Annotated in this window: 62 protein-coding genes and 1 pseudogene (1 of these 63 running past the window's edge); 25 read left to right on the top strand and 38 right to left on the bottom strand. The window is 69.7% G+C overall.

Annotation, left to right across the window (positions count from 1 at the left end; genetic code table 11):
- From AMK33_RS20565 to AMK33_RS20515, 11 genes are all read right to left on the bottom strand, one after another.
- A protein-coding gene (locus AMK33_RS20565; RefSeq protein ID WP_073934352.1) for a replication initiator crosses the window boundary here: on the bottom strand, positions 1-792 show its 5' portion. 513 nt of this gene lie to the left of the window's left edge; 792 of the gene's 1,305 nt are visible here — the first part of the coding sequence; its start codon is at positions 790-792; its stop codon lies beyond the left edge, outside the window.
- Positions 793-921: 129 nt separating this feature from the next.
- The gene (locus AMK33_RS20560) at positions 922-1,173 is read right to left on the bottom strand and encodes a SpdD protein (protein ID WP_073934351.1); all 252 of its coding nucleotides are present in this window, start codon (positions 1,171-1,173) and stop codon (positions 922-924) included.
- Positions 1,174-1,209: 36 nt separating this feature from the next.
- Entirely contained in the window at positions 1,210-1,404 is a 195-nt protein-coding gene (locus tag AMK33_RS20555; protein ID WP_073934350.1) for a hypothetical protein, read from the bottom strand.
- Between the two features lie 26 nt (positions 1,405-1,430).
- Positions 1,431-1,622, bottom strand: coding sequence for a mobile element transfer protein (locus tag AMK33_RS20550; protein ID WP_073934349.1), 192 nt, complete (start codon positions 1,620-1,622; stop codon positions 1,431-1,433).
- The gene (locus tag AMK33_RS20545; RefSeq protein WP_443030924.1) at positions 1,622-1,780 is read right to left on the bottom strand and encodes a hypothetical protein; all 159 of its coding nucleotides are present in this window, start codon (positions 1,778-1,780) and stop codon (positions 1,622-1,624) included. The genes AMK33_RS20550 and AMK33_RS20545 overlap by 1 nt, the downstream gene beginning before the upstream one ends.
- A gap of 61 nt (positions 1,781-1,841) precedes the next feature.
- Positions 1,842-2,516, bottom strand: coding sequence for a DUF2637 domain-containing protein (locus tag AMK33_RS20540; RefSeq protein WP_073934347.1), 675 nt, complete (start codon positions 2,514-2,516; stop codon positions 1,842-1,844).
- A gap of 83 nt (positions 2,517-2,599) precedes the next feature.
- Entirely contained in the window at positions 2,600-3,976 is a 1,377-nt protein-coding gene (locus tag AMK33_RS20535) for an FtsK/SpoIIIE domain-containing protein (protein ID WP_073934346.1), read from the bottom strand.
- A gap of 5 nt (positions 3,977-3,981) precedes the next feature.
- Positions 3,982-4,332, bottom strand: a complete 351-nt coding sequence (locus AMK33_RS20530) for an SCO3933 family regulatory protein (RefSeq protein WP_073934345.1) — start codon at positions 4,330-4,332, stop codon at positions 3,982-3,984.
- Between the two features lie 122 nt (positions 4,333-4,454).
- Entirely contained in the window at positions 4,455-5,183 is a 729-nt protein-coding gene (locus AMK33_RS20525) for a GntR family transcriptional regulator (protein ID WP_073934546.1), read from the bottom strand.
- A 65-nt stretch (positions 5,184-5,248) separates the two neighbouring features.
- Positions 5,249-5,713 (bottom strand): ATP-binding protein, encoded by a 465-nt coding sequence (locus AMK33_RS20520; protein WP_073934344.1) that lies wholly within the window; start codon positions 5,711-5,713, stop codon positions 5,249-5,251.
- A 279-nt stretch (positions 5,714-5,992) separates the two neighbouring features.
- A complete protein-coding gene (locus AMK33_RS20515) occupies positions 5,993-6,733 on the bottom strand; it encodes a GntR family transcriptional regulator (protein ID WP_073934343.1) in 741 nt (246 codons plus the stop codon).
- A gap of 91 nt (positions 6,734-6,824) precedes the next feature.
- On the opposite strand from AMK33_RS20515, the gene AMK33_RS20510 reads away from it, so the two are divergent.
- From AMK33_RS20510 to AMK33_RS42220, 3 genes are all read left to right on the top strand, one after another.
- Positions 6,825-7,913, top strand: a complete 1,089-nt coding sequence (locus tag AMK33_RS20510; protein WP_073934342.1) for a DUF1152 domain-containing protein — start codon at positions 6,825-6,827, stop codon at positions 7,911-7,913.
- Positions 7,910-8,137 carry a hypothetical protein gene (locus AMK33_RS20505; RefSeq protein ID WP_073934341.1) on the top strand — a complete coding sequence of 76 codons (228 nt, stop codon included), beginning with the start codon at positions 7,910-7,912 and terminating at the stop codon, positions 8,135-8,137. Before AMK33_RS20510 ends, AMK33_RS20505 begins: the two co-directional genes overlap by 4 nt.
- A gap of 409 nt (positions 8,138-8,546) precedes the next feature.
- Positions 8,547-9,995, top strand: a complete 1,449-nt coding sequence (locus AMK33_RS42220) for a HEPN domain-containing protein (protein ID WP_143203849.1) — start codon at positions 8,547-8,549, stop codon at positions 9,993-9,995.
- Positions 9,996-10,553: 558 nt separating this feature from the next.
- Here AMK33_RS42220 and AMK33_RS42215 read toward each other — a convergent pair.
- Positions 10,554-11,918: a hypothetical protein gene (locus tag AMK33_RS42215; RefSeq protein ID WP_143203848.1), complete on the bottom strand. Its 1,365-nt coding sequence runs from the start codon at positions 11,916-11,918 to the stop codon at positions 10,554-10,556.
- A gap of 139 nt (positions 11,919-12,057) precedes the next feature.
- Between AMK33_RS42215 and AMK33_RS20500 the strand changes: the two genes are divergently transcribed.
- The 3 genes from AMK33_RS20500 (at position 12,058) to AMK33_RS20490 (ending at position 14,924) form a co-directional block, all read left to right on the top strand.
- On the top strand, positions 12,058-12,459 hold the full coding sequence (locus AMK33_RS20500; RefSeq protein WP_073934340.1) for a hypothetical protein: 402 nt from the start codon (positions 12,058-12,060) through the stop codon (positions 12,457-12,459).
- Between the two features lie 230 nt (positions 12,460-12,689).
- Positions 12,690-13,040, top strand: a complete 351-nt coding sequence (locus AMK33_RS20495) for a hypothetical protein (RefSeq protein ID WP_073934339.1) — start codon at positions 12,690-12,692, stop codon at positions 13,038-13,040.
- A 282-nt stretch (positions 13,041-13,322) separates the two neighbouring features.
- Entirely contained in the window at positions 13,323-14,924 is a 1,602-nt protein-coding gene (locus AMK33_RS20490) for a restriction endonuclease (protein WP_235618149.1), read from the top strand.
- A gap of 248 nt (positions 14,925-15,172) precedes the next feature.
- Here AMK33_RS20490 and AMK33_RS20485 read toward each other — a convergent pair whose 3' ends face one another.
- Positions 15,173-15,670 carry a DUF5959 family protein gene (locus AMK33_RS20485; protein ID WP_073934337.1) on the bottom strand — a complete coding sequence of 166 codons (498 nt, stop codon included), beginning with the start codon at positions 15,668-15,670 and terminating at the stop codon, positions 15,173-15,175.
- An 83-nt stretch (positions 15,671-15,753) separates the two neighbouring features.
- Between AMK33_RS20485 and AMK33_RS20480 the strand changes: the two genes are divergently transcribed.
- Positions 15,754-17,115 (top strand): hypothetical protein, encoded by a 1,362-nt coding sequence (locus tag AMK33_RS20480; RefSeq protein ID WP_201263053.1) that lies wholly within the window; start codon positions 15,754-15,756, stop codon positions 17,113-17,115.
- A gap of 94 nt (positions 17,116-17,209) precedes the next feature.
- Here AMK33_RS20480 and AMK33_RS45210 read toward each other — a convergent pair.
- The 3 genes and pseudogenes from AMK33_RS45210 to AMK33_RS42210 form a co-directional block, all read right to left on the bottom strand.
- Positions 17,210-17,305, bottom strand: a pseudogene (locus AMK33_RS45210) (ATP-binding protein); the annotation flags it as partial.
- A 12-nt stretch (positions 17,306-17,317) separates the two neighbouring features.
- Complete coding sequence (locus tag AMK33_RS20475) at positions 17,318-17,713, bottom strand: DUF5958 family protein (RefSeq protein WP_073934335.1); 396 nt, start codon at positions 17,711-17,713, stop codon at positions 17,318-17,320.
- Between the two features lie 338 nt (positions 17,714-18,051).
- Entirely contained in the window at positions 18,052-18,336 is a 285-nt protein-coding gene (locus AMK33_RS42210; protein ID WP_143203847.1) for a lysine transporter LysE, read from the bottom strand.
- 217 nt (positions 18,337-18,553) lie between these two features.
- Here AMK33_RS42210 and AMK33_RS20470 point away from each other — a divergent pair, with 217 nt between their 5' ends.
- Both AMK33_RS20470 and AMK33_RS20465 read left to right on the top strand, forming a co-directional pair.
- On the top strand, positions 18,554-19,039 hold the full coding sequence (locus AMK33_RS20470) for a DUF4265 domain-containing protein (RefSeq protein WP_073934334.1): 486 nt from the start codon (positions 18,554-18,556) through the stop codon (positions 19,037-19,039).
- A 347-nt stretch (positions 19,040-19,386) separates the two neighbouring features.
- Positions 19,387-19,554: a hypothetical protein gene (locus AMK33_RS20465; RefSeq protein ID WP_383453928.1), complete on the top strand. Its 168-nt coding sequence runs from the start codon at positions 19,387-19,389 to the stop codon at positions 19,552-19,554.
- Positions 19,555-19,870: 316 nt separating this feature from the next.
- Here AMK33_RS20465 and AMK33_RS20455 read toward each other — a convergent pair whose 3' ends face one another.
- Positions 19,871-21,214, bottom strand: coding sequence for an FG-GAP-like repeat-containing protein (locus AMK33_RS20455; RefSeq protein ID WP_073934332.1), 1,344 nt, complete (start codon positions 21,212-21,214; stop codon positions 19,871-19,873).
- A gap of 137 nt (positions 21,215-21,351) precedes the next feature.
- On the bottom strand, positions 21,352-21,792 hold the full coding sequence (locus tag AMK33_RS20450) for a hypothetical protein (RefSeq protein ID WP_073934331.1): 441 nt from the start codon (positions 21,790-21,792) through the stop codon (positions 21,352-21,354).
- 137 nt (positions 21,793-21,929) lie between these two features.
- Between AMK33_RS20450 and AMK33_RS20445 the strand changes: the two genes are divergently transcribed.
- The 3 genes from AMK33_RS20445 to AMK33_RS20435 all read left to right on the top strand — a co-directional run bounded on the left by AMK33_RS20445 (position 21,930) and on the right by AMK33_RS20435 (position 24,225).
- A complete protein-coding gene (locus AMK33_RS20445) occupies positions 21,930-22,442 on the top strand; it encodes a DinB family protein (RefSeq protein ID WP_383454737.1) in 513 nt (170 codons plus the stop codon).
- A 177-nt stretch (positions 22,443-22,619) separates the two neighbouring features.
- A complete protein-coding gene (locus AMK33_RS20440) occupies positions 22,620-23,075 on the top strand; it encodes a hypothetical protein (RefSeq protein WP_073934330.1) in 456 nt (151 codons plus the stop codon).
- Positions 23,076-23,250: 175 nt separating this feature from the next.
- Positions 23,251-24,225: an alpha/beta fold hydrolase gene (locus AMK33_RS20435; RefSeq protein ID WP_073934329.1), complete on the top strand. Its 975-nt coding sequence runs from the start codon at positions 23,251-23,253 to the stop codon at positions 24,223-24,225.
- A gap of 176 nt (positions 24,226-24,401) precedes the next feature.
- Here the strand turns inward: AMK33_RS20435 and AMK33_RS20430 are convergent, their stop codons facing one another.
- Both AMK33_RS20430 and AMK33_RS20425 read right to left on the bottom strand, forming a co-directional pair.
- Positions 24,402-24,911, bottom strand: coding sequence for an HAD domain-containing protein (locus tag AMK33_RS20430; protein WP_073934328.1), 510 nt, complete (start codon positions 24,909-24,911; stop codon positions 24,402-24,404).
- Positions 24,912-24,923: 12 nt separating this feature from the next.
- Positions 24,924-25,391, bottom strand: a complete 468-nt coding sequence (locus AMK33_RS20425; protein WP_073934327.1) for a DUF2000 domain-containing protein — start codon at positions 25,389-25,391, stop codon at positions 24,924-24,926.
- On the opposite strand from AMK33_RS20425, the gene AMK33_RS20420 reads away from it, so the two are divergent.
- A complete protein-coding gene (locus tag AMK33_RS20420; RefSeq protein WP_073934326.1) occupies positions 25,390-26,199 on the top strand; it encodes a helix-turn-helix domain-containing protein in 810 nt (269 codons plus the stop codon). The genes AMK33_RS20425 and AMK33_RS20420 overlap by 2 nt on opposite strands.
- On the opposite strand, the gene AMK33_RS20415 is transcribed toward AMK33_RS20420, so the two are convergent.
- Both AMK33_RS20415 and mshA read right to left on the bottom strand, forming a co-directional pair.
- Positions 26,153-26,671, bottom strand: a complete 519-nt coding sequence (locus AMK33_RS20415; RefSeq protein ID WP_073934325.1) for a YbjN domain-containing protein — start codon at positions 26,669-26,671, stop codon at positions 26,153-26,155. The two genes, AMK33_RS20420 and AMK33_RS20415, sit on opposite strands and share 47 nt — an antisense overlap.
- Positions 26,664-28,001: a D-inositol-3-phosphate glycosyltransferase gene (gene mshA, locus AMK33_RS20410; protein WP_073934324.1), complete on the bottom strand. Its 1,338-nt coding sequence runs from the start codon at positions 27,999-28,001 to the stop codon at positions 26,664-26,666. The genes AMK33_RS20415 and mshA overlap by 8 nt, the downstream gene beginning before the upstream one ends.
- A 206-nt stretch (positions 28,002-28,207) precedes the next feature.
- Between mshA and AMK33_RS20405 the strand changes: the two genes are divergently transcribed.
- From AMK33_RS20405 to AMK33_RS20395, 3 genes are all read left to right on the top strand, one after another.
- Positions 28,208-29,029 (top strand): class I SAM-dependent methyltransferase, encoded by an 822-nt coding sequence (locus AMK33_RS20405; protein WP_073934323.1) that lies wholly within the window; start codon positions 28,208-28,210, stop codon positions 29,027-29,029.
- A gap of 198 nt (positions 29,030-29,227) precedes the next feature.
- The gene (locus tag AMK33_RS20400; protein WP_073934322.1) at positions 29,228-30,322 is read left to right on the top strand and encodes a C40 family peptidase; all 1,095 of its coding nucleotides are present in this window, start codon (positions 29,228-29,230) and stop codon (positions 30,320-30,322) included.
- A 337-nt stretch (positions 30,323-30,659) separates the two neighbouring features.
- Positions 30,660-32,027, top strand: a complete 1,368-nt coding sequence (locus tag AMK33_RS20395) for a PP2C family protein-serine/threonine phosphatase (RefSeq protein WP_073934321.1) — start codon at positions 30,660-30,662, stop codon at positions 32,025-32,027.
- Positions 32,028-32,159: 132 nt separating this feature from the next.
- Here AMK33_RS20395 and AMK33_RS20390 read toward each other — a convergent pair whose 3' ends face one another.
- The 3 genes from AMK33_RS20390 to AMK33_RS20380 all read right to left on the bottom strand — a co-directional run bounded on the left by AMK33_RS20390 (position 32,160) and on the right by AMK33_RS20380 (position 33,871).
- Positions 32,160-32,492 carry a DUF2516 family protein gene (locus AMK33_RS20390; RefSeq protein WP_079194921.1) on the bottom strand — a complete coding sequence of 111 codons (333 nt, stop codon included), beginning with the start codon at positions 32,490-32,492 and terminating at the stop codon, positions 32,160-32,162.
- A gap of 128 nt (positions 32,493-32,620) precedes the next feature.
- The gene (locus AMK33_RS20385; RefSeq protein WP_073934320.1) at positions 32,621-33,229 is read right to left on the bottom strand and encodes a hypothetical protein; all 609 of its coding nucleotides are present in this window, start codon (positions 33,227-33,229) and stop codon (positions 32,621-32,623) included.
- Between the two features lie 78 nt (positions 33,230-33,307).
- On the bottom strand, positions 33,308-33,871 hold the full coding sequence (locus AMK33_RS20380; RefSeq protein ID WP_073934318.1) for a helix-turn-helix domain-containing protein: 564 nt from the start codon (positions 33,869-33,871) through the stop codon (positions 33,308-33,310).
- A 121-nt stretch (positions 33,872-33,992) separates the two neighbouring features.
- Here AMK33_RS20380 and AMK33_RS20375 point away from each other — a divergent pair, with 121 nt between their 5' ends.
- The 3 genes from AMK33_RS20375 to AMK33_RS20365 all read left to right on the top strand — a co-directional run bounded on the left by AMK33_RS20375 (position 33,993) and on the right by AMK33_RS20365 (position 36,683).
- Positions 33,993-34,517 carry an ATP-binding protein gene (locus AMK33_RS20375; RefSeq protein WP_073934542.1) on the top strand — a complete coding sequence of 175 codons (525 nt, stop codon included), beginning with the start codon at positions 33,993-33,995 and terminating at the stop codon, positions 34,515-34,517.
- A 590-nt stretch (positions 34,518-35,107) separates the two neighbouring features.
- The gene (locus AMK33_RS20370) at positions 35,108-35,740 is read left to right on the top strand and encodes a glyoxalase (protein ID WP_073934541.1); all 633 of its coding nucleotides are present in this window, start codon (positions 35,108-35,110) and stop codon (positions 35,738-35,740) included.
- A gap of 358 nt (positions 35,741-36,098) precedes the next feature.
- Complete coding sequence (locus AMK33_RS20365) at positions 36,099-36,683, top strand: DinB family protein (RefSeq protein WP_073934540.1); 585 nt, start codon at positions 36,099-36,101, stop codon at positions 36,681-36,683.
- A gap of 18 nt (positions 36,684-36,701) precedes the next feature.
- On the opposite strand, the gene AMK33_RS20360 is transcribed toward AMK33_RS20365, so the two are convergent.
- Positions 36,702-37,931, bottom strand: coding sequence for an aminotransferase class V-fold PLP-dependent enzyme (locus AMK33_RS20360; RefSeq protein WP_235618148.1), 1,230 nt, complete (start codon positions 37,929-37,931; stop codon positions 36,702-36,704).
- Between the two features lie 189 nt (positions 37,932-38,120).
- Positions 38,121-38,465: a winged helix-turn-helix transcriptional regulator gene (locus AMK33_RS20355; protein WP_073934315.1), complete on the bottom strand. Its 345-nt coding sequence runs from the start codon at positions 38,463-38,465 to the stop codon at positions 38,121-38,123.
- Between the two features lie 50 nt (positions 38,466-38,515).
- Between AMK33_RS20355 and AMK33_RS20350 the strand changes: the two genes are divergently transcribed.
- Entirely contained in the window at positions 38,516-39,403 is an 888-nt protein-coding gene (locus tag AMK33_RS20350; RefSeq protein WP_073934314.1) for an NAD(P)-dependent oxidoreductase, read from the top strand.
- A gap of 7 nt (positions 39,404-39,410) precedes the next feature.
- On the opposite strand, the gene AMK33_RS20345 is transcribed toward AMK33_RS20350, so the two are convergent.
- From AMK33_RS20345 to AMK33_RS20335, 3 genes are all read right to left on the bottom strand, one after another.
- The gene (locus AMK33_RS20345) at positions 39,411-41,438 is read right to left on the bottom strand and encodes a HelD family protein (protein WP_073934313.1); all 2,028 of its coding nucleotides are present in this window, start codon (positions 41,436-41,438) and stop codon (positions 39,411-39,413) included.
- Between the two features lie 40 nt (positions 41,439-41,478).
- Positions 41,479-42,105, bottom strand: coding sequence for a TetR family transcriptional regulator (locus tag AMK33_RS20340; RefSeq protein WP_073934312.1), 627 nt, complete (start codon positions 42,103-42,105; stop codon positions 41,479-41,481).
- A gap of 76 nt (positions 42,106-42,181) precedes the next feature.
- Positions 42,182-43,276, bottom strand: a complete 1,095-nt coding sequence (locus tag AMK33_RS20335) for a phosphotransferase (protein WP_073934311.1) — start codon at positions 43,274-43,276, stop codon at positions 42,182-42,184.
- A gap of 213 nt (positions 43,277-43,489) precedes the next feature.
- Here AMK33_RS20335 and AMK33_RS20330 point away from each other — a divergent pair, with 213 nt between their 5' ends.
- A complete protein-coding gene (locus AMK33_RS20330; protein WP_073934310.1) occupies positions 43,490-44,230 on the top strand; it encodes an HAD family hydrolase in 741 nt (246 codons plus the stop codon).
- Between the two features lie 101 nt (positions 44,231-44,331).
- The gene (locus AMK33_RS20325) at positions 44,332-45,309 is read left to right on the top strand and encodes a hypothetical protein (RefSeq protein ID WP_143203846.1); all 978 of its coding nucleotides are present in this window, start codon (positions 44,332-44,334) and stop codon (positions 45,307-45,309) included.
- Positions 45,310-45,317: 8 nt separating this feature from the next.
- Here the strand turns inward: AMK33_RS20325 and AMK33_RS20320 are convergent, their stop codons facing one another.
- Genes AMK33_RS20320 through AMK33_RS20310 form a run of 3 tightly spaced genes read right to left on the bottom strand, consistent with a single transcriptional unit; the run spans position 45,318 to position 47,859 of the window.
- Positions 45,318-46,190, bottom strand: coding sequence for a winged helix-turn-helix domain-containing protein (locus AMK33_RS20320; protein WP_073934306.1), 873 nt, complete (start codon positions 46,188-46,190; stop codon positions 45,318-45,320).
- A gap of 26 nt (positions 46,191-46,216) precedes the next feature.
- Positions 46,217-46,978, bottom strand: a complete 762-nt coding sequence (locus AMK33_RS20315) for an HAD family hydrolase (protein WP_235618147.1) — start codon at positions 46,976-46,978, stop codon at positions 46,217-46,219.
- Entirely contained in the window at positions 46,978-47,859 is an 882-nt protein-coding gene (locus AMK33_RS20310) for a GntR family transcriptional regulator (protein WP_073934304.1), read from the bottom strand. The genes AMK33_RS20315 and AMK33_RS20310 overlap by 1 nt, the downstream gene beginning before the upstream one ends.
- A gap of 160 nt (positions 47,860-48,019) precedes the next feature.
- Here AMK33_RS20310 and AMK33_RS20305 point away from each other — a divergent pair, with 160 nt between their 5' ends.
- On the top strand, positions 48,020-48,208 hold the full coding sequence (locus AMK33_RS20305; protein WP_073934303.1) for a hypothetical protein: 189 nt from the start codon (positions 48,020-48,022) through the stop codon (positions 48,206-48,208).
- 73 nt (positions 48,209-48,281) lie between these two features.
- On the opposite strand, the gene AMK33_RS20300 is transcribed toward AMK33_RS20305, so the two are convergent.
- Positions 48,282-49,190, bottom strand: a complete 909-nt coding sequence (locus AMK33_RS20300; protein WP_073934301.1) for a FadR/GntR family transcriptional regulator — start codon at positions 49,188-49,190, stop codon at positions 48,282-48,284.
- Between the two features lie 180 nt (positions 49,191-49,370).
- Here AMK33_RS20300 and AMK33_RS20295 point away from each other — a divergent pair, with 180 nt between their 5' ends.
- Positions 49,371-49,556 carry a hypothetical protein gene (locus AMK33_RS20295; protein WP_073934300.1) on the top strand — a complete coding sequence of 62 codons (186 nt, stop codon included), beginning with the start codon at positions 49,371-49,373 and terminating at the stop codon, positions 49,554-49,556.
- 175 nt (positions 49,557-49,731) lie between these two features.
- Here the strand turns inward: AMK33_RS20295 and AMK33_RS20290 are convergent, their stop codons facing one another.
- Together AMK33_RS20290 and AMK33_RS20285 are read right to left on the bottom strand one after the other, a co-directional pair.
- Positions 49,732-50,988 carry a GNAT family N-acetyltransferase gene (locus tag AMK33_RS20290; RefSeq protein WP_073934299.1) on the bottom strand — a complete coding sequence of 419 codons (1,257 nt, stop codon included), beginning with the start codon at positions 50,986-50,988 and terminating at the stop codon, positions 49,732-49,734.
- Positions 50,989-51,044: 56 nt separating this feature from the next.
- Positions 51,045-51,677: an RsiG family protein gene (locus AMK33_RS20285; RefSeq protein ID WP_073934298.1), complete on the bottom strand. Its 633-nt coding sequence runs from the start codon at positions 51,675-51,677 to the stop codon at positions 51,045-51,047.
- 177 nt (positions 51,678-51,854) lie between these two features.
- Here AMK33_RS20285 and dtd point away from each other — a divergent pair, with 177 nt between their 5' ends.
- Complete coding sequence (gene dtd, locus AMK33_RS20280) at positions 51,855-52,280, top strand: D-aminoacyl-tRNA deacylase (RefSeq protein ID WP_073934297.1); 426 nt, start codon at positions 51,855-51,857, stop codon at positions 52,278-52,280.
- 52 nt (positions 52,281-52,332) lie between these two features.
- Here the strand turns inward: dtd and ygfZ are convergent, their stop codons facing one another.
- Together ygfZ and AMK33_RS20270 are read right to left on the bottom strand one after the other, a co-directional pair.
- Complete coding sequence (gene ygfZ / locus AMK33_RS20275; protein WP_073934296.1) at positions 52,333-53,298, bottom strand: CAF17-like 4Fe-4S cluster assembly/insertion protein YgfZ; 966 nt, start codon at positions 53,296-53,298, stop codon at positions 52,333-52,335.
- Between the two features lie 10 nt (positions 53,299-53,308).
- Positions 53,309-53,746: a Fur family transcriptional regulator gene (locus tag AMK33_RS20270; protein WP_073934295.1), complete on the bottom strand. Its 438-nt coding sequence runs from the start codon at positions 53,744-53,746 to the stop codon at positions 53,309-53,311.
- Positions 53,747-53,750: the final 4 nt, after the last annotated feature.

Raw genomic sequence — 53,750 nt, 5'->3', positions numbered from 1 at the left:
GCCGAAGGTGAAGTTGTGGGCCCGTCCGTCGACGGTCGGACCGCTGACGCGAGCAGCGGTGGCAGCGGCGTGGATCGCATCGCTCAGCAGCTCGGCCGTGGCCCAGGCCGGGGGCGAGGTGTCGCCGCCCTCGGGGCCGTCGAGGCGGATGACCGCGTGGAAGTGGACGGCTCCGCGCTTCTGGTACTCGGCGACCTTGGCGAAGGAAATACGGGCGTGGTCACGGAAGGCCCGTTGCGTGAGGCCGGCCAGCTTGGCGACCTCACGGCGGAGGTAGATGGAGAACCGGCGCCACAGGGCCCCGGCGTGAGCGTTCCAGAGCACAGCCGCTTCGTAGTCGTACGTGTCCGGGGTGAGGGGTGTGCCGAGGGCCGGATCCGTGTCGTCGTGCCGGATGCCACAGCGGCAGGGCCGCCCGCTGGAGGGACGGTTGTGAACCGGGCCGAAGCTCGGCGCGGTGAACGTGGCGAAGACGCGCGGGTGCGCGCCGACCTGCTCAGGGGTGCCCTTGCCGCCGCGGAGCCCGGCGGTAATCAGGTGGTAGGTGTCGCGGCGGTAGACCTCGGCGCAGGCAGCGCAGCGGGTGGCACGGCGGTTGTTGCAGCGGACGAGGAGGTTCCCTGCGGGGAGGGCGGCCGAGTCGAGGTGGTGCAGGACTCGCCCGACCTCACCGGTCGTGGTGTCGACGGCGTATTCGGTGCGGTGGCCGTCGAGGCGTACCGGGTGGGTGCAGCCGCCCAGTCCGGAGAGTTGGCGGGCCAGCTCGGGCAGGGTGCCGAGTGAGGCGAGCATGGAGAGTTCCGCCAGCGGTGGCGGAGTCTGCCGGGTGATGATGGTTCTTCCTTTCGGCTGTTTCGGCGGTTGGGAGGGACGGCCCCGGGGCGGCGGGATGCTTGGCGGCTTGTTGCCGCCCCGGGCCGGTCAGCGCCTGTTGGCGTTGGTGACGAGGGAGCGCAGGACGACGGCCGCGATGGCCACGGAGATGGCCGAGACGGCGACCGCCGCCAGGAGCGCGGTGAGGACGACCCCGACGACGACCGCTCCGACACCGACGCCCACGAACGGGACAATCGGGCGGCCGGCGGAGTGAGCCGGAACCGGAGCATGGTTCTGCGGGATGTGCGTGGTGATGCTCGGGACGTGCGGAGTGTCGGGCAGCTTGGGACGGAACACGGCGGATCTCCTCTGCGGTTGCTTGCGGTCGTTGGCTCAGTCGCGGTTGCCGTTCACGACGTCGACCCCGGAGCGGGTGCCGGACTCGATGACCGGGGCGAGGACGGTGTGCGAGAGCCAGAAGCCGAACAGCGCGATCACTACGGCGACCCAGAGGCGGATACCGAGGAACTTGATCGCGGCCCAGGCGATGACGCCCAGGACGAAGACGAGCGGCAGCGAGACAGTCACGGGATCTCCTCGGGTGTCATCTCGGATCAGCGGACGGCACAGCGGTGGGTACGCGCGGCCAGTTCGGCTGCGGCGCGGCTGTCGTAGTCGGTGGCGAAGCCGCAGCGCGGAGCCGTGCAGGCGGCGGTGTGCTTCTCGCGGCCCCGGCCGTCGTAGTACGTGCCGACCTGGACGGGGCCGATGCGGACGACGTTGCGGAAGCGACGGTTGGCGGGCATCAGGGGATCTCCTTCTGGTCGTTGCCGGTTTCACCGGTGAAGTCGGTGACGTGATCGGCGAGCCAGCGCAAGATCTCGTCGCCCTCGTAGCTGTCGGCGGCGAGGATCACCGGTTCGGCGATCAGCACTGCTTCGGTGAGGCGGTTCTGTCGGGTCAACTCGGCAGCACGCTTGAGTGCGCGGAGCGTGGACGGTCGCACGGTGGGAAGTCCTCCGAGATCAGGTGAGTTGAGAGGCGATGGCTTCGGCCAGCGGCAAAGGGACGCCGAGCCGGGCGCGAAGGGTCGGAGTGTCGATGGGGGTGCCGGTACGGGCGTGGTGCTCGTCGGCGACCTTGCGGGCCAGGGCGACGAGGGCGGGCGGTACCGGAGCGGACGGCACGGGTGCGGACGAGGGCTGAACCGACCCGACTTCGACGGGCGACAGCTCGGCCACCGCTACGGACGGCTTCACCTCTGTGGCGGGCGGTTGGGGCACCGTGTCCGTGATCGTCGAAGGCGTTTCGGTATCGGCCACAGCACGCGGTGTCTTCGGTGCGCCGTGGGCGAGGAGCGTGCCGCCGAGGAAGGCGACCGCGGGCCAGCCGGCGACGAGGATGCGCAGCCAGGCGGGAACGTCGTCCAGGTCGAGCAGCCCGGCAGTGGCGACGTTGGCGCCGAGAGAGGCCGCCAGCGCGACGACGAACCAGCACCACCCCGCCGCTTTCGCTTCCCCGGAGCGGAGTCGCCGCCAGGCCGCCACCATCAGCAGGTCGACGGAGACCGGGTAGGCCCACGCCTTCCAGCCGTCCTGTCCGGCGGCGGAGGCAAGGTCGTGCAGGTGGGCGAAGGACAGCGCGGCGGCAATGAGCGCCTGGACGAGTACGGCGTCCACACGGACGGGCAGGGTACGCATGGCGCGACTCCTTCCGGTTTCAGGCATGGGTGGGGTAGGGACGTGGCGCGGGACGGTCGCGCCGACCGTGGGAGCGGGTTCGGCTACTCGACGACGGGGCGAGGAGTGGCTACCGGCCCGGATGCCTCCACGGGCGCGGGCGGGACGTAGGGGCGGAAGGACGCGAGCGCGGGCACGTCAGGTGCGAGGCGGGCCGTCTCGCGGCAGATGACCGACGCTGCGGCGAGGGAAAGGTGGGGCGTACGGATGCGGGACCAGCCGCCGGAGGTGTCACCGACGACGGCGAGGCCAGGCAGCTCGGGCGCGATGCCGCAGGCCGCGTATACCGCCTCAGGGGCTATGTCCCCGAGCGCCATCTTTGCGGAGGCTTCGTCGTTGACCCGGTGGCAGACCCGGCCGGTCAGCTGGGCCCGCAGCATGGTGGCGCCCTTGCCCAGCTCTGCGCCGAAGCGCTGCCCGCACACCTCCAGATGGATGCCGGCCGCACGACCGAGCTGAGCGAGGCGGATGAGCTGGGTGACCATCTCGTCCCGCCGTTCCTCCTCCTTCCTTGTGGCGACGAGGAAGAGTTCCGCCACCTCGTCGATGAACAGCACGATGGGAGCTGGGCGTTCGTCGTCCGGCAGGCCCCAGATGTCCGAGGTGATCAGCTCATCCGGGGTCCCGGGGCCGATGCCCTGCCGGGCCTTGATCAGGTCGTAGCGTTCCTCCATCTCCTTCACCAGCACGGGCAGCAGCTCGGCCGCCTGCTCCGGATCGGTGGCCAGGGCGGAGAGCCGGGCCGCGAACGGCGCCAGTTCGACACCGCGCTTGCAGTCGATCCCGACGAGGACGACCGGCTGAGCAGCCAGCCCGACGAGCAGGTTCCGCAGGAACATGGACTTGCCCGACAGCGTGGCACCGAGGACGAGTTCGTGCGGAACGGCCCGGTAGTCCCGCACGAACGCCGTCGCGTCCTCACGCAGGGCCACCGGTACCCGAAGCGGACCGACGACGGTCCGACGAGGCATCCGCACCTTGCGCAAGACGTCGAAGCCGACGAGCCGCAGTTCCACGACCCCGGGCTTGACGTCCCGCACGTACACGGCGTGAACGCCCCAGGCATGCCGCAGCCGTTCGGCCGAGGCCGCCACATCCGCGGGTTCCTGTCCCGGAGCCAGCCTTAGCCGGAGCCGCAGTCCGGTCGACGTGGGCCGGATCATGCCCCGCCGAGGCGGTACGGGCCGGACCTCCCGCCGAGTGGTCGCCTTGACGGCCAGCGCCCGCAACCGGGACGGCGGGACCGTCAGGCCGCACGCGTCCATGGTCGAGGAGTACGAGGCCAGCAGCCGGGCCACCGAGACCGGCAGCCCGACCGTGGACCAGTACGCCGCAGGGTGGGCGTGCCGGGCGTAGAGCGCACCGCCGCCTACCGCAGCGAGCGGCGCGCCCCACTCGGCCAGCGTCACCAGGTCGGTCACGGCGATCAGCCCGCCTGCGCCATCGGGAAGGCTCCCGGAGCCACAGCGGTGGCCCGGTAGGCGATGCCGTGCCGCTGCTGGCCGTTGAACACGCTCTCCCACGGCCGGGCGACGAGCCCCGGCAGCGAGACAGGAGCGCCGACCGTCAGCCCGTCGGTCACCCCGCTCTCGGGGATGGTGACCTGGATCAGGGACGACTCGCCCTCGTCGATGAAGACGACGCCGACCGTCATCAGTGCCTCACCGCTCACAGCATCCTTGGCGATCTCACCGGTCTGCCGGTCGCGCACCTTGGGCGCCGGCGCTTCGGTGAGCAGGATCGTGGCGGTCGAGGCGTCAACGCGGATCACACGCACAGAGATTTCCCCTTCGAGTCGATCAACTCGCCACCTGACAAGTTGACTTAGCAAGTTCGAAGCTAGGGATGACAGGTTGACTTGTCAAGTGGTGTTGTGGGCGAACTCGCCTGGATCAGGGGTCAGTTCAAGCGATAGGTGTCTTCGAGTTCCTGACGGTCGGCCGGAAGCAGCACGTCAGAGACTTGCAGCGCCCGCCCGGACGCATCGCACGCGACGACCAGGACGCTGAGCACGGGTACACCGTCCGGCAGGCCCAGAAGCTCGGCTTCACCACTCTCAGGCAGTCGGGCCGAGACCCGTTCCGTCACGTGGTCGTAGCGGACCTTCTTCCGAGCCTCCACATGCTCGCGCACGCTGCCGCTCAGGGCATCGGTGCTCGCCAGCTCGGTCCCCTCGACCAGGCCGGCGGGGAAGTACGTCGAGACCAACTCGACCGCTTCACCGCCCTCCTCCGCCAGGAAACGGCGCATGAGGACCTTGGCTCGCTTCGGAAGCCCGAGCGCTGAAGCGACCCGCGCCGGAACAGGCGTTTCAGCGACTTCGACCAGGCGCCCGGAGGACCGCGACTCGTCGCGCTTCAGGACCTCTCGCCCCCGCCGGTCCTGTTGCTCGACAACTTCAGGGCGACCCCGGACGATCGTGCCGTATCCCTGCCGAGACTCCAGCCAGCCGTCCCGCTTGAGCAGCTCCAGAGCCCGCACGACGGTCGGACGGGACATCCCGAAGGACTGCACCAGCTGGTTCTCACTGGGCACCCGAGTGCCAGGCGGATAGGTGCCGTCCTCGATGCGGCGCTGAATCGTCTGCGCAAGGCGTACGTACTTCGGTGCCTCCACTTCATACGCCATGAACGCCGCCACCTGTCGAGATTGGCCAAGTCAACTGGTCAACCAGACTAGCGACAACCGTGCCGTCAGAACAGAACGGGCCCGAAGACCTCATCGGGCGACCAGGCATCGGCCATGGTGAACGAGACGACCGTCCCGCCGAAGCGGCTGGGACCGGAGTGCCACGAGTCGGCGATGGAGTCGACGAGGAGCAGCCCGCGCCCGTGGGCATCGCCGGCGTCAGGTTGCCGCATGCGCACATTCGCCGGGAACCCCGGATTGTGCACCTCCACCCGGAGCGCCGTCTCCACGCGGTACCACGCAACGCGCACCGTCCAGGTCTCGTCAGCCCGCCCGTAGACAATGGCGTTGGTCACCAGCTCCGAGATCATCAACACGCAGTCGTCGATCGAGCAGGCCGGGTTGTACGGGGCGATGAACTTTCGGAACCAGCGCCGGGCCCGAGGCACGGACTCCGCGACGGGGCTCAAGGTCATGGCACCGAGTCGCGGCGAGTCCGCAGAGGGGTAGCGGTCGATCGAGTAGGCCATCCGCACTCACTCCTTGCCGCTGCCGTCGCAGTCGAGGCAGCGTCGTTTCGACGTGACGCGGACGCGGTCGTTGGCCGCCGAGAGCGCCAGAGCCGTACGGGAGCCGACGCGCTTCCAACCGCGCCCCCGACATCCCCGGCAAGTTGCACGCGCGCCCTGGTCCGGCCGCTGACTCGTCACTCCGCGCCCCCTTCCGAATCCAAGTGGCCTTAGCCACTTCCTGGATAGTGGCATTAGCCACTTGGGCGGCGCAAGCGATTCGACGTAACTACCAGGCCATCAGGTGAGCGGGTACCCCTGCTCGAACGCCCAGCGATGCGGCGGGTACGTGGCTTCGGCGAACTCCAACGGACGGTCCTGGAGGTCGAAGACGACGTGGTGAACGATCAGGACGGCCGACCCGGATGGCAGTTGAAGATCCGCAGCCTCTTCCCCCGTCGCGCCGCGAGCGCACATACGATCTTCGGCATAACTGCCCTGGCGCCCCGTCATGTTCTCGACGTACATGAGCGTCCCTTCCTGAATCCGCTCAGGTTCCAGGAGCTTCGGCGCACGCCGGCCGATGTCCGGAGCGAACCACGAAGTGGACAGGGTGATCGGCCCGGCCTGGTTGTTCGTCACCCGACGCCGATGCACGGCTCGACGGTCCTTGACCAGGCCCAAAGCCTCAGCGACGTGATCCGGCGCCTCCATCCAACCGGCCGAGGTGATCACCGCGTACTCACCAGGCGTGTAGATCTTCCCGGTCTGCCGAGCCCTCCCGTACAACTCACGCGCCCGCCGGTTGACCTCCAGGCTCCGCACGTACGTGCCCGACCCCTGACGTTTCTCGACGAGCCCCTGATGGCTCAGCGCCTCCAACGACCGCGCGGCAGTCGGACGGGACACGTTCCAACTCGCAGCCAGCTGCCGCTCCGAGGGAACCTCGTCCCCCGGTCGCAGGTCACCCCGAAGAATCTGATCACGGATGTAGTGCGCGATCTGAAGATACTTCGGCTGAGCCTCCTCGATCTGTGGCATGCCTCCTCCTCACCTTTGCGGGGCCAAGTGGCCATGGCCAGTAGCCACTATAGAGTGAGTGGTCAACCCTCGACCCCGTAGGCTGAACCGCATGAAGCGGTTGATCGTCGCAGCAGGAGGAGGGGGCGACGCAGTCGCCGCCGCAATGCTTCACACCGCCCTCTATGGCGACGAGGACCAGGCGGTGATCCTCACCTACGCGTGGGACCGCCTCTTGATCGACCCGGTACCGGGCCCCCGGGGACCGGACAACTTCACCGGCCTCCAGCACCTCACCCCAGCAGTTCGGGCAGTGCCGGCCGAAGCCCGGCCGATCGCTCCAGCAGGCTCCACCCTCCCCCGACTCGCGGCAGAGCTCCCGCACACCTTCGCGCTGATCGATCCACACCACGGAGTCGAGGGGATCAGCCGCCAACTCGAAGAGTTGGTAAGCCACTTCTCACCGGAGTCGATCGATCTCCTGGACGTCGGCGGAGACATCCTCGCCCGAGGCGATGAGCCGACACTCAAGAGCCCGCTCGCCGACGCCGTCACGCTCGCCGCGTGCTGCCAAGTGAGCGCACCGATCCGCCTCCTGGTGGCAGGCCCCGGCCTGGACGGCGAACTGCCCCCTGATGACCTGCGCGGCATGCTCGGCCCCCTCGTCCACACCTTCACAGCCAAGGACGTGGAGCCGATCAGCTCGGTCCTGGAGTGGCACCCCTCCGAGGCAACCGGGATGCTCGCCGCGACGGCCCGCGGAGTACGCGGCACGTGCGAGATGCGGGACGCCGGCCTTCCCGTCCCTCTCACCGACGAAGGGCCGACCGTCCATGAGGTCGACCTGGACGAAGCACTGAACCGCAACCAGTTGGCCCGCGCTGTCACGACGACCGCCACCCTGGACGAGGTAGAGGCATACAGCCGCGAGATCTGCGGATACTCAGAGATCGACTACGAGCGCAACAAGGCCACATGGCTCAAGGACCAACCACCAGCGAAATTCGCCCCCGAAGCCGTACTGACCCAACTCGATCAGTTCGAGGCCGAGGCCCGAAGCCGCGGAGCCACCCACACGACGTTCCGCCGCATCACCGAGGCGCTGAACCTGAACGGCTCACAGCGCGAAACCCTGCGCCAGTTCCTCATCAACAACCGGCCCGAGCAGTACGCGGCTCCCTTGTGGAGCCTGAAGCAATGAGCGCGTACGGAAGCGATCCAGATCTCAACGTGCAGGACGTCACCGGTAGCGGCACCGAGGTCGACGTTGCCACCAATCTGCTGAACGGCAACGTCAGGATCTCGATCCTGTGGACCCAAGAGATCCTCTTGTCCGCCGATGCAGCCGACCAAGTGGCCGACGCCCTCCGACGAGCCGCAGCACAGTCCCGCAGCATCACAGCCACCCCAGAATCGACTGAGTAACAACCTTCTCTACAGGTTCAAGGCGGCTCGCTCCGCTCCCCGCGCGCGGCCCGGCCCCCGGCCGGGCCTGCGCTCCTGTCTCCGCCCCGCTCCAGCCCGGCCGACGCCCGTGCCGCGCACTGAGCAATGAGCCGCCTGACGTGAGAGAAGGGGTACGTCGTGGCTGGGGCGGTCGGCTCCACGGCTTTAGGCAGCCACTTTGGCGCGAGCCTCGAAGATCATGGCCCCAACGTCGTGCTTTACCGGGCAGGTCCACAGACTGCCCGACGCGCCGGAAGCTTACGGGGCCATGATCACTCGCGCCAAAGCAGCTCCAGCCCAAAGCCGCTCCACCGACCTTGTCGGCCTACCTTCCGCGTCTTCCTCATCGGCCACTCAACACGACGGTCAAACCACTACCCTGCGGTTCATGACTGAACGTACTTGGCGCGGACATTGGTGGGAAGCTGCAACCCCGGGGGTGAGAATTCCTGGCATTCTGCGCTGCAACGAAGAGGGCGAAGCCAGGTTGGAACTTGTCGGCGGATTCGACCTCACGATTCGGCAACCGTTTGCCAACGGAGGTGGATACTCCATAAGTAGCGACAGGCGCGACGTCCCCTTGATTCATGGAAGCTCAGGTAGTGAAAAGTTCACACTACTAGACAACAGCTGCGTCCATAGCAGCGGTCTCGGTTTCTTCGACGGTGATATCACTAGACAGGATTGGACTTCCATCCGAATCCTGCGAGGCATACATCTAGAGAGCCTTGACGCCCCCATGTTCGTTCGCGCCCACCTCAGGCTTGAACGCCTGCTCCACTGGTCACATAAGACGGCCTTTCGGATTTCTATAGAAAGAAGGGATGGAGGTCTTCCTCGATCGAAGCGGGTGGAAAAAGTGGAGATAGAACCTGTAGCCGTACGGCACGCCGACCTTGAGATTTCACTACGCCTGCTCACAAGGGACTTTCAATACGAAGACAAGAAGGTGTCCAATGAAAGATCTGCTTCGGGATGGGAGTGCGCGGTACTCACCTTCACTCCACCTAATCCCGTTCCATGCAAGTACTTTGATGAGGTAGAGAAGGACATGCAGGACCTACTGACTCTCAGTACCTATGAACCGTGTGGCGCATTGAGCAGGACACTCACTTTTGAGGAACCCGATGGCACACCAAAAGAAGTCGAGGTAATTGGACGTCAGATCTATCGAACGTCAAGCCAAGAGAAGTCAACTAGAGACAAGGAGCCACTATTCACTCTTGCCGACATTGATTTCATAGACGTCATCCCTGCATGGCTAGAGCTGAAAGGAAGGGCCCGCACTGGCTGCAATATTCTATTTGGCCTTAGATACATTGATAGGGGGTATGTCGGAACACGTCTCCTGGGCGCCGCCACAGCGGCCGAAAGTATCCATGCATGCCTCCGCTCGACCAGCACCCCCCTCACCAAGCAGGAATACAGGAAACTCAAAGACAAGATACTTGCGGCCCTATCCGATGAGCCCAAACATTTGGTCGACTTTGTGAAAACAGGCCTGCGCAATAATCCTACGTACAACGAGCGCATGCTTGAACTCGCCTCCATACCTGACGATGGGGCGGTCGACGCTCTTCTAGGAGACCGCGAGCGGTGGGCAAGGGCGCTGAAGAAGGCCAGGAACGATCTAGCACACGCGAACGAAAGATCCTCTGAAAGTGATGAAATCTCTCAGGCCTTCCTTCTCATGGAAGTCACCTACGCCCTGCTCTGTCTAGTCCTAATGTCAGAGCTAGGGGTCAGCCAGGAGGTCCAACGGCGAGCCGTTGAGATGAACTCAAAGATCAGTCACGTCAGCCGCCAGTTCAAGAAAGAGATGGCGGTTCCTTCGTAGAGCCCCAGAGCAGCAACAACACTCCTCAGCCACAAGCTCTCCTCGCTGATGGCCTGAAGTGGCCTCCGGCTAGGTTCTGTGGCAAAGATCAGACAGTGCGGACCAGTCCAGGGAGCGCAGTCGGCTCGCCGAAGCGGGTGGGTACAGCTGGAATTGCTTGAGTCTGGTGCAGCAGCGTTCGATGAAGCTGCGGACCTTGTACTGCTTGACATCTAAGGCGGGCGGCCGTCAGCCGGCCGATCCGCGACGTGGACGGCCCGCGCCTGGTCGGTCCGTCCCAAGATGACTGCTGGCACGCCACGTCGGTGTAAGCCGGACCGGATGGCTGCGAGAAGCAGCCCTTGTCCGCGATGACCGTCTTGGCTTTGCACCGCGGTCGGCCGACTCACAGGCTAGACACTCGCACCCCGGCCAGCACCCTTCGAACAGTGACGGGTCATTGACGTTTTCGGGCGTTACGACGCCCTCCCACGGCCGACCGTCCACGGATGCGGCTGACCCGCCCCCCGTTGGCGTCCAGCGAAACCGCCAACATAGTTGAATAGCACGTCATCATCGTTACCTGCGGCTCTGTCCCCGCATGACATCGACAAGATCAGAGCCAACCATCCGCCCTCCGTACAAAATACTCCAAGCGAGCAACGAAATAACCCCGATTAGCGGTGTAGCTGCTGCGTCCGGCAATCCGGCTATCAATGCGCCCGTCACTGTGCCGGTGACAATCAATCCCAGGGAGATTAGACGCATCCATTCCCGGCTCTGTGCCGGAGTCACGTTCTGAAGTTCCTCGGCATCCAACAGTGCTAGTGTGCGCCCTTCTGCATATCGCTGAGCGATCTTCAGCAGCATTACCGCCGTTTCTTCCAAAACTCTCGACGTATCGGCCTCACTGTCCTGCCGTGCTTCCATGGCGCGGACGGCTCCGACTACCACGGCGGCATGCCTCTTCAGTTCGCCCCGGCGAGCGCGTCGGATACGACCGTGCCTAGTTCGCCAAGCGGACCATACAATCCGCTCGGCTGTCTTCAAACTGACCCGGGGCGCATGCAGCACGTGGCGGGATTCCAACTGGTTGTATGCCAGCCCGACGCTCCTGCAGACAGCCAGTAAAACCACAACTGGCTGCCACGTTGCTGTCGGACCATATTGGGTCATCTGCGATGGCACCCGTTGGGGTTCCCTGGAAGCAGGGGGTAGAAGGCTGGGACGACGGCGCTCGGTAGAGTCGTTGGCATGGCGAAGAAGGGACACTGCCACCCACAGGGCCATCCCAAGCATTACCGACAGGGCTAAAGCGGCAACTGTTCGTGCAGTCGTCATCAGGTCTTCCAATGGATTGGCGGCCACAGGCGCAAGCTCGGACCACAGCCATTCACCGGCATCACGCCCTGCACCCCAGAGAGTCGCGAGCGGATCGAGCTCAGTGCAATGCGATGAAGTACTAGCACCAACTACCGGATGCTGCCCGTGTACCTGCCCACCCACTTGGCAGCTCAGCTCACGCGGACGCCCGCTACCGGGCGGGTGTTGAATAACATACCTGACTCCAGCGACAATCTTCCCCACATTTAGCAGCGCCAAGCCCAAAAGAACAACCTTGATCGCCTGCCCAACGAGCGCGACAGGCATGAAGGCAGTCCAAGCCTTGGTTGCCTCAATCACAACGATCCATTCACGCGTCGGTACCCCAGGTACAGTCCTCTCCAGGTGGGCCAACGCCTTGCTTACGCGCCGCATTGCATGCGCCGTGGTCCATGCGCTCCAGTGACGATCTACGGCCCTAACTACCCTCCGAACAATCTGTTTTGCTCGTCGTTTCAACGATTGGCGAAGCGGTGCCGTCTTGACCCATGAAATCACCACCCCGCAATAGAAGGCGATAATTCCAAGGGTCTTGGTCAGGGATACGAGCTTCTCGATCACTAGGGCAGTGTGCTCTCACGGTCCGGCGCCGCGCAGCCGGATCTGTCGATCCACGCAGAGCTTCCCAAGCTCGTGCACCTTCCCGGCAAGGCGTAGGCAACGTCCTCGATGTCCTACCCTCGCTGTACGGTCCGACCTCGTGACTGAGAGACCGACGACGAACTGGCGCAGGGGCATAGCCGAGGAAGCTGCGGAGCTTGCCGCCGGCACTCTGGATCCCGACTGCGCATGCATGGTCGACTTGTTCCCTGACGCACTTCTGTCGGCGACTGACGCCGTCTTGGACGCCTTCGAGGCCGAGCTGCCCACTCTCGCTGTGGGCGACGACGAGCAAGTCTTCGCTGTGGTCGAGCGCGTCGTCCTGGCCCTGAACGCGGTGAACGAAGCCCACGACGAGTGCGCCTTCGAAACCGATGAGCGCGAGCAGCTCTGCCTCTACATCGACGAGGCCCTCACGGAGCATGGGGTCGACGTCGCAGCCCTAACCGCCAGCCGCGGGCTCGGCCGACATGAGCTCACGGACCAGTGGCGGGACTGGTGAACACACCCCATCGCGTACAGGGTCAAGCCGCTGCGGGTCTCAGTCTCCGTCTCTCGGCGTTCAGGCGCGTTCCACAAGAGGTGCGCCACAACAAGTCGCCGAGCGCCCGTGAACGTAGGCGAGCGGCCCCGTAAGTAGCCCTGAGAACCAGAACAAAGTTGGCGATCGTGTTGGTCAGCACGGAAGCCAGAACCCAATGCACCACGGGTGGTGGCAGCTAGGTTGAGTGCGTGGACGAGGAAGCGATCACGATCAGGCTCACGCGCGATCAAGCGTTCGTGCTGTCGGACTGGCTTTACCAAGTCATGTTCGAGTCCGACGCCCTTGAGGGGCTCGTGCACGACCGAGCCGTCTGGTCGCCGATCTACACGATCTCCGGAACGCTGGACAAGACGCTGAGCGAGATCTTCATGCCCGACTACGGCCCGCGCCTTGAGGCAGCCAAGGAACGTCTCCGCTCCGATCTGTACGGCGGAGCCGACGAGTCGACGGCACAAGGTCAGGACCCAACCGACGCACCACAAGCGCACCAGTTGGAGCGGGGAACAGTGGGAAACCACGGTGAAGGCGACCAGGGGTGATGAGACCCCGCACCAGGCGAACACCCAGATCAGGGGCCTTGTCCGCCGTAAATGATCGCAGCTTCCCAAGCTGATGGCTCAGCAGTGTGCTCACGGGCCGGGCGTCCTAGGTTCCTCTGGCCGACGACACCTCGACAGCGTGGCTGACGGCAGTAGGGGTGCAGCGATGCACGCGCGCCTGATGGTCGGCAAACCCGCGCGACGTCCCTACTGGGCGTGATTCTGCGATGTGGAAGGGGAATGCAGCCCTGTGGCGGAGTAGGCCAGGGGAGAGGCAAACAGGTGGCGCAACGGGGCAGCGGCCGAGGCAACGACTACCAGCGGCAACAGCAAGCTTTACGACGTGCTCAGGAGCAACGGGCACGACAAGCGGAGCGGGAACGCAAGGCTGCTGAGACGGCCAGCAAGCGGCAGGAACGCGAGCGGAAGGCCGCGTATCAGGAGCAGCAGGCCGAGCAGGCGCGGGTTCGCACGATCGGGGTCGAGCACGAGGTCGAGCAACTCGGGCAGTTGCTCCGCGACGCGTTGGTTGGCGATCCGCCAACGACCTTTGGGCGCCGGCGGAGGACTCACACGCCGAGAGTGTTAGACGAGCGTCCTTGGTCTCGTCCGGAGCCTTCCCCGCGCTGGGAGGGGTTCGCACCACCGGAACCCGGTGGTCTGGTTGCTGTCTTGGGTCTTGGCAGGAAGCGCTATGAAGCTGAGGTTGCCGAGGCGCGTGTGCGGTTCGGCGAGGCACAGGATCGCCACAGGCGGGCCGAGCAGAAGCGGCTGGCAACGCTGGAGCGGAAGCGTGCCGAGCACCGCCAGGCCGAAGCGCAAGCCCTTGACGAGGTGGCGACCTTCAACGCGAAGTTGGATGAGGAGCGCGAGGCGTACAGGGCCGGGGAGCCCGCAGCGGTCGAGGCTCATCTAGGGGCTGTTCTGGATGCGTCGGTGTATCCAGTGGGCTTCCCGCACGAGCATCGGATCGCCTTTCGCCCTGCCACCGGTGATGTACTCATTGAGATCCATTTGCCTCCTGAGGCGATCGTTCCCACGGCGCGGGGCTACCGGTACGTGAAGAACCGGGACGAGACGACCGTGCTGCCTCGTCCAGAGAAGGAGCGCAAGGAGATCTATGCATCCGTCCTGGCACAAGTCGCTCTGAGGACAGTGCACGAAGCCCTGACGAGCGATCCGGACCGGGTCGTCAATGGCGTGATCCTGAACGGCCATGTGAAAACCATCGACCGGGCTACCGGTCAGGAGGTCTCACCCTGTCTCGTGACGCTCAGCGCCAGCAGGGAGCAGTTCGGCAAGCTCCGTCTCAGTCAGGTTGATCCAGCGCGGTGCCTCAGGGGGCTTAACGCTCTGGTGTCTCCCAACCCCTACGATCTCGAACCGATCCGCCCCATCGTCGAGTTCGACCTGTCGAAGTACCGGCTCATGGACAGCATGGATGTAGTCGCCGGCCTGGACAGCAGGCCCGTGCTGGTGAAGTTGACGCCCACAGAGTTCGAGCACCTGATTCGCCAACTGTTCGAGGCGATCGGCATGGAGGCCTGGAACACCCAGGCCTCCAAAGACGAGGGCGTGGACGCGGTGGCCGTCAGCAAGGACCCCGTCTTCAACGGTGAGTGCATCATTCAGGCGAAGCGCTACAGCAAGCTCGTGGGTGTTGAGTCCGTCCAGGCGCTCGCCGGAGTGGTCGAGCACAAGCGTGCTGCCAAGGGGGTCCTGATCACGACATCGTGGTTCGGTAGGGCTAGCCACGACTTTGCCCGCCAACATGGTCGGCTCCAGCTCATCGAAGGGCCGGAACTCAAGTACCTGATCAAGGAACACCTTGGCAAGGATGTGATTCCGGGCCCAGTTCCCCCGAAGAGGCGCCCCGCGCGCTGAGGCTGGCGGGCCGCCCACCGGGCCAAGGAGCTGGGCCGTCCCTGGGCCGTCCGAGGCCGCTCATCAGTGGCCAATGACGACCAACGACGACCACCAGGCGCACGGCCCCACCGCCCCCGACCAGCGAATACCCAGCTCACCAAGATCCCCGGCAAGACCCAGGGCAAGAAGAAGTAACCCGAACGCTTCAAGCCCCCTACCTGCGACTCTTCTTCGCGGGTAGGGGGCTTATGGCTGTCCTGGGGCCGTCAGGAGTGGCGGTCACGCCGCCACTCGTACGTACCTGGTGACGTCTCGACCACCTCACGGGGGTAGACCTCACGCACTCGGGTGAGAAGGTCGCGCTGTTCGGCGGCCCACGTCGGCGGTGGCACGGACAACGGGAGGGTGACCGTGATCCCGGTCGACGGCCCGTCGTGCACGGACACCAAGAGCCCGCCGCTCTCCTGGGGCTTGAACCTCATGGAAGGAGTCCGCCCGGAGTCGAGCCACGTGGCGAACCGCCGGGCCTCCAGCCTTGCCAGAGTCTCCTCCCAGTCCTCCAGGTCCTCAGGGAAGAGGGTCACCGTGAAGGAGGCGTTGAGGGATTCCTCAGCCACGATGACGATCTCGCAGTCGAGGAGGTCGTGGCCGGTCAGGATTCCGGGCTGACAGCGCCCCAGGACACGCACGGAGACACTGTGGCCACTGGTGCCGGGCCTGTCGGCCAGATGGATCAGATCGATGACCCCGTCCGCAGAGTGCATGGGTTCCCTCCCCGAAGTAACCGCGTTCGAGCATCCTGCCGGACCACTCGCCGACCCCACGGCTCGGGGTGCGGGCGCTCCACGTGGACCTCGGACACGGCTCCGTCGGCCCGTTCCCGGCCGGAGGGCATGAGGGGCGCGAACACAACCTTGCTGAGCTCGGCAACCAACGGCTTTGTCCTGTGGATATGTTCAGGTGGACGGAGTGGCGAGAGCGGGCTTACGGAGGCCGGGGACGCATGGACGCAGCAACAGTCATCGCGCGGTTGGACGAAGCTCGTGCGACCGATGCCAGAACGCGCGACCGCATCTGTGACGAGACAGCCGCGGAACTGCTGGCGGCGGGAACGCCGCCGACGTTCGAGGTGCGTTCCGCCGACCTCCGTCTCGACCCGTACTTCATGTGTGCCGATCGTTACTGGCGCCAACGCTTCCAGCAGCGGCCGACAGCCACGACGGCTGTCGAGTGCGCGCGGTGGATGGCCGACCGGGTGACGGCCGACAGCTGGGGTGCCGTTGCGGAGCAGTGGGCTCTTGGCAACGGGTTCCTGAACCGGGGAGCCGCGGAGTCCGCGGATCAACTCGCGGCGGTGGTGGACGGGGCGGGCGGAGGGGCCGGGGCGGAACGCACGGCGTTCTTCGTCACCCTGTTCCACGCGGGTAAGTTGCGGGCGAACTTCTGCTTCGACGAGTTGCACGCCTTCCTGGAGTTCTCACCCGCCTCCGTGGCTGCCGGCTCCCTTCGGAACGAACCCGTCTACATCGCGCTTCAGTCGTTCGCGGCGTTCGGCAGCCGGACTCTGACCGTCGCGTACGCGACCGAGTTGTTGGGAAGGGCCTGGTCCGCACCGGGCCGGACCCGGCACACCGTGGACATCTGCCTCAACGGGTTGGCGTTCGCCGCCCCCTTCCCGGGCCAGGGAGAGCTTCTGCGTCGCCACGCGCAGGAGGCGGTACGGGCCCATCCCGGCGACCACATGTTCCATGCGCGCCTGGCCACCGGGCTGCACATGTGCGGGGAGCACGACGCGGCACTGGAGAACATCGACACCGCCCTTGCGTTGCTCGCGGCGAGTCCCACTGCCAGTCTCGGCGTTCTGCAGGACCAGTACCTGACGAAGAGGGACGCGGTCCAGGAAGGAAGGCTTCGTGCTCTGCGGGACGCGGAGCAGCAGCGCCGATGGGAACAACAGGCCGCGGCCAATGCTCAGCTGGAACGTTCTCTCCACACCTCTTCGGTGCGAGCCGTCGAAGTCGTCGCCGTCTTCACGGCCGCCATCGCCTTCGCAGTCGGTTCGCTCCAGGTCACCCTCACCGGAAAACTCCCCCTGTCCGACCGTCTGTGGCTCCTGGCCGCACAGGGCGTCGGCCTGGCACTCTTCGCGCTACTGATAGTCGGCGGAACATGGCTCATCACCCGAAGTCACCACCAGCGAGACAGGTGAGGCACGACCCGGCGGCTCGTCCAGGTCAGCACAGTGACCGGCCATGCATGACAGCAGTTTCCCGGGCTGACGGAGAGGGGTCGCGCTGGGGAACTCAGCTCTCCGTCCAGGCGTCAGCCGGCTCGAAGGAGACGACCGTTCCCCCGAAGCGGCTCGGCCCGGAGTGCCAGGAAGCGGCGACGGCGTCGACGTCGACGTCGCCTCAGGTGACGTCCCGTGGCGGATCCGGCAGGTTGTGCCACGCATGGCCGCATCCCCCGGCACAGTACAGCGTCCGCCTGCGGGTGTCCGCGATGCTGAAGAGGGTGACAAGCAGGCGGAAGGACGTGGTGAGTTCGCAGGCCGGAAGTGCTTCCATTCCGAAGCGCCACTTCGTGAGCATCACCGCCGGTGTGTGAGTGGGACGGATGCCGGAACGCTCGATGCTCTCCGGCACGTCCTCCTCACGGGCGCGGGCCTGCCCGCAGAACAGGACCAGCGCGTGCAGGACCTTGCGTCGGCCGTCCTCCGAGAGGCCCTCGAACCACTCGACGCCCTCGGCCATGGGTCTGAGCCCCTGCGCGAGTTCGTTCAGGATCACCTCGTGTGCGTACAGCACAGGTTTCCACCCCCATGATCCAGACCGACGGTACGCGCACGACCACCTGTGAGCAGCACGGCTCCTCGTGTCCTGATGCCACAGCGGTCTGACGTGAGCAGCAGGCACCCCGTCGAACCCGCGTAACGCCTTCCAGGTGGGTCCCGTCCCGGGTGAATGTCCGACCGCGTGACAACGCTGACGTACAACAGCGGACAAGCACGGACGTCTGCGGACCACCACCGCAGGTGAAAGACACAGCGGCCCGAGGTCCAGCGGCCGCCCGAGTTTTTCGGGACGAAGAGGTTCGCGCCCCGTCCGCCACGGTGGTTGTCAGGCACTGTGTCCGGCCTGACCGTTCAGAAGCAGTCACAGGACCAGGCGTAGGCGATGAATACGGCTGCTACGGCGAACGTGGCAGCCGCCGAGCCGGCCAGTCGGCCGCGCCGCCCTGACTCGGTGGGACGAGACAGTTCCCAGCCGCCATAGCCGAGGAAGGCCAGCAAGGCACCGCCTGCCCCTCCTGTGACCAGTGGGTCGTGCTCCCATCCCCAGACGAACGCCAGAGCCAGACCCACCACGGCAAGACAGGCGACCACCGTCAGTACTGCCTCTCCGGCGAGCTCCCCCAGAAACTCCTTCAAGAACGAACCAACGCCACGGAGCACGCGTAGGACACGACTCCGACCTGCAGGAACAACCACACGCCCCCCCCCGAGCCGGTCTCGAATGATCGGACCCTACGAAATCGCGCGGTGTCCGGGGAAGACGGACAAGGCCACTTGATCAGCCCTCTCCGGACGACGGGGGAACCTCGTCCGCCTGCGGCCCGGCACGGGAAGACTGTGCATCCTGGGCACCATGACGAACCCCGAGGGCCCGTACGTGAAGGTGCACTTCCGGCTTGAGATCGAGGACGACCGGCCCCCGGCGTCGGTGGAGAGCCTGTGGGCTGTCGACCAGGGCGACGGCACCGTGCGGCTCGACAACATCCCCTGGTTCGTTCGTGACATCGCCTGCGGGGACATCGTGGCCACCGAGCCCGACGAGGAGGGCGTTCGATGGGCCGGCGAGGTGGTCCGGCGTTCCGGGAACTGCACCATCCGCCTCATCGTGTTCCGCGACGGTGGTTCGGAAGCCGCACGCCAGAGTGTGATCGACGCCTTTCACGGCCTCGGAGTCCACGGCGACGGCATGGAGCGGTTCCGCATGGTCGCCCTGGACGTCCCGCCCGCCGCCGATCTCGCCAAGGTGCAAAGGCTGCTCAGGCACGGCGTGGCCGAGGAATGGTGGGATATGGAAGAAGGGTGCGTCACCGCGCGATGGCGGGCCGTCTCCGCCGGCTGACACCGTTCATGAGGCCCGCGTCCGGGCCGTCCGGCAGGGGCCAGGGACGGCCGACGACGGCCGTCAGGCGTACATGTACGCCGTTGCCGAGCGGGGAGAGCCCAGTTCCTCGGAATCCCCGGCAAGGCTCGGAGCGAGAAGGAGCAAGCCGCCCTTTCCCGCCCTGACCTGCGGTGTCTTCGTGGGTGGGGGGCTTCTTTCCGGACCGGACGCCGGTGTCCGGCCGGGGCGGATGGGGAGACGGTGGCCACAGCGGGTGGGGGGCGCGTGGGCGCATACTGGGGTCGGTGACGGAATCCGCTGCACCGAAGCGGCGTCTGCCCGGGAGCCCTCTCAAGGCCCCGGTCATGCCGTCTCCCCTCCTCCAGCGCTTCGCCGTGGACGACCGGGGCACGCACGACGTGTACGGCCTCGGCCGGGTGATCGCCGTCGAAGGCTGGATCGCGGCGCTCGGGGAATCCGGTTCGACACGAACGCGGATCCTCGGCCCGTACGCGAAGACGACCAAGCCGTAGGACCACTGTGCCCGGTCACGGGACCTGTACCGAAAGAGGAACCTCTCATCGAACCGACCTCGCTGTTCTCCGCTCCGGAGGGGCTGCCCCGCCGTTCCGTCGCAGCATCGCCGCCTCCGGCCACGAACCCCTTCCTGAGCCCCGACTTCGGGGAGGACGAGACCTTCGTGCCCGAGGAAGCACACGATCCCGCCCCGGACACGCGGGCGGCGCGATCCAGGGCCGCCTGAGGCCGCCTTCCGCAGGGTCCGTCCGGGTGGGCCGGTCTCGTGCCGGCCCGCCCGGAGGATGTGCGCGTGCCCGGTGACGGCAGCTCCTACTGCAGGAAGTACGACCAGATCGCGGACTGGGCGCCGGACGCCACGATGCCTCCGGAGGAACCGCGCAGGCGCAGGTAGTCCGTGAAGAGGTCGGCGTGGCCGTCGCGGTCGGAGTCGCGCAGGCGCAGCCCTTCGCCGAAGGACTCCCCGGCCTCCAGGCCGCCCGGCACGCCCGAGGTGTCGCGGTGGAAGAACTGCGACTTGGATCCGGTGAGCCCGGAGGCGCTGCCGCGCAGGATGTGGACGGCGCCCGCGTCGGCGTGGTCGGCGAGGTCCTCTCCGGGGGCGGCGACGGCGAGGTCCGGGTAGCCGTCGTGGTTGACGTCGCCGACGGAGATCCGCGCGCCGAAGCGGTCGCCCTTCTCCATGCTGCCGGAGATGCCCGCGGTGTTCTGGTTGACGCGGGTGACGCCGCTGGGGCCGCTGGAACCGCCGCGCCAGACGAGGACGCCGCCGGCTCCGTTGGCATTGGGGTGTCCGAGCGCGATGTCCCCGTAGCCGTCCTTGTTGAAGTCGGCGATCTGGGCGTCGACCTCCCAGCTGGTGTCCTCGCCGGTGCCCATCCGGTACGTCGCGCCCCGGGTGAGCGTGCTCCCGCCGCGGATGAACCAGGCGCCGGTGACGGTGTGCTGGTCCCCGTCCACCGCGCCGATGACCACGAGGTCGGAAGCCTTGTCCTTGGTGACCTGCCCGGCGGTCAGGTGCTCGGCGAACACCCTCTCGTTGCTGAGCCTGGTGACCTTGCCGCTGAAGCCGGACTTGGTGAACGAGCCGGTGTACACGTGCGCGGTGTTGTGGTTGATCAGGGCCAGGTCGGGCTTGCCGTCGCCGTTGAAGTCGCCGGTGGCGAGGTCGAGGCCCATCTGGCCGTGCTTCCCGGGCATCTTGTTCGGGACGACGGTGCCTCCGGACAGGCCCTTCGCGGACCCCCAGAGGATCGTGGTCCCGCCCTGCTCCTTGTTCGCGCCGACGTCCTCGCCGTAGACGGCGACGGCCAGGTCGCCGTATCCGTCGCGGTTGAAGTCGGCGGCCGCCAGCGCGTTGCCGAAGCTGTCGTCCCACTCGTTGGCGCCGGGGACGCCCGCGCTGTTCTGTGTGATGTTCTGCTTGCGCCCGTCCGGTCCGGTGGCGGTGCCGTAGATGATGCCGACGGTTCCGGAGCCGTCGTTGCCGGCGTCGGTGACGCTCTGTCCGTAGGCGTAGTCGCGGTAGCCGTCACCGTTGAAGTCGTCCGCGTACTTGGCGGGGGCGGCGGCCGCGGTGGGGGCGGCGAGGAGTGGTGTGCAGAGCGCCGCCACGAGAGTGGAAGCGGCGGCGAGGGCGGTACGCGAGGAGGGCATGATTCTCCGGGGTCCGGGAAGCGTCCTGTGGACGAGCGCTTGAACTGCGATCTTGGACGCGTGCGGACCGTCGATGGTTGTACACCGGCCACGACCGCTTTCCCCGTTTCCCCCGGCTTCGGACGGGTCGGTGCGGCTCAGAACCTCTTCCAGATCCAGGCCATGACGGGGTCGTACGTGCCGTCGTGGAAGTGGATGGGCTTCGCCTCTGTCTCGTACAGGTGGCGGATGTGACCGCCGTAGCCGCTGTCCGCGATGTGGGGGGCTATCAGCTCCAGGAAGGCGTCGAGGTGGAGTGTCAGGTCGTCGACCCAGTCCTTGCGGGAGAACAGCTCCCACTCGTACCGCTTCCCCGATGTCGTGAACTCCTGCACCGTACGGCGCAGGGACACGAAGTCGCCGCCGGGGAGGCGACTGTTGTCGTCCGGGGACAGCAACGGGTAGGGGTGGTCGTCCGGGTCCAGGGTGTCCGGGCGGTCGTCGTCCATGCCCATGTGCCAGCGCAGGGCCGCCAGGACCGGGACCGGGATGTCGTCGCGCAGGAAGCAGGAGAGGACGACCTCGAAGTGCTCGCTCATGACGGCATTGTGGGGGCCCGCACTGACATCACCGTCGCCGCCGCGATATTCGCTTGCGGCCCGGGGTGCCGCTCAGCATCGTGGGCCCGGTGAGTGATGCGCCGGAGCGATGGAGCCAGGCCAGTGTCCACCCCGACATGTGGGCGGACCCCGACGACGACCCCCGGGAGAGTGACGGGGCCGGTCCGGAGGGGGAGCTGGCGACGTTGCAGGACTACCTGCGGAACTACCGGCTGACCCTGAGGATGAAGTGCGAGGGGCTGAGCCCGGAGCAGCTGGCGTGCCGGTCGGTGCCGCCGTCGACCATGTCCCTGCTGGGGCTGGTCCGGCATCTCGCGGAGGTGGAGCGGGACTGGCGGGGCTGGTTCGGGCCCGGCGGACCGGAACCGAAGCTGTACGGGGCGCGTGACGCCGACTTCGACGGTGCCGCCGCCGATCAGGCGCTGGTCGACGGCGCCTTCGCCGACCTCGCCCGCGAACAGGCGGCCACCGACGCGGCGTTGGCCGAGTACCCGGACCTGGGCGCGCGGGTGCTCCAGGACGGCGGCTCCGTCCGCGAACTGTGGGTCCACCGCGTCGAGGAGTACGCCCGCCACTGCGGCCACGCCGACCTGCTGCGCGAGTGCGTCGACGGGCGGGTGGGGCAGTAGCTCGCCCACCCGTCGACGGAGCACCGTGCTCTCGGCCCGGCGGCGCGCAGGGAGGCGGGGTGAGCCCCCGCGTCAGTGCCCTGAGTGGTTTAGCCGTCGGCCCGGGGAACCGAGAGCCGACCCCTCCTAATCTCTCGCCGTGTAGTCGGACGACTACTTTCGGTGAAAGGTGGAGGGATGCGTCTCACGTTCATGGGCCGGTTGGCGGCGACCGGTTCGGCAGTACTGCTGCTGCTCGGTGGAGCGGCCACTTCCGCGCAGGCGGCGGCACCCGGACCCGTCATGTACTCGATCGAATTCTCCAACCCCCAGGAGCGCGACGACAACGACCTGCCCGAGCCCTACGGGAGGGTCTGGCTGCAGGCGCCGTGGGGCCAGGAGACCGCCCTGTGGGAGCACCCGGACGTCGGCCTCTACACCCCCACCCTTCCGCGCTACCCGGACTCGGGCCTTTACGAGGTGAGGTACGCCGACCACCCCGTCACCGAGCTGTGCGCCTTCGTGAACGAGGACGACACGGGCATCAACGACGACGACGTCCTCGCCGCCGGTTGTGTGCCGGTCGAGGGCCCCGGCCAGTACGCCGTCACCGGCGAGGACGGGTCGGTCACCGTCACCCTGTACGACGTCTGACGCCTCCGCCGGGCTCGTCCCCCCGGCCCTTGCCACGGCCTCACAGCCCGCGGCGAGGGCGGGACGGGTCGAGTCGCGGCCGGCGGGTTTGCCGGGTCGGCAAATGCGCTCGGGCCTCCGGGGTGGTCTTCCGCATGATCGAGGCACGGCGGAACACGGTCCTGGAGGAGGGCGCATGAACCGGAAGACCACGGAGATCACGCACCGGCTGGTTTCCTCGCCGGGAGGCCGGATCCATCTCGCGGAGCAGGGCACCGGGCCGCTGGTGCTGCTCGTGCACGGCTTCCCGGAGTCCTGGTACTCCTGGCGGCACCAGTTGCCCGCGCTCGCGGCGGCGGGGTACCGCGCGGTCGCCGTCGACGTCCGCGGGTACGGCCGCTCCTCCAGGCCGGCCGCGACGGACGCGTACCGGATGCTCGACCTGGTGGCGGACAACGTCGCCGTGGTGCACGCCCTGGGCGAGGAGTCGGCCGTGGTCGTGGGGCACGACTGGGGTGCGGCCATCGCCGCGAACTCCGCGCTGCTCAGGCCGGACGTCTTCCGCGCGGTGGCGCTGCTGAGCGTGCCCTACACCCCGCGCGGCGGGCCCCGGCCCAGTGACGTCTTCGCCGGGATGGGCGGTGACGAGGAGTTCTACGTCTCGTACTTCCAGGAGCCGGGCCGCGCCGAGGCGGAGATCGAACCCGATGTACGGGGCTGGCTCGCGGGCCTCTACGCGGCGCTGTCCGCCGACACCATGCCCGCGCCCGGCGCTCCCGATCCGCACTTCGTCGGCAGGGGCGGGACCATGCGCGACCGGTTCCCCGCGGGCCGGCTGCCCGGCTGGCTGAGCGAGCGGGACCTCGACGTCTACGCCGGGGAGTTCGAACGCACCGGCATGACCGGGGCGCTCGACCGCTACCGGAACATGGACCGCGACTGGGAGGACCTCGCCGCCTTCGACGGCGCCCCGATCAGCCAGCCGTCGCTGTTCGTCGGCGGCGGCCTGGACGCCTCCACGACCTGGCTGGCCGACGCGATCGAGGCGTACCCGGTGACCCTGCCGGGCCTGGTCTCCTCCCACCTCCTCGACGACTGCGGCCACTGGATCCAGCAGGAACGCCCCGAGGAGGTCAACCGCCTCCTCACCGAGTGGCTGGCCGCGCTGTGACCCGGATGTCCTGAAGGGGACCGCGCACCGGGCGGTCGAGCCCGGGGCGACGCGAAGACCCGGTCGGCCTCGGCGAGCGCGTGGCGCCACATCGCGTACGGATCGACGTCACGGGGACCGGACATGCTGGCCTGGCACGGGGACTCCGCGCAGGGGGCCCGGCGAAGAGCGCGACATCACCGGCCGGGAGGGACAGCGCGAAGCCACTCCCGTACCGCCGTGAGGTCCGCCTCCGTCAGGCCCTTCGCAGGGTCCACCCGGTGGAGGAGTGCCGGGGCCGGGTGGGCCGCCTCGGTCCACGCGCGGTCCGTCTCGCCGATCTCGTCGTCCAGCCAGACGAAGGGGCGCCGCCCGGCCCACTCCGCTAGGGGGCGGGTCTTCCAGTGGAGGCCGCGCGGTGCGGGGGTGTCGTCGTCCTCCGGCCAGGGGACCGTCGGCAGGCGCGGCAGGCCGAGGCGTGGGGCGATCGTGTCGTTCGCCTCGTGCTGCCAGGTCGTCGCCCACACCAGCTCGCAGGGGAGGGCGAGCAGGCGTGCGCCCACCGTGGGGTCGAGGCGGGTCAGCAGGGGGTTCCCGGAGTCCGTGAGCGGTCCCCGCGCGGGTGCGCCGGAGCCGAAGCCGGAGCCGAAGGGGATCAGCGGGCCGTCCACGTCCAGGAAGAGGACCGGGCGGGGCGCACTGCTCATGCGGTCAGCGTCTCACGGGTGCATCCCGGCCCCCTTCAGGACCTTGTCCACCGCGTTCCTCGGGCCGTGGAGCGACAGGCCCACCAGGTCCAGGTCCGCCGTGCCCACGGCGCGGACCGCCGCGCGGTTGGCCTCGTCGTGGCCCGTGGCGAACAGGTCGGAGGTGAAGACCGCGCGGGGGAGGGCGCGGGAGAGGGCCCGCGCGTGGGCCGCCTTCAGCACCTCCTTCGTGCCCTGGAAGACCAGGACCGGCTGGCGGAACATCGGCAGGTACGGCACGTCGTCCGCGTCCTCGTAGGGTGCGCCGATCAGTTCGGGGAGCCGGGTGCCCAGGCCGCTGACCAGGAACGCGGTGACGTTGAGGCGCTGCCAGGGCTCCAGGTCCTCGCGCAGCAGTACGGCGATCTTCGTGTCGAAGCGAGTGCTCATGCCCTGAGACTGCCGATCGGGGCCGGCCCGCGTCTTGTACGTTGTTTGCATGTCCTCCCGGGCGAGCGTGTCCGCCTGGCGGCCCCGTGTGCCGGGCGTCGTCGAGGTGTTCCACGCCCGCTTCACCGAGTACGCCTACCCGATGCACGTCCACGACGCCTGGACGCTGCTCATCGTGGACGACGGGGCCGTACGGTACGACCTCGACCGGCACGAGCACGGCACCCCGCACGACACCGTGTCCCTGCTGCCGCCGCACGTCCCGCACAACGGCGCCCCCGCCACCTCCGACGGCTTCCGCAAGCGGGTGCTGTACCTCGACGGCCACCATCTCGCCGACGGTCTCATCGGCGCCGCCGTGGACCGGCCCGATCTGCGCGACCCCCTGCTGCGGCGGCGCGTCGGGCAGGTGCACTCCGCGCTCGTGCGGCCCGGGGACGAGCTGGAGGCCGAGAGCAGGCTGACGCTGGTCGGGGAGCGGCTGCGGGAGCATCTGCGGTCCCGGGAGGTCCTCGGCGCACCCCGGCGGGATCCCGTGCTCGCGCGGCGGCTGCGGGAGCTGCTCGACGAGCGGGTCGTGGACGGCGTGAGCCTGGCGGAGGCCGGCGGGACGCTGTCCGCCCATCCCGCGCACCTCGTACGGGCGTTCAGCGGGGCCTACGGCATCGCGCCGCACCAGTACCTGATGTCCCGCCGGGTCGGCCGCGCCCGGCGGCTGCTCCTGGAGGGACGCTCACCGGGCGAGGTCGCCGTCGCCACCGGGTTCTACGACCAGGCGCACCTCACCCGGCACTTCCGGAAGCTGGTGGGGGTCACTCCGGGTCGTTACCGGGCGACGGGCGCTCCAGCAGGTGGGTGAACGCGTCCAGGTTGCGGGTGGACTCGCCGCGTGACACGCGCCAGTCGTACTCCTTGCGGATCGCCGAGGCGAAGCCCAGCTCCAGGAGGGTGTTGAAGCTTCCGTCGGCGGCCTCGAGGACCTGGCCGAGGAGGCGGTCGAGTTCCTCCGCGGTGACGGCGGCCAGGGGGAGGCGGCCGGTGACGTAGATGTCGCCGAGCGGGTCGACGGCGTAACTCACGCCGAAGAGCTTGAGGTTGCGCTCCAGGAGCCAGCGGTGGACGCCGGCCTCGTTCTCGTCGGGGTGGCGGATGACGAAGGCGTTCAGGGAGAGCGTGTGCCGGCCGGCGATCAGGGACACGGTGGTGGAGAGCTTGCGGGTGCCGGGGAGTTTCACCACGTAGCTGCCGGGCGCGGGACTCTCCCACTCCAGCTCGGCGTCCTTCAGGACGCCCTCGATGACCCGCGCTGCCTCCGTCGCCTTGTCAGCCATGGTGGGAGCGTACGTGACGGCGGTGGGCCTGGGTCGCGGCCGTGTAGACGTCGGCCGTGGCCGCGGCGGAGGTGTCCCAGCCGAAGGACTGGGCGTGCCGGGCGGCGGCCTCGCCCATGCGGTCGGCGAGGTGCGGGTGGTCGGCGAAGTCGCGCAGCACGCGCGCGTAGGCGTCGGGGTCGTGGCCCTGGACGAGGAAGCCGGTGTGTCCGTCCCGTACGGCCACCGGGAGGCCGCCGACCGCTGCCGCGAGCACCGGGGTGCCGGCGGCCTGCGCCTCTATGGCGACCAGTCCGAAGGACTCGCTGTAGGACGGCATGACGAGCACGGACGCCGCGCGGAACCAGTCCGCGAGCTGCTCCTGTCCGACGGGCGGGCAGAACCGTACGACGTCGGCGATGCCGAGCCGCGCGGCGAGCTTCTGCAGCCCTTCCGGCTTGGCGAGGCCGCTGCCGCTGGGGCCGCCGACCACGGGGACGCAGATGCGTGAGCGCAGCTCGGGGCGTTCGCCGAGCAGGGCGGCCACCGCGCGGAGGAGCACGTCGGGGGCCTTGAGGGGCTGGATGCGGCCCGCGAAGAGCGGGATCAGGGCGTCGCCCGGGAGTCCGAGGCGGGCCCGCGCGGCGGCGCGGCCGTCGGCCGGGCGGAAGCGGGAGAGGTTCACGCCGGGGTGGACGACGGCGACCTTGCCGGGGTCGGCGGCGTAGTGCCGTACGAGTTCGTCGGCCTCCTCGGCGGTGTTGGCGATCAGCCGGTCGGCGGCGGCGACGATCTGGGTCTCGCCGATGACGCGCGCGGCGGGTTCGGGCGTGTCGCCGTCGGCCAGGTTGGCGTTCTTGACCTTGGCCATGGTGTGCATGGCGTGCACCAGGGGGACGCCCCAGCGCTGGGCGGCGAGCCAGCCGACGTGGCCGGAGAGCCAGTAGTGGGAGTGGACCAGGTCGTAGTGGCCGGGGCGGTGGTGGGCCCAGGCCTGCATCACGCCGTGGGTGAAGGCGCAGAGCTGGGCCGGCAGCTCCTCCTTGGCGAGGCCCTCGTAGGGGCCCGCGTCGACGTGCCGGACGAGGACGCCGGGGGCGAGTTCGACGGTGGGCGGGAGGGCGGCGGTGGTCGCGCGGGTGAAGATCTCGACCTCGATGTTGATCGCGGCGAGGCGCTGCGCGAGCTCCACGATGTAGACGTTCATGCCGCCCGCGTCGCCGGTGCCCGGCTGGTGGAGCGGGGAGGTGTGCACGGAGAGCATCGCCACGCGGCGGGGCCTGCGGTGCAGCCGCAGCCGCGGCGGTGCGGCGGGGGAGCGCCGTCCGAGCCTCGCGATGTACTGGCTCACGTGGCGTTCCTCCTCGCTGCGGGCATGGCTGGCGGAGGGTGTGCGGCCCTCGGCGACGTCAACGTCCGAAAACCGCGTCCCCATTTCCGGACGACGTCTCCGGTTCGGGTTTTTGCCGAATCATTACCGAGGATCGCTCAACCGTTCGAGAGCGGGCCGCGTCACCCACATCGGTGCCGTTCGCGGGTACCCGCATACTCGTCCGTATGACAGCCCGCGCCACCTCGTCCCGTCCCGTCGGCACGGTGACGCGCGGGACCACCAACCCCAACCGCCTGCGCCGCATGGACCGCTGGATCGCGGCCACGCACGGCGCGGAACTGCGCCGCGCGGCCGATCCCGTCGCCGTCGACCTCGGCTACGGCGCGGCCCCCTGGACGGCGGTCGAACTGCTGCACCGGCTGCGCACCGCGGCACCCCGCGCGCGCGTGACGGGCGTCGAGATCGAACCGGCCCGGGTCGCGGCGGCACGGCCGTACGAGCGCGAGGGGCTGGCCTTCCTGCGCGGCGGCTTCGAGGTCCCGGTTCCCGGACGGCCGGTGCTGGTCCGCGCGGCGAACGTGCTGCGCCAGTACGACGAGGCCGAGGTCGCCGCCGTGTGGCGGCGGCTGTGCGCGCGGCTCGCCCCCGCCGACCCGGCGACGGGCTCGCGCGGCGGACTGCTGGTCGAGGGGACCTGCGACGAGATCGGGCGCCGGCACGTATGGGTCGCCCTCGGCCCCGAAGGGCCGCGCACCGTCACCTTCGCGACCCGGCTCGGCTCCCTGGAGCGCCCCTCCGACCTGGCGGAACGCCTGCCGAAGGCGCTCATCCACCGCAATGTGCCGGGCGAACCGGTGCACGCCTTCCTGCGCGACTTCGACCGCGCCTGGGCCGCCGCCGCGCCCTACGCCTCGTACGGCGCGCGGCAGCGCTGGATCCGGGCGGTGCGGGACCTCACCGCCGACTGGCCGGTGTCGGACGGGCCGGGGCGGTGGCGGCAGGGGGAAGTGACGGTGCGGTGGGAGGCGCTGGCGCCGCGGGGGTGACCCCGTGGTGACGCGGAGCGGGAACGATCCGTGTGAGTCGTTCGTCACACGGGCGGGATGATCACCACGCCGGGGATGCCGGAGAATGCCGGGAAGCGGGGGACGGGAAGTACTCCCTCTGTCGTTTCGCGCGTCGGCATGGCAGCATCCACCGGGCGACCATATGTTACTGACGGTTAATCAACGGGGGTGCGAGTCATGGAGACGGCCAAGCGCGGGTTGCTCACGGCGGCTGTGACCGTGGTCTGCGCGGTCACCGTACTGGCGCTGCCCGGTACGGCGTTCGCGGCTCCCGCTCCCCCGCCGTCCCCGGGCACGACCGCGAGCGTCACCGTGGTCGGCGACCAGGACGAGGAACTCGAGGCCGTACGCGAGAAGCTCGACAAGCTCTACCGCGCGGCGGCCGTCGCCACCGAGGAGTACAACGCCGCCGAGGAGAAGGCGCGGCAGCAGTCCGCCCAGATCGTCCGGCTGGCGAAGAAGATCGTCGAGGGCCGGGAGAGACTGGCCGAGCTGAAGGCCCGCGCGGGCGCCGCGGCCGCCGCCCAGTACCGCGGCGGCGGGCTTCCGCCCGAGGCCCACCTGATGCTGAGCGACGACCCGCAGGATTTCCTCGACGGCGCGGGCCGGGTGCGCCAGGGCGAGCACGCGGCCAAGGGCCTGCTCGGGGAAATGACCCGCACCCAGCAGGACTTGGAGCAGTACGCGCAGGACGCCGAAGCGCAGATGACGGAGCTGGAGGCGGGCCGCAAGACCAAGGCCGAGGCGCAGAAGAAGATCGAGAAGCGGATCAAGGCGGCCGAGAAGGTCGAGTCCGAGCTGGAGCAGGTGGAGAAGGAGCGCCTGGCCCTGCTGGAGAAGCGGGCCGCCGCCGAGGCGCAGGCTTCGTGGCTGGGCTCCGGCATCCTCGACGAGATCAGGGGCAAGGCGACGGAGCAGGGCGCGAAGGCCGTCGCGTACGCCACCGCGCAGATCGGGAAGCCCTACCAGTGGGGCGCCGAGGGGCCGAACACGTACGACTGCTCAGGACTGACCTCCCAGGCCTGGATCTCGGCCGGGCGGGGCATGCCGCGCACCTCGCAGGCGCAGTGGAAGCAGCTCGAGCGCGTCGACATCAAGGACATGCGCCCCGGTGACCTCGTCATCTACTTCGACGACGCCAGCCACGTGGGGATGTACGTCGGGGACGGCATGATCGTGCACGCCCCGCGCCCGGGGCGGACGGTGACGCTCGCGGGGGCCGGATCGATGCCGATCCTCGGGGTGGTACGGCCGGACGCGGACGCGAACTGAGCGGTTCGCGCCCTCCCGCTCCGGCCGCTCAACACCCCGGTGACATACGCCACGTGACCCAGTGCACGTCGATCTTTCCGCCAAACCCCCCGCGGGCGTGACGTTCGTCATTCCCGTGGCGTCTTCGACCTGTCCAAGTGCGGTAGCAAACGCGGCATATGACGGGGGCCGACGGCGGAGCGGCGTGGTTCACACCATTCCGCTGCGGCGCCGTCAGCCGCTATGGTCCCCGTTCGAAGGGGGCATCCCCTGCTCGCACCCGGAGGTGGGAGCAGGACACAGGCCTGTGGCCGAAGCCCCCACCGTGCCCTCGGGGGGAGGGAAGGAACCCGCAACAATGCCCGCACCCGTACCGCGGCAGAGAGCGATCCCGGCCGCGGAAGGTGGTCAGGCGCCGACCGCCGCACCGAACGGCGGCTCCGCCCAGGACTCCTCGGAGACCAGGGCGACGGCCCCGCGCGCGGCGGCCCCGTCCGAGCACACCGCGGACCGGCCCGGCACCGCGCCGGACCGGGCCGAGACGGCCGCCCACACCAACCTCACCCTGCTGCTGATCGAGGACGACCCCGGCGGGTCGCCGATCGTGCCGGAGCTGCTCGACCAGTCCGGCAAGCCGATCCGCGTCCGCACCGCCCGCAACCTCACCGAGGCCGAGCGGCTGCTGACCCACGACGTCCACTGCATCCTGCTGGACCTCGCGCTGCCCGCGCCCGGCCGGGCGGGCGACGGTGACGACGAGCTCGCCGTGCTCAAGCACGTCCTGGAGCTCGCGCCCCGGCACGCCGTCCTCGCGCTCACCGGCGCCGACGACACCGAGCGCGGCGCCGAGGCCGTACGGGTGGGCGCCCAGGACTACCTCGTCCGCGACGAGCTGGACGGCCGGCTGCTGAGCCGGGCGATCCGGTACGCGGTGGAGCGCAAGCGGTCCGACTCCGCCGAGCGGCGGCTCGCCGAGGGCCGCGTGCGCGCCCAGGAGAACCGCCGGCTGGAACGCGGCCTGCTGCCCACCCCGCTGCTGGACGGCTCCCCGCTGCGGTTCGCCGCCCGCTACCGCCCCGGCCGCTCCCGCGCCCTGCTCGGCGGGGACTTCTACGACGTCGTCCGCACCCCGGACGGCACCGTGCACGCCATGATCGGCGACGTCTGCGGGCACGGCCCGGACGAGGCCGCGCTCGGGGTGGAGCTGCGCATCGCCTGGCGCGCGCTGACCCTGGCGGGACTGTGCGGGGACCAGCTGCTGGGCACACTCCAGCAGGTGCTGGAGCACGAGCGGTCGGACGACGAGATCTTCGCGACCCTGTGCGCGGTGGACATCGCCCCGGACGGCCGCCGGGCGGGCCTGTGCCTGGCCGGCCACCCGTCACCGCTGCTCGCCCGCCCCGGGCACCCCGCGCGCCTGCTGCCGTACGACAACAACGGCCCGGCGCTCGGCCTGCTGCCGGGCGCCCGCTGGCCGCGGATGCAGGTGGAGCTGGGCGCCGAGTGGAGCCTGATGCTCTACACCGACGGCCTGATCGAGGGCAAGGTCGGCGACACCGGGGAGCGGCTCGGCCAGGACGGCATGGTGGAGATGATCCGCCGCCAGCTCTCCGAGGGGCTGCGCGGGGAGGAACTGCTGCGGACCGCCGTCAACGAGGTCCGGGACCTCAACGGGGGCGAGCTGACGGACGACGTGGCGGTGCTGCTGCTGGACCGGGCGGTGTGAGCGGAAGCTCGCCGTCCGGTGTGTGCCGTACGCCGGGTGCCGGTCCGTCGTGGCCGGCCGCGCCCACGCGGCGGCAGCCGCACGTCGCTACGGTCCCGCGTCCCTCTCAGGGGCACGGGACCCGCCTTCGGATCAGCGACCGCCGTTGTACGGCCCGTAGGGACCGTCGCTGCTGGAGCCTCTGCGGGAGCGCCCGCCGCCGGACAGGCCGCGGAGGGCGGGGCGGACGTCGACCATGTACACGATGGTCGCGATCAGCCCGATGATCGGCAGGAACGACAGGATGTTGAAGATCAGGTTCACCACGAAGGCGAGAGCGAGGATGATCAGCCAGAACGGCTTGGTCTTCTTGTCGGCCGCGCGGTAGGCGTCCTCACGGCGCGTGGCGGCGTCGATCAGCGCGAAGCCGCTGAACACGATCAGGGCCATGCTCAGCAGCCACATGAACCCCGCGAAGCCCTGCATCAGCACAACGTCCACCACCAGACTCGGCTCGTCCTCTACGCCGTCACCGTACCCGCAACCACCGGCCGGCTACCCGGACAACGGGCCGGGCACCGTGAGAGTGCCCGGCCCGTCCGGTTCCGTCCCGCCTACTTCGCGGGCGGAGTCGTCTTCTTCGCCGTGGTCTTGCGCGCCGGGGCCTTCTTGGCGGCGGCGGGCTTCTTCACCGCGGCGGACTCGGCGGCGGGCGTGTCGTCCTTGACCTCGACCGGCTCCGGCCGGGGCGCGGGCTTCGGCTCGGCCGCCGCCGGCTCGACGGCGACGGCGATGTCCTCGATGCCCTCGGCGGCGTCGCCGCGCCAGGTCCTCACGGCCTGCTCGCCGTGCTCGGCTACCTTCTCGTAGGCCTCCCGGGCCTTGACGGCGTACTCGGCGGCGATGCCGACCCCGCGCAGCGCGAGGTCCTGGGCGTTCTCGCCGAGCTTCTTCAGGTCGGTGTCGAGCGAGCCGAAGAGCTCGCCGACCTTGCTCTGGAGGTTCTCCTGCGTCTCCCGGACCCGGACGGTCGCCCGCTCCTGGACGGCCTTGGGGTCGGTGTTGCGCACGGCCTCGATACGGGCCGGGGCCTCGGTGCGCAACTGCTCCACCAGGGCCGGCACCTTCTTGGCCTGCTGCAACGCGAGGTCGGCGGTGCCGGCGGCGAAGTAGAGCGGGGTCGGGTCGCTGAAGGTCTTGCGCAGGTCGTCGGTGATGGCCATGGTGATGGTCCTCCCGGATTCGTTTTCGGCTGAGGGTTCTGTGTGGTCCGCGGCGGGCGGCCGGTGCCCTGGTCCGGCTCAGCCGGCCGTCCGCCGCGGACCCTTGTCACTGCCGCCGCCCGCACGGGGACGGCGCTCGGCGGTCGTGCCGCCGTCGGCCGTACGGCTCCGGCGTATCGCGGTGTCGTCGTCCGGAGCGTCCACCGCGCGGGCACGCGTGTCGACGGCCTCGGACACCCCGGCCGGCTCCGCCGCCCCGGGATCCTCCGTCGCCTCACCGTCCTCGGCGCCGCCAAACCCGTTCTCCTTGCGGAACGACTCGTAGATCTGGAGCAGCACCTGCTTCTGACGCTCGGTCAGCGTGGGATCGGCGAGGACGGCGGCCCGCGTCTCGACCTCGGACCGGTCCCGCTCGGCGTCGAGGATTCCGGCCCGGACGTACAGCGTCTCGGCGGAGATCCGCAGTGCCTTGGCGACCTGCTGCAGCACCTCCGCGCTCGGCTTGCGCAGCCCGCGCTCGATCTGGCTGAGATACGGATTGGACACCCCGGCGGCGTCGGCGAGCTGCCGCAGCGACAACTGCGCACTGCGCCGCTGCTCGCGCAGGTACTCACCGAGATTGCCGACGTTGAGCGATGCCATACCCCCACCGTGCCCCACCTCGCTAACTATTGCAAGCACCTGCTTGCAATAGTGCGCCACGGCACAGACGGACCCTGAAAAACACCGAAGCCGTACCGGACGGGGCACTAGCGTGGGGCCCGTGATCGTATGGATCAACGGCACCCACGGCGCCGGCAAGACGACGACCGGCGCGCTCGTGCAGCGGCTGCTCCCGGACTCACGGGTGTTCGACGCCGAGAAGGTCGGCGAGACGCTCATGGACATCACGCCGGGGCTGCCCTGGACGGGCAACTTCCAGCACTGGCCGCCGTGGCGGCCGCTCGTGGTCGAGACCGCCCGCCACGTACTCGACTACACCGGCGGCACCCTGGTGATGCCCATGACCGTCCTGGTCGAGGAGTACTGGCGCGAGATCAGCGCGGGCCTCGACCGGCACGGCATTCCGGTACGGCACTTCGTCCTCCACGCCGACCGGGAGACCCTCCGCGGGCGCATCGCGGGGGACACGGTCCTCGGCCCGGACTCCCCGTTCCGTCTCAGCCATCTGGAGCCCTACGCCGAGGCGGCCCGCACCTGGCTGCACCGCGAGGCCGAGGTCATCGACACCACGCACCTCACCCCCGCCGAGGCGGCCCTGCGGATCGCGGAGGCCGTCAAGGGCTGAGCCGCCCGTTGTCAGTGCCATCGGCGAGGATCCCGGACATGACTGCGACCGCCGCCGACGCACGGAACCTCCTGGACGACGTCCGCACCAGCGCCGCCTGGATCGCCCGCGCGCTCAACAGCTCCGGGTACCGGGCGGACTTCACGCCCACGAGCCTGCGGGACGTCGAGCGCTTCATGGCCGAGCACAGCGACCGCGGGATCGCGGTGGCCGGGGGCCTCCTCGCGACGGACCTGGGGGCGCGTCTGTTCGCCCTCGGCGCCTACCTGGGTGAGACGGTCCGGCGCAGTGCCGGCGGGGCCTGGGAGACCGACGCCGAGGACCCGCACAGCGAGGTGGACCTCACGCTCCGCCTCCCCGACGACTCCGTCATCTGGCCCGTCCAGCGTGTGATCAAACGCTTCCAGCACGGCCACGAGGACAGCATCGTCGGCTACGCGATGGGCCTCGGGATGCAACCGTCCGCGCCGCCCCGGCGGCGTCACGGTCACGACGCCGCCGGACCGGTGCGGACGGCCGCGCCGAGGCCGGGGAAGACCGGTCAGGAATCGAGAAGCCTCCGGAGGCGGAGGGCTCCTAGCGTGAAGGGCATGACGTTCATCGACAGTGTGACGCTCGACGTGGCCGACACCGCGGCCGCACGCCGGTTCCAGTCCGCCGCCTTCGGACTGGACTCGCAGATAGGGCTACGGGCCTCGGAGGCGGCCACGAGCGGGTTCCGCGGGTTCACGCTGGGGCTCACGGTGTCCCGGCCGGCCGACGTGGACAGCCTCATCGGCACCGCCGTGGAGGCCGGCGCCGTACCGCTGAAGCCGGCCGCGAAGTCGCTCTGGGGGTACGGCGGTGTCGTACAGGCCCCGGACGGGACGATCTGGAAGGTCGCGACCTCGGCGAAGAAGGACCGCGGCCCCGCGACCCGGCGGATCGACGAGATCGTGCTGCTGCTCGGCGTCGCGGACGTGGCCGCGAGCAAGCGGTTCTACGTCGAGCGGGGCCTCACCGTGGCGAAGAGCTTCGGCCGTACGTACGTCGAGTTCGCCGGCGGGGAGTCGAGTCCCGTCAAGCTGGCGCTGTACCGGCGCCGCGCCCTCGCCAAGGACCTCGGCGTCTCCGCGGAGGGGAGCGGATCGCACCGGCTGGTGATCGGCGGCGGTGCGGGTGCCTTCACGGACCCGGACGGGTTCGCCTGGGAGGCCGCGTCGCCGGCCGTCATGACACCGTGACGGAGGCTCCGCCGCGCGAGACCCGAGAACGACGCCGGCCTCCGGCGGCACCCTCGGGCACCCCGTACGGCGTCCGTCCGGTCCCGCTCCCGTTCCTCGGGGACGGGACAGCGTGCCCCGGTCACCGGCCGCGACCGGCCGGCGGACGACCGGGGGGGGCGGCACAGCCGAGCCGGTGGGCACCGCCGCACTCGGCGACGGCACGGGCGACGCGTCCGCGGCGAGGACCGGGTCCGGCCCGCGCCGGCTCGACGAGTCCTGCCGGTACTTCCTCGTCCGGCCGAGGCGTGTCCAGGCCTGGCGCGAGGCGGACGAAATGCGTGAGCGCGTCCTCGTACGCAACGGCAGACTGACCCGCATGACCCCACCCGACACCGCCAAGACCGACCTCCGCTTCTATCTCCGGTCGGCCCGCGACGCTCTGCTCTGGAAACTCGAGGGCCTCCCCGAGTACGACGTCCGCCGCCCGCTGACGCCGACCGGCACCAACCTCCTGGGCCTGGTGAAACACGCGGCCGGGGTGGAACTGGGCTACCTCGGCGACACCTTCGGCCGGCCGTCCGGTGAGCCGCTGCCCTGGCTCGCGGACGGGGCGGAACCGAACGCGGACATGTGGGCGACCGCCGAGGAGTCGCGCGAGGACGTGGTCGGCCTGTACCGCCGGGCGTGGGCGCACGCGGACGCGACGATCGAGGCGCTGCCGCTGGACACGGCCGGCAGGGTGCCGTGGTGGCCGGACGGCAGGAACGAGTTGACGCTGCACCACGCCGTGGTCCGGGTGATCGCCGACACCCACCGGCACGCCGGCCACGCCGACATCCTCCGCGAACTCATGGACGGCGCCGTGGGGATGAACGAGTCCAACACCAGCCTGCCGTCGGACGACCCGGCCTGGTGGGAGGCCTACCGGAACCGTCTGGAACGCGCGGCCCGGGAGGCATGACCGGCCGGCCCCGGTGCTTCACCGCACCGCGCGGGCCCACTCGCCGAGCACGGGAACGCACCGCTCGGCGAAGTACTCGTAGTCCTCGGCGGTGTTGTAGACGTGCGCGGACAGCCGCAGGTAGCCGACTCCGCCGAAGCTGGTGAACGCCGCCTCGACGCCCAGCTCCGCGGGGGCCCGGTCGCGCAGCGCGTCGGCGGCGACGCGGCTGTCGGCGAGCCCGTCGGGCAGCCGCACCAGCCGCATGCCGGGCACGGGCATGCCGACGTCGACGGAGGCGTCCGCGCCGGTCAGCTCGGCGAGCGCGGCACCCACGACCCGCGCGCCGTACCCGGCCAGCTCGTCCATGTACCGGCGGGCGGCGGGCCAGCCCCAGGTACGGTCGACGAAGTCGAGGGCGGCCGGGGCGGCCAGGTGGTTGGTGGCGTCGACCGTGCCCTGCTGGTCGAAGCGGTCGGGGTACGGATCGGCGGCGCCCCACGAGTCGATCAGCGGATACAGCCCGTCCCGCAGCGGACCGCGCGCCACCAGGACCGCGGTGCCGCGCGGGGCGCACCCCCACTTGTGCAGGTTGCCCGTCCAGAAGTCGCAGGTCAGCCCTTCGAGCGGGGCGGCGATCAGGCCGGGCGCGTGCGCGCCGTCCACGAGCAGCGGGACCCCGCGCCGCCGCGCCTCCACGCCGATCCGCTCCACCGGCAGCCGGCGGGCGGTGGCCGAGGTGATCTGGTCGACGACGACGAGCCCGGTGTCCTCGCCCACCTCGGCCATGACCGCCTCGTACGCCTGGTCCGCACCGGCGTCCAGCGGCACCCTGGCCGTGCGCACCCGGCCGCCCCAGCGGCGTGCCAGCCGTTCGGCGCCCATCGTCACGGCGCCGTAGCCGTGGTCGGTGACGACGATCTCCCCGCCGCCCCGGCGCTCCAGGTTGGCGTACACGACACTCGCGCCGGCGCTCGCGTTCGGCACCAGGGCGAGGTCGCCGGGGTCCGCGCCGAGGAAGGCGGCGAGTTCGACGCGGGCCGCCGCGAGCCGCCGCGGCAGCTCGGGGAACCACACCACCGGCGCGCTCTCCATCAGCGCACGCAACTCCCGTTGCCGCTCCTGGGCGACCAGCGGTACGGCGCCGAAGGAACCGTGGTTGAGATGGCGCAGGGCGGGATCCAGCGACCAGGCCCGCGCCGCCGGCCGGCCGTCGTCCAGCGACAGGGGCCGGGGCGCGGTGCCGACCTCGGTCTCGGTCTCGCTCACAGGACTCCCCTCCGCGAAGAACATCGGATCCTAACTCGGCCACACGATCGCCACGGGGCGTCCTGACGACGGCATACGCACTTTTTTGTGCGTACTTGGCAGCGTGGCGGCGTGCGGCGAACCTGGATGCGGGGCGCCGGACAGGAGATGCGGGGCGCCGGACAGGAAGGGAGCGGAAACGACCGGCGGTCAGGAGGCCGGGGCCTCGGGCAGCATCTCCAGCCGGCGGTGGCCCCAGTCGGACAGCGGCGCCAGCGCCTCGGCGAATTCGCGGCCGAACGCGGTCAGGGAGTAGACCGTCTTCGGCGGCAGTACGTCGTGCACCTCCCGGTGCACCAGCCCGTCCGCCTCCATCTCACGCAGCGCCTGGGTCAGCACCTTCTCGGTGAGACCCGGCACCTTCCGGCGCAGTGCGGCCGGCCGGTGCGGTCCGGACTCCAGCAGCCACAGCAGCGTGGTCTTCCACTTGCCCTCGATCACGGCGATCGCGGCGGTCACCCCGCAGACGTCCGGATCGTGGCGCCGGTGCACCATGCCGTGCCCCCTTCTTCAGTAATTGCGATAAATATTAAGGGAGTTCACCCATGTCTGAGCACACCGTCCAGCCCTCCGTCACCGTCCTCGGGCTCGGCCCGATGGGCCGCGCGCTGGCCGGCGCCTTCCTGGACGCGGGGGTGCGCACCACCGTCTGGAACCGCACGCCCGGCCGGGACGCCGAGTTGACCGGCCGGGGCGCGGTCACGGCACCCTCGCCCGAGGAGGCGGTCGCCGCCTCCCCGCTGACCGTCGTCTGCGTGGTGAACTACGACGCCTCGGACGCCGTACTGCGCCAGGACGCCGTCACCGCCGCCCTCAAGGGCCGTACGGTGGTGAACCTGAGCGCCGACACCCCCGACCGTGCCCGGGACACGGACGAGTGGGCCGGCCGGCACGGCATCCGCTACCTGGACGGCGCGATCATGACCCCGACGCCGACCATCGGCACGGACGACGCGGTCTTCCTCCACAGCGGCCCCGAGGAGCTGTACCGGGAGCACCGGCCCGTCCTGGCGGCGCTCGGCGGCAGCCACACCCACCTCGGGGAGGAGATCGGCCGGGCGGCGGCGTACGACGTCGCGCTGCTCGACGTCTTCTGGACGGCGATGGCCGGCTACACGCACGCCATCGCCGTGGCCCGCGCGGAGGGCGTCACCGCGACGGAACTCGCTCCCTTCGCCCAGGGGATCGCCGCGATCCTGCCCCCGCTGTTCACCGAGTTCGCGGCCGACATCGACGCCGGCACGTACTCCGGCGACCTGAACCCGATCACCTCGGCCGCCTCGACCATGGCCCACATCGTGCACGCCTCCGAGGCCCACGGCATCGACGCGAGCGTGATGCGCGTGATCGAGGGCCAGGCCCGCCGGGTCATCGCGCGGGGGCACGGCGGGGACGGCTTCAGCCGGGTCACCGAGGTGATCGCCCGCCGCTGACGGAGGGCTAGAAGGGCAACTCCCGCGCTTGTACCACCTCCAGCCGGGACACCGCCCGTGTCAGCACCACGTACAGCCGGTGCAGCCCCCGCTCCTCCGCCTCCGCGATCGCCGCGGGCTCGACGGCCACCACATGGTCGTACTCCAGGCCCTTGACGACGCTCGCCGGCACCACGGCCACGCGTGCGCCCAGCGCCTCCGGACCCGACGCCTCCACCCCTGCCCCGGCCAGCGCCCGTCGCAGCCGGGGCACGTCCGCGTCCGCCGCCACGACGCCGACGGATCCGTCCCGCTCCAGCGCGTCCCGTACGGCGGCCACGACCGCGTCCGGCACCTCACCCGGCGTGGCGGCCCGCCGGATGCGCAACTCGCCGTCGCCGCGCAGGGAGCGGGCCGCCGGGACGTCGACGTCGAGGCGTTGCAGGAGCCGGTTGGCGAGCGTGACCACCGCCCGCGGCACCCGGAAGCCGGTGGTCAGCGGGATCACGGCCGCATCCGGCTTCCCCAGGTGCCGCAGCACCGCCGGCCATGAGCGGGCCGCCCAGGGGGTCGTCCCCTGCGCGAGGTCGCCCAGCACGGTGAGCGAGCCGAAGGCGGCCCGGCGGGCGATGGCCCGGCACTCCATCGGGGAGAGGTCCTGGGCCTCGTCGACCACGACATGCCCGTACCCCTCGGGGTGCTCGACCAGCCCGGCGGCCTCGTCGAGCAGCACCAGGTCCGCGGCCGACCAGCGCGCCGACTTCCACGACCGCGGCGGCCCCGTCCACAGCAGCGCCTTCCGCTCCCCGGCGTCCAGCACCCCCTCGGCTGCGACGGCCAGCGCCTCAGGATCGCCCAGCAGCCCGGCCACCACCTCCTCCGCCCGCGCACGCGGCCACACGGTGTCGACGTACGCCGACACCGGCCGCGACCGCTCGATCCGGCGCACCCAGGCGGTGCCGCGCGGACCGCTGCGCCACTCGGCCCGCTCCCGCACGGCCCGTACGATCCGGGCCCGCACCCGCTCCCGTCCGACGCCGTACGGCGGTTCCTCGGCCCGTACGTCCGTCACGATCCGCGTCAGCTCCTCCGGTCCGAGGCGCCAGCGGTACGAACCGTCGGGCACGGCAAGGGAGTCGGTCCGGTCGGTACGCACCCGCGCGTACAGGGCCCGGCGGAGCACCTCGGCCATCCGGGCGTCGTGCTTGACGACGACGGCGTGCTCGTCGTCGGTGCCGGTGACCGGGTGCCGGGCGATCTCCTCGGCGAGGGTCGACTGCCGTACGCCGGTCTCGCCGAGGGCGGGCAGGACCTCGGAGATGTAGGAGAGGAAGGTGCGGTTGGGGCCGAGGACGAGCAGTCCGCCGCGCCGGATGCGCTGCGGGTGGGTGTAGAGCAGGTAGGCCGCCCGGTGCAGGCCGACGGCGGTCTTGCCGGTGCCGGGGGCGCCCTGCACGCACACGGTCAGGCCCAGGTCCCCGCGGACGAGGTCGTCCTGCTCGGGCTGGATGGTGGCCGCGATGTCCCGCATGGGGCCGACGCGGGGCCGCTCGATCTCCCGGGCGACGATGCCGCTGACCCGTTCCTCCCCCTGCTCCAGGTGTTCGTCCTCCAGACCGGTCAGGTCGGCGGAGTCGCCCCGGCTGCCGGGCGCCCAGCCGAACCGCCGGCGTACGGCGACGCCCTGCGGGTCGCGGGCGGTGGCCTGGTAGAAGGCGCGGGATACGGGCGCCCGCCAGTCGACGACGAGGGGCGGTGCGGCGGGGTGCTCGGTGATCCGCAGCCGTCCGACGTGGTAGCTCTGCCCCGGGTGGCCGGTGTCGGCCCGCGCGAAGTCCAGCCGCCCGAAGAACAGCGGACCCGGGGGCAGTTCCCGCAGTTCCTTGGCGTGGCTGCGCAACCGGTACCCGAGGACCTCGGCGTCGGCTCCGGAGGCGGAGACGTCCTCGCCGGTGACGACCCGCTCGTCGGCGCCGTCGGCCATGGCGGCGAGGGCGGTGCGACAGCGGTCGTGGTGCGTGCGTTCCTGGTCGAGAGCGGGCTCGGGTGGTGTCATTCCACCGAGCGTACCGAATAAAGCAACCGAGTTACATTTTTTACTCGGCATCTTTCGCTCGGCCCTGCAATCGCGGCAGCGTCTCCTCCAGCACCCCGAACGCCCGCCCGGCCGCCGCCACCGCGTCGTCCCGTACGTCGTCGACCCGCTCCCCCGCCGCGATGCGCCGCCAGTTCTCCTGCGCGAGGATCCGCCGTACGGCGATGATCTGCCCCGCCGCCAGCCGCGCGTCGAGCCCGCCGCCGAGCGCCCCGGCCAGTGCCTCCTCGGACCGCTCCAGATGCCCGTACAGCCGCGCGACCAGCGCCGGTGTGCCGTACAGCAGCGCGTGGAAGGCCAGTACCTCGGGATCGTCGTTGAGTCCGGTGACCGGATCGCACCGCCGGAGCCCGTCCAGGAAGTGCCGCCGCAGCGCCTCGACCGGCGTCGGCCCCTCCGCGGCCACCCGGGCGGCCTCGCCCTCGTGGTCGGCGATCCGGTACAGGACGAGGTCCTCCTTCGCCGGGAAGTACCGGAAGAGCGTCGGCTTGGAGATCTCGGCCGCGGCCGCCACCTCGGCGACGGACACGGCGTCGAAACCGCGCTCCAGGAAGAGCCGGATGGCGGTGTCCGACACGGTCCGGTACGTCCGCCGCTTCTTGCGCTCCCGCAGGCCGATCTCACTCATGCGGCGAGCCTACGCACACGCTCCAGGGCGGCGGGCCGCTCGGCCGCGCCGGCCCGCATGACGACGCGCACCCGGGTCAGCCCGGGAAGACGTCCCCGGCCTCCCCTCGCCAGCGTACGAGGGCGTCCGCGATACGGTCCGGGGCCGGCACGGAGGTGAGGCCCAGCGGGCCGGCGGCCTCGGTCAGGACGCGGCGCAGCTTCCTTCCCGCGCCTTCCGGCCGGCGCCGGTCGGCACCCTGTCCGGGGCCCAGTGCCAGGGCCGCGCGGATGACGTCGGTGAACACGGACTGTGCCTTCTTGAAGTCCATCAGCAGCCCCAGATCGCGCTGCCAGCCCTCCGAGCTGCCGGGGCGAACGTCTTCGACGGTGCTCACCCAGTGCCGGGTGAGCCTGCGAGCCTGCCACTCCGGATAGCGCATGAGATACAGGTGGGTGGCCAGGTCGTAGAGCGGGTCGCCGACCATCGCGAGCTCCCAGTCGATGGTCCAGAGCCGTTGCCCGGAGTCGACGATGAAGTTCTCGCGGTGGAGATCGGCGTGGAGGAGGCAGAAGGGCCGTTCCGTCAGGCCCGACACGTGCTCTCTGAGGTTCTTGAAGGTGTCACCGTCCACCCCGACCTCCTCGAAGAGTGCCGCGAACTCGTCAAGGTTCGACAGGTAGACGCTTTCCTCCATGAAGGAGACGAGTCGATCGAGGAATCCATTGGTGTCACCGTCCCGGGGACGGTCCATGGCTTCACAGCGTCGCTTGACGACGAGTGTCTCCGGCCTCACCTCGGCAAGCTCGCGGAAGAGACCGACGACCTGCTGGAGCAGCGGGCCGGGAATCGGAAGACCGGGCTTCCTCAACGAGCCCAGCGTCCGTCCCTCGATGAACCGTTGCAGGCGCAAGCCGCCGAACTCCGCGATTTCCGGGATGCTCGTGATCCGACCGTTCAGCGTGTTCAGAAGCTGTTCTTCCGAGTCGAAACACCGCCGGTCGAACCAGAGAAGACCGGCGCGCGGCTCCCGGCACTTCCATCGAGTCGTCGAGAGCACCCCCGCCCCGTCGCCCAGGGGAAACACGTAGGTCTCGTGGTGGTAGCCCTGGAGCGGTCCCTCGACCGCACCCGGATTCCCGCACGCCTCGATCGCGTGCTGCCGGGCAAGGGAAGGTGTTTCGGGTGACATGGGCCCGTTTCTCGCGTGCTGGACCCTTCCGCGGGTTACAGAAGTGGCAGTACGTTACCCTCGCCACCGCCGTGCTTCCCGCCGGACTCGTCCGTCCACCGCACCTGCTCCGTCGAAGGCACCCTGCCGCGCGAATGGACGACGCCGCGACCTGGGGTGCTGGCCGCAGCGCCTGCCGTGGTCCACACTTGACCGGGCGAGTGGGAGAGGGCCATGGGCAACGCGCTTGGCGAACCAGCAGTCCTGCAGGACGTCCTCCGTGACACACGTGCCGTGCTGCTCGACTTCGACGGACCCGTCACCAGACTGTTCGGCGGTGTGTCCACCGCACCTGTCGCACAGGAGATCAAAGCAGTCGTACAAGCGGCATGGGGCACGCTGGACCCCGATGTCGCGGAGTGCGAGGACTCTCACGGCATCCTCCACAAGATCCGCGACATGTACGACCGGCCTGCGCCGACCCCCCGGAGCCGCGTGGTGCTCGAGCAGGCGGAAGCCATCGTGACGCGTTACGAGTACGAGGCTGCCGTCTCGGCCAAGCCCGCCGAGTACTTCGAGGAGCTCGTCACCGCGTTGCGAGCCCTCGATCTGCCCCTGGCGATCGTCAGCAACAATGCCGAGGGGCCGGTGCGCGGATGGCTCGAGTCCCACCGCCGACAGCAGGACTTCGCCTTCGTCGTCGGACGTGATCCACATGAGATCCGGCACATGAAGCCCCATCGCCATCTGGTGGACCGAGCCGTACAGAGGCTGGGGCTGAACCCCCGGGAGTACCTGCTCGTCGGCGACCAGATGACCGACCTCGAAGCCGCCCGTGCGGCGGGAGTGCGCTTCCTGGGATACACGTGGCACAAGGACCGTGCCGACCGGATGCGTCTGCACGGCGCCGCTTGGGTGCTCTCTTCACATCTGCCTCTCGTCAAGGCCGCCGAAGCTCTGAGAATGAGCAACTGACCTCATGGTGCTGCCGAGTTGGACGATGCATCATGGGATGCCTTGGAGATCGGCCGACATCGCCCGCCCTCAGGGGTGCGCGGCGAGCACAGGGGGTTGGGGTGTCTCCTCGCAGTCCGGGCGACGGCCCGTCCAGGCTCCAGCGTGCAGGGCGCTTCCTGAACGACTGGAAGCCCCGCTTCGTCAAGTGGTTGCTCGCCCTCGTGGTCGTTCTGGGGGTCACCGCGGAGATCGTCGAACCGGTCGGTGACGCCCTCAAGGGCCAGGGTTTCCTCGGCGGCTCATTCGCGGCGCTTATCGCCCTCGTCCTGTTCGACGCGGTCAGTGGCTCCGAGCCCCGGGAGGCCCCGGGAGTTTATGTCCTGCCCAGCCTGAACGATCTGCGTACACCGTTCCGGGAGGCCTTCGACGCGCGGCACATCCGCGTCGACTTCTCCGGGTTCACCATGCAGACGCTCGTCGGTCTCCTCCGTGAACCGCTGGAGCGGCTGGCCGACGAAGAAGTACGCACTCAGGAGATCACCCTGCGTATCATCGTCGCCCACCTGAACCTGCCGATGAGTCTGCCGGGAAGACTGGACCCGGCACCTGAGCATCCGGCTCGTCCCGCCGGGACGGTGAACTTCACGGACTCCGTCGAGAACCGCCGGCGCATGCGGGACGACTTCACCAAGCCCAACTGGCACGAACTGAAGAGCCTGCTGAACCGAGTGCACGAGAGAAACCCGCACATCACCATCTCGTGCGAAATCCGCGAGTCCCCGCAGATACCCGAGCGCAAGTTCTACATCCTCAACCAGGAGAAGCTCTTCTACGCGCCGTACGGCATCGTGGACACTCATGTCAGCTGGCACGACCACGACTACAGGATCCTCGACACCGCAGGGTTCGGCCTCCGGTACGGCACGGCACGCATCATCGGCTGGGACCGCCGCTCACCGACCCGCTCCACCCGTGAGATCGCCGAACACCACATGGAGTGGCATCGGAACCTGTGGGAGAAGCTGGAATACATCAAGCCCGAGAACCCTGTCATCCCGGATCCTCGGTGGGTGGCTCCCGCGGGCCCTGTTCGCTGATCCAGCGGTCACGCGGAGAGCAGGTCCCAGACCGAGTCGAACCACTGCCGCATGCTGTCCACGAAGACGGAACCGGGAGCGGCCGGGTCGTCCGTCTTCTCATGGTGGGTGAGGGTCGCCCCGAGGCCCAGGACGTCCAGGGCCGGGATCACCTCGTCCGGTGCCAGGCTCACGGTCCGCTCGATGACCTCGTACATGCCGTGCAGGGCTTCGACGTCGTTGAAGAGGTAGAGCTTGAAGGCGGGGATGAGCGGTGCGTGCCGGATCCGCACGTCGACGGAGGGCACCAGGTTCTCGGTCCGCAGGTCCCTGAGCGTCCCCAGCAGCGATCTGGTGCGCAACTCGGTGATCGTGCGCAGCCGGTCCCGCATGCGGGTGTCGCCCAGGTCGTCCTTGGCCCGGGGGTAGGGCAACGGCAGCGTCGAATCGGGCAGGAGCATGCGCAGCGCGATGCGCTGGGGGGCGATGGAACCGCCCCGGATGCGCTCCGCCTGGAGCCGGATGTGCGCGTCGAGGGACTCGGACGTCAGGGTGTAGACGTCCAGGGTGACTTCGGCCTGTTCGAAGGCCTCGCTGATGAACGGGGCCAGGGTCACCGCGCCGCGCAGCCTCGTGGCCTTGGCCGCCGAGGACTGTATGTGCTGGGTCTTGACCACCCGTGAGCCGCTGCCCTGCCGCGTCTCGATCCATCCCTCGTCCGCCAGCTCCCGCAGCGCCCGCTGCACGGTGTCGCGGGAGACTCCCAGCTCCTCGGCCAGATCACGCTGCGACGGCAGGAAGGACCGCAGCGGATACGCGCCCCCCGCCATCCGCCCGCGCAGTTCGTCCGCGACCCGCTCGAACTCCCTGCCACCGGCTTCGCCGGGTCGGTGTCCATCCACTCAGGGACGATCCCACAGGTCGGTCCTCAGTGCCGGACCAACCGGAGAACCGGTTCCAGCGAGTCCACGACCGTCGTGGCGCCCGCGTCGCGCAGGAGTTTGCCCTTGCGTTCGTTGCGCGCGTAGCCGAGGAAGGGGACGCCGGCCGCCTGCGCGGCGAGGAGGTCCGTCGGGGCGTCGCCGATCAGCAGGGCGGTCGCGGGGGCGGCGCCCATGGCGTTCAGGGCCCGGTTGACGCAGTGGGGGTCGGGTTTGAGGAGGCTCAGTTCCTGGGTGCGGCCGTATATGTGGGGGGCGAAGCAGGCACCGAGGCCGCGGGAGGCGAGGTACTCGCGCACCACGCGCGGGGAGTTGTTGGTGGTGACGGCCAGCCGGGAGCCCACCGCGGTCCAGGTGCGGATCAGCGGATCGGCGTACGGGGTGGGCATCGCCGAGACGGTGGCGCGCAGCTCCTCCTGGGTGAGCCGCTCCTCCAGTTCCGCGACCAGGTCGCTGCCGGGGTGCCGGCGGTCGACGGCGCGCAGGACGAAGTGCGGGTCCAGGGATTCGCGTTCGGCGTCCGTGAGCAGGCCGTGCAGTCCCCGGCTCTCCAGCCAGGACGCCAGGTCGTTCGCCACCCGTTCCGCCGAGTGGCCCGCGAACAGGCGGCAGACGGGACCGTCGAAGTCCCACAGCACCACCCGGGCGCCCTCGATCAGGTGCCGCAGTGCGTTCGGTTCGTCGTCGGTCCCGGTCCCGTTCCGCTTCTCGGCCGTCACCGCATCAGTCTGCTTCGTCTCAGAAGTCACTAGGAGAGTGTCAGGTCCGTCGTGATGGTTTCCCAGAGGGCGTCGAACCACTTCTGGGATTCCTCCACGAACGCCCGCTCCCGCTGCCCGTCCCGCTTGACGAAGGGGAAGAGGAGGGACTGGGAGCCCAGGGCGTCGTACATCTCCAGGGTGTGGCTCTCCCACTCCTCCTCGCGCCGGGTCAGCATGTAGTAGCCGATCAGCGCCTCCTCCCCGTTGAGCAGGTACAGCTTCACGGGCGGGGTGAAGGGCAGCGCCCGGAAGGAGACGTGCACGTCGACGCCGTGGGTGGCGCGCAGGGCGAGGAGGTTGTGCTGGAGCACGCGGGCCTGGGCGTTGCGCTGGGCCAGCCACCGCTCGTGGACCGGGTCGTCGTTGCCGTCCCGGCCCTCGACCGGGACGGGGAAGGCCAGGTTGATCCGCCGGGAGGGCAGCAGGATGCGGACGTCGACCGACTCGGGGCGGGTGCGGCCCTCGTGGATGTGCCGGACCGGTTCGCTCAGCGCCAGCATCAGGCTCTCGGCGGTCAGGCACACCGCGTCGATCCGTACGTGGGCCGTCGAGAACGCGTCCGTCAGGCGCGGCGCCAGTCCCACCATCGTCGGCTGGGGTTCCTCCAGGGCGGAGGCCGGTTCGGCGATCCGCGGCGGGCTGCCCTTGCCCTGGTTGGTGAGCAGGCCGTCCTCCCGGAGGGTGTGCAGGGCCTGGCGAACGGTGCCGCGCTCCACGCCGAACTCCTCGGCCAGCTCCGCCTGGGTGGGCAGGCGGTCGCCCGTCTTGAGCTCGCCGGACCGGATGCGTTCCCGCAGGATGTCGGCGATCTCCTGCGGCGAGACTCTGCTGCTGCCGTTCACTGCCACGTTCTCCTGGGTCACGACCAAACGCTACAACTTTGATCCATCTGAAGGGAGTTGTTTGAAAGTTGTTTGTGAGTAGGGGCCAAGTGGGGACAACTTATACAGAGTTGGTTGCCAACTTCCCCTAGTTGGCAGCTTTCTGGTTCCGCAGCCCCGGCCCGCACACCCGAAGGAGGAACACGCCATGCCCGTCCTCGCCCTCGTCTCCGCCGTCCTGGTCGTCACCGTCGAACAGCTCGTCCAGTGGAAGTACGGCGCGGCCGGCATCCTCGGCCTGCTGCTGCTCACCATAGGCATCAGGTCCAACCGGCCGGGCGTCAGCTCCGCCGGAGCGGTCCTGCTCGCGCTGCTGGTGGCGAGGCCCGCCCTGTGAGGAGCCGCCGTGAGAAGCCTCCGTGAGGAGCCGCCGTGAGGAGCCACCGCCGCACCCAAACCCGTGGGAGACGTCAGCCCGTGAGCACCAGCTCCGAACTGATCGTCTCCCACAGCGCGTTGAACCACAGGTGCGACTGCTCCACGAACGTGGTGTCCCTCAGCCCTGGCCCCTGCTCGAAGCCGAACAGCAGGGACCGGATGCCCTGCACGTCGTACATCTCCAGGTACTCCTGGTCGATCTGCGCCTTGCTGCGCGCCAGCGTGTAGTAGGCGAACAGCGCCTCCTCCCCGTTGAGCAGGTACAGCTTCACCGGCGGGGTGAACGGCAGCGCGCGGAAGGAGACCCGCACGTCGATGCCGTGGGTGGCGCGCAGCGCGAGCAGGTTGTGGCGCAGCACCTGCCCCTGGGCGTTGCGCTGCGCCAGCCACCGCTCGTGCACCGGGTCCTCGTCGCCGTCGCGTCCCTCGACCGGCACCGGGAAGGCGAGGTCGATGTCCCGGCCGGGCAGCAGCACCCGCAGGTCGACCTTGGCCGGTTTCAGCCGTCCGGAGTGAATCTGGCGCAGCGGCTCCCCGAGGGCCAGGGTGAGGGAGATCGAGGTCAGGCAGACGGCGTCGATCTCGACGTGCTCGGCCTCGAAGGCGGCGGCGATCCTGGGCGCGAGGCCCACGGTGGTGGGCAGCGGGGGCGCCGAGGGGCCGGTCAGCGCCCTGCCGGGGTCCGCGGCGACGGTCGCCGGGGCGCCCTTGGAGACGTTGGTGAGCAGTTGCTCGGACTGCAGGATGCGCAGTGCCTGGCGCACCGCGGGGCGCTCCACGCCGAACTCTGCGGCGAGCTGGGCCTGGGTGGGCATGCGCTGACCCGGCTGCAGCGCCCCGGACCTGATCCGCGCGCGCAGTTCGTCGGCCACCTCGCGGTGTGTTCTCTGTGGCCGCTGTGGCTTCTTCCGTCCATTGGCGGAGGCGTGTTCCGGGTCCACGACAGAACCCTACAACTTCCCGCCATCTTCGGGCAGTTCAGCGGAGGGTGGTTATAAGCCTCTTCCAAGTGGCTATAACTAAGAGCAAGTTGGCAACCAACTCCTACAACCTGGTCGGCGACCCCAAGGGTTGGCCGGCAGGGAAAGGGTCGGGAGCCACGGACAACAAGGGGGACCGCCATGCCGCTCATCGCCATCGTCCTCGCGGCCCTGGCCATCGGGTTCGAGCAACTCGTCCAGTGGAAGTACGGGCCGATGGGAATCATCGCCTTCGTCGCCCTCACCGTGGGCATCAAGGCACGCAACACCATGATCAGCGGCATCGGCGCGGTCATCCTCGTGATGCTGCTCGCCCAGTCCGGCTGACAGCACACCGCACGGACCGCCGGCCGGGCTCCCTTCCGGAGGGGAGCCGGGAGTCCCGCCGACGGGCACCACCCGCACAACAACCACAACCACAACTGAACAGCTCGCTACGGATGAGAACCCACCCGTCGTCGGCGGAAGGAGGCAGGCAGCAGGAGCGCGGGAGCGACAGCGCTCAGAACACGTCCGGGCACCACGGTCGCCTGGAAGTACGCAGCAGGGCGTCGGCCTGACGGGCGGCGCCCGCTCGTTCTTCCCGGACCCGGCCCAGCGCGGCGAGGCGCACCGCGGACTCGTCCCCCAGCCACAGCACGGACAGCTCGGCGACGTCCAGCGTCAGATCGGCGCTCTCACCGGTCGGCACACAGACCCCGGCCCCGTCCGCGGACGCCTCAAGCCGGTAGCGCCCCCCGGCCAGCCCGGCCCGGTCGGCCACCTCCAGCACCAGCGCCCCCGCGGCCCCGTACGTCCGCGCCTGAAGGGCCCGTACGACGTCCAGCATCCGCACCCACAGCCAGTCCGCCTGCGTGGTGACGGCGGCGGCACGCGGGTCCGGCAGGAAGTGCGGGAGCAGATCGTCGGGCGCCCGCCAGCCGCTCTTCACCTTCACCACCCAGTCGATGGAACACAGGTAGAGCCACAGCGCCCGTTCGGCCGCCGGGGTCACCCCGGTCAGCCACTTCACCCGTACCGTGTTCAACGGCTGCTTGGCGTCACCCCAGTTGTCGTCCGCCGTGTAGGCGACCATGCCCTCGACCTCGCCGCCGGCCGAGCGGTACACCGCGTAGTACGGCTCCTGGAAGGTCGGCCAGAAGCGCACCGCCCCCGTCGTCACCTGCCACCACAGCTCGTCCCGGCTGACGACACCCGGCTGTGTGCGGCGCAGCCGCTCATGCAGCTCGGGGCCCAGCTTGCGGACGTCCTCCGCGTCCACGAGGTCGACCCGGCCGCCGTCCTGAGGGCCCGCCCGGCGCGGGTCGAGACCGGCGCGCGGCACGTCGACCGTCCACTCGGTCGCCGTGGTGGCCGGCCCGAAGCCGTACCGCCCGTAGATCGGGTACTCGGCCGCGATCAGCGTGGCGACGACGTCCCCGCGCTCCTTCGCGGCGGCGAGGTCCCGCTCCATCATCCGGGTCAGCAGTCCGCGCCGCCGGTGGGTGGCGGTGACGGTGACGTTGGTGACGGCGTCGGCGGGCACGGTCGCCCCGCCGACCACCGTCAGCTCCTGCGCGAAGGACCGGAACGTCGCGACGCACCGCCCGCCGTCGAAGGCCCCCACCGACCGGCCGGGCGTGAACTGCGCCCGGCGCGCGTCGACGATCTCCTCGGACAGGGTGGGTTCCCGCAGGAACCCGGTGTTCATGGCCCGTTGCCAGTCGGTGAACTCGGACTCGGTGATCGGACGTATGTCGACGTCGGCGCGGGAGGTCATGGGCTCACGTTAGGTCGGCCGCGCGCCGGGTGTCGAAGAGGTTTTCCCCGGCCCGCTCACACGAGCAGGTCGTCCACCTGCGCCTCCCCGTCCCGGTACCGGCGCGCGATCTCCGCGCTGCACTCGTCGGCCGTACGCTGCAGCCGCTGCCGCCGCCGGGACACCTGCTGCTCGCAGAGCACGAGCCGTCCCATCGCGGTGTTCAGCTCCCCGTCCGTGCGGGCGTCCAGGTCGGACAGCTCCACCTCGGCGAGTGTCTCGGCCGCCAGCCGCCGGTACTCCTCGCCCTGCGGCGTCCCCAGTGTCACGTGCCGGGCGGAGGAACGGTGCCGGGCCGGGGTGTCCCGCAGGATCTCCCCCAGCCGCTCGACGACGGACACCTCGCCCGGCGCGACGACCGAGGGCGCCTCCTCCGGCAGGCGCCGGGCCAGCTCCGCCCGCAGGATGTCGATCCGCCCCTGCAGCAGCCGCCGTACGTAACTGAGGTCGGCCTCGTCACGCTGCGCGTCGCGCCGCACCGTCCGCAGCTCGGCCAGGCTGAGCACGATCAGATCGTGCACCGCCCGGTCCTCGGGCAGCACCGGGCTGTCCGTGCGCTGTGTGGGCGGCCGGCAGAACTCCCGTTCCCCGATTCCCGCTTGGGTCGACGAGACAGCCCCAAGCGGCTGTCCGATCCCTGGTGTGCTCATATGCCTCAACCGTCCCCTCGACCGGCATGTGCCAGCATCGTGCCACCCCAAGCGGCCACATTGTGAGCGAGTGCCCCCGATCCGCCCCAGATGGGCGTTAAGGAGTAAAAATAGCCCGGCCGGGGTCCCCCGTGGGCCGCCGTCGGCCGCCTGTTCGCCGACCGGCATGATGGTCGTATGCGAGCAGTGGTGCAGAGGGTCGACGGCGCGAGCGTGGTCGTGGACGGCGAGACGGTGGGGGCGATCGAGGGCGAAGGGCTGTGCGTCCTCGTCGGCGTCACCCACGAGGACACCAAGGAGAAGGCGGCGCAGCTCGCCCGCAAGCTCTGGTCGGTCCGGATGCTCCAGGACGAGAAGTCGTGCAGCGACCTCGGCGCACCGCTGCTGGTGATCAGCCAGTTCACCCTTTACGGCGACGCCCGCAAGGGCCGCCGCCCCACCTGGAACGCCGCGGCCCCCGGCGATGTCGCCGAGCCGCTGGTCGACGAGGTGGTCGCCCGGTTGCGCGCGCTGGGCGCGACGGTGGCGACGGGCCGCTTCGGCGCGAAGATGAGCGTGTCGCTGACCAACGACGGCCCGTTCACCGTCCTGCTGGAGATCTGAGCCGTACGGCTGGAGGTCCGAGTCGTACGGCTGAAGGTCCGAGTCGTACGGCTCAGGGCTCGACGACGGTCTCCTGCGCGGCGGCCGTGTCCCCCGCGAGCAGCCGCGCGTCCACCGGCACGTTCCGCTTCACCAGCGCCAGCGCGACCGGCCCCAGCTCGTAGTGGCGTACGGACGTGGTGACGAACCCGATCTTCCGCCCGTCGGAGCCGTCGTCCGCGACCCGGATCTCGGTCCCCGCCACCGGCAGGTGCACCTCGCTGCCGTCCAGGTGCAGGAAGACCAGCCGGCGCGGCGGCTTCCCCAGGTTCTGCACGCGGGCGACCGTCTCCTGCCCCCGGTAGCAGCCCTTCTGCAGGTGCACGGCGGTGCCGATCCAGCCCAGCTCGTGCGGGATGGTGCGGTGGTCGGTCTCGAAACCGAGCCGCGGCCGGTGCCGTTCGACCCGCAGCGCCTCGTGCGCGAGGATCCCGGCGGCCGGCCCCGCCTTCTCCGCGTACGACTCCAGATCGCCGCGCGGCAGGAACAGGTCCCGTCCGTACGGCGTCTCGCGGACGGCGGTCCCCTCGGGCACCTCCGCGATGGACCCGGCCGGCAGGTGCACCACCGCGATGTCGGCGGTGCGGTCGGCGACCTCGACCCGGTAGAAGAACTTCATCGACTCCAGGTACGCGATCAGCGCCTCCTGGGTGCCGGGCTCGACGTGCGCCCAGACCGTCTCCCCGTCGTCGACCAGGTAGAGCGCGTGCTCGATGTGGCCGTTGGCGGAAAGTATCAGCGCCTCGGTGGCCCGGTGCGGCGGCAGGTCGCTGACGTGCTGGGTGAGCAGCAGATGCAGCCAGGCCAGCCGTTCCGGCCCGGAGACGGTGACGACCCCGCGGTGGGACAGGTCGACGAAACCGGTGCCGTCGGCGAGGGCGCGCTGCTCGCGGAACAGGTCGCCGTAGTGGGCGGCCACGCCTTCGTCCACGCCCTCGGCGGGAACGGCGCCGGGCAGGGTCAGCAGGGGGCTCTTCATACGCCCTAGCCTACGACTCGGTGGTCGAGGCCTTCAGGGAGCAGTCCTCGCACCGCCCGAAGATCGCGAAGTGCTTCATGTCGGTGTCGAACCCGAACTGCTCGCGCAGCTTGGCGGTGAACTCGGCGGCCACCGAGAGATCGGCCTCGATCACGTTCGTGCAGTCCCGGCAGACCAGGTGGATGTGGTGGTGCCGGTCGGCGAGGTGATAGGTCGGCGCACCGTGCCCGAGGTGGGCGTGGCTGACCAGCCCCAGCTCCTCAAGGAGCTCCAGCGTGCGGTAGACGGTGGAAATGTTGACCCCCGACGCCGTCTTCCTCACTTCACCGAGGATGTCGTCGGGGGTCGCGTGTTCGAGGGTGTCCACGGCTTCGAGCACGAGCTGCCGCTGCGGGGTCAGCCGGTAGCCGCGCTGCCTGAGGTCGCTCTTCCAGTCGGTGCTCACCACACCC

Source organism: Streptomyces sp. CB02400, from assembly GCF_001905725.1.
In the GTDB taxonomy this organism is placed as follows: domain Bacteria; phylum Actinomycetota; class Actinomycetes; order Streptomycetales; family Streptomycetaceae; genus Streptomyces; species Streptomyces atrovirens.
Note: the sequence above shows the minus strand (reverse complement) of the source record. Positions and strands in the feature narration are given on the sequence as shown.

Excerpts from the sequence above, each read along its gene's own strand:
- AMK33_RS20550 (WP_073934349.1), bottom strand. The coding sequence starts at position 1,622 with ATGCCCGCCAACCGTCGCTTCCGCAACGTCGTCCGCATCGGCCCCGTC.
- AMK33_RS20540 (WP_073934347.1), bottom strand. The coding sequence starts at position 2,516 with ATGCGTACCCTGCCCGTCCGTGTGGACGCCGTACTCGTCCAGGCGCTC.
- AMK33_RS20525 (WP_073934546.1), bottom strand. The coding sequence starts at position 5,183 with ATGGCGTATGAAGTGGAGGCACCGAAGTACGTACGCCTTGCGCAGACG.
- AMK33_RS20520 (WP_073934344.1), bottom strand. The coding sequence starts at position 5,713 with ATGGCCTACTCGATCGACCGCTACCCCTCTGCGGACTCGCCGCGACTC.
- AMK33_RS20515 (WP_073934343.1), bottom strand. The coding sequence starts at position 6,733 with ATGCCACAGATCGAGGAGGCTCAGCCGAAGTATCTTCAGATCGCGCAC.
- AMK33_RS20510 (WP_073934342.1), top strand. The coding sequence starts at position 6,825 with ATGAAGCGGTTGATCGTCGCAGCAGGAGGAGGGGGCGACGCAGTCGCC.
- AMK33_RS20505 (WP_073934341.1), top strand. The coding sequence starts at position 7,910 with ATGAGCGCGTACGGAAGCGATCCAGATCTCAACGTGCAGGACGTCACC.
- AMK33_RS42220 (WP_143203849.1), top strand. The coding sequence starts at position 8,547 with ATGACTGAACGTACTTGGCGCGGACATTGGTGGGAAGCTGCAACCCCG.
- AMK33_RS20485 (WP_073934337.1), bottom strand. The coding sequence starts at position 15,670 with ATGCACTCTGCGGACGGGGTCATCGATCTGATCCATCTGGCCGACAGG.
- AMK33_RS20470 (WP_073934334.1), top strand. The coding sequence starts at position 18,554 with ATGACGAACCCCGAGGGCCCGTACGTGAAGGTGCACTTCCGGCTTGAG.
- AMK33_RS20465 (WP_383453928.1), top strand. The coding sequence starts at position 19,387 with ATGCCGTCTCCCCTCCTCCAGCGCTTCGCCGTGGACGACCGGGGCACG.
- AMK33_RS20455 (WP_073934332.1), bottom strand. The coding sequence starts at position 21,214 with ATGCCCTCCTCGCGTACCGCCCTCGCCGCCGCTTCCACTCTCGTGGCG.
- AMK33_RS20450 (WP_073934331.1), bottom strand. The coding sequence starts at position 21,792 with ATGAGCGAGCACTTCGAGGTCGTCCTCTCCTGCTTCCTGCGCGACGAC.
- AMK33_RS20445 (WP_383454737.1), top strand. The coding sequence starts at position 21,930 with ATGTGGGCGGACCCCGACGACGACCCCCGGGAGAGTGACGGGGCCGGT.
- AMK33_RS20440 (WP_073934330.1), top strand. The coding sequence starts at position 22,620 with ATGCGTCTCACGTTCATGGGCCGGTTGGCGGCGACCGGTTCGGCAGTA.
- AMK33_RS20435 (WP_073934329.1), top strand. The coding sequence starts at position 23,251 with ATGAACCGGAAGACCACGGAGATCACGCACCGGCTGGTTTCCTCGCCG.
- AMK33_RS20430 (WP_073934328.1), bottom strand. The coding sequence starts at position 24,911 with ATGAGCAGTGCGCCCCGCCCGGTCCTCTTCCTGGACGTGGACGGCCCG.
- AMK33_RS20420 (WP_073934326.1), top strand. The coding sequence starts at position 25,390 with ATGTCCTCCCGGGCGAGCGTGTCCGCCTGGCGGCCCCGTGTGCCGGGC.
- AMK33_RS20425 (WP_073934327.1), bottom strand. The coding sequence starts at position 25,391 with ATGCAAACAACGTACAAGACGCGGGCCGGCCCCGATCGGCAGTCTCAG.
- AMK33_RS20415 (WP_073934325.1), bottom strand. The coding sequence starts at position 26,671 with ATGGCTGACAAGGCGACGGAGGCAGCGCGGGTCATCGAGGGCGTCCTG.
- AMK33_RS20405 (WP_073934323.1), top strand. The coding sequence starts at position 28,208 with ATGACAGCCCGCGCCACCTCGTCCCGTCCCGTCGGCACGGTGACGCGC.
- AMK33_RS20400 (WP_073934322.1), top strand. The coding sequence starts at position 29,228 with ATGGAGACGGCCAAGCGCGGGTTGCTCACGGCGGCTGTGACCGTGGTC.
- AMK33_RS20395 (WP_073934321.1), top strand. The coding sequence starts at position 30,660 with ATGCCCGCACCCGTACCGCGGCAGAGAGCGATCCCGGCCGCGGAAGGT.
- AMK33_RS20390 (WP_079194921.1), bottom strand. The coding sequence starts at position 32,492 with ATGCAGGGCTTCGCGGGGTTCATGTGGCTGCTGAGCATGGCCCTGATC.
- AMK33_RS20385 (WP_073934320.1), bottom strand. The coding sequence starts at position 33,229 with ATGGCCATCACCGACGACCTGCGCAAGACCTTCAGCGACCCGACCCCG.
- AMK33_RS20380 (WP_073934318.1), bottom strand. The coding sequence starts at position 33,871 with ATGGCATCGCTCAACGTCGGCAATCTCGGTGAGTACCTGCGCGAGCAG.
- AMK33_RS20370 (WP_073934541.1), top strand. The coding sequence starts at position 35,108 with ATGACGTTCATCGACAGTGTGACGCTCGACGTGGCCGACACCGCGGCC.
- AMK33_RS20365 (WP_073934540.1), top strand. The coding sequence starts at position 36,099 with ATGACCCCACCCGACACCGCCAAGACCGACCTCCGCTTCTATCTCCGG.
- AMK33_RS20355 (WP_073934315.1), bottom strand. The coding sequence starts at position 38,465 with ATGGTGCACCGGCGCCACGATCCGGACGTCTGCGGGGTGACCGCCGCG.
- AMK33_RS20350 (WP_073934314.1), top strand. The coding sequence starts at position 38,516 with ATGTCTGAGCACACCGTCCAGCCCTCCGTCACCGTCCTCGGGCTCGGC.
- AMK33_RS20345 (WP_073934313.1), bottom strand. The coding sequence starts at position 41,438 with ATGACACCACCCGAGCCCGCTCTCGACCAGGAACGCACGCACCACGAC.
- AMK33_RS20340 (WP_073934312.1), bottom strand. The coding sequence starts at position 42,105 with ATGAGTGAGATCGGCCTGCGGGAGCGCAAGAAGCGGCGGACGTACCGG.
- AMK33_RS20335 (WP_073934311.1), bottom strand. The coding sequence starts at position 43,276 with ATGTCACCCGAAACACCTTCCCTTGCCCGGCAGCACGCGATCGAGGCG.
- AMK33_RS20330 (WP_073934310.1), top strand. The coding sequence starts at position 43,490 with ATGGGCAACGCGCTTGGCGAACCAGCAGTCCTGCAGGACGTCCTCCGT.
- AMK33_RS20305 (WP_073934303.1), top strand. The coding sequence starts at position 48,020 with ATGCCCGTCCTCGCCCTCGTCTCCGCCGTCCTGGTCGTCACCGTCGAA.
- AMK33_RS20295 (WP_073934300.1), top strand. The coding sequence starts at position 49,371 with ATGCCGCTCATCGCCATCGTCCTCGCGGCCCTGGCCATCGGGTTCGAG.
- AMK33_RS20290 (WP_073934299.1), bottom strand. The coding sequence starts at position 50,988 with ATGACCTCCCGCGCCGACGTCGACATACGTCCGATCACCGAGTCCGAG.
- AMK33_RS20285 (WP_073934298.1), bottom strand. The coding sequence starts at position 51,677 with ATGAGCACACCAGGGATCGGACAGCCGCTTGGGGCTGTCTCGTCGACC.
- dtd (WP_073934297.1), top strand. The coding sequence starts at position 51,855 with ATGCGAGCAGTGGTGCAGAGGGTCGACGGCGCGAGCGTGGTCGTGGAC.
- ygfZ (WP_073934296.1), bottom strand. The coding sequence starts at position 53,298 with ATGAAGAGCCCCCTGCTGACCCTGCCCGGCGCCGTTCCCGCCGAGGGC.